Source organism: Paenibacillus sp. JT31N11 (genome assembly GCF_056269285.1).
On the sequence record NZ_JBWDNQ010000017.1, the window covers coordinates 55,909 to 113,579 of the forward strand.

Sequence of the window (57,671 nt, forward strand, 5' to 3'; positions counted from 1 at the left end):
ATGCCAACCCTCGATGAGCCGTCTACTCTTGCCGCCTCGTACAGCTCCTTCGGAACCTGCTTCAGGCCGGCCAGAAAAATAATCATGGACGAGCCGAATTCCCAAACCGGCAGCAGCGCGATCGTAAATAAGGCAAGCTTCGGATCGCCAAGCCAATTGACAGGGGGAATGGAAGCCGCCGCAAGCGCATGATTGACCAGTCCGTCGCGCATGAACAGAAACTTCCATAACACGGACACGGCAATGCTGCCGCCCAGAATGGATGGCAGATAATAGATCGTCCGGAACCAGGCGATTCCCCGTACCGGCAAATTCAGCACAAGCGCCACCAGCAGCGCGAATATCAGCTTCGCCGGAACGGCCATCGCCACATATATGGCCGTGGCCTTCAATGATTTGAAGAAATCGGGATCTTTGGTGAAGATCCCGATGTAGTTTTGCAAGCCCACCCACTCAGGGGGACGGATCATGCTGTAATCCGTGAACGAATAAAACAGCGACGCGCCAAACGGATAAAGCGTCAATACGAGGAAGCCGATCAGCCAGGGACTTATATAGACCAGTCCGATATATTTCTTCATCGTCTCTATTTAATATCCTTCAGTTTTTCCGTCATTCTGTCCATCAGCTCCTGGGCCGCCTGCTCCGGCGTTATCCCGCCGAACCCGACCTGCTGCAGATAGTCCGTCGCCAGATCCGACAGCTCCTGATTGCCGCTGATGCCGTTCACGGGATCCCCTGGCTTGGCCAGCGCCAGCTTGACTGCTTTGGCAACCGTCGGGTCAATTTTGTTGTTCTGGACCAGCAGCTCCGAATTGCTCTCCACCGGCGGTACGCTGTAGACGTCGCCCAGAATAAGCGCGGCTTCGGGATCGGTCAGCAGCCAGCTCGCGAATTTGGCGGCTTCCTCCGGATGCTTGGAGGCATTATTGATGGCCAGCGGATTGCTTGGATTGACGAGCACAGCCGAAGTCTTCGCATTCGCGGGAATCGGGTATGTCGTGACGTCGATATTCGGAATGACCGATTTCAAGGCGACCAGCGTGGAGGCGAGGCCGAAGCTGAGGCCAATATTGCCTTTTTGCCATGCGGTATTCTGCGTGATATCCGGATATAGACTGCTCTCTGCCAGAGGCTCAAGCACGCCGTCGTCCAGCAGCTTCTTGTAATACGTCAGCGCGTCGGTCAGTACAGCCTGATCAAAGCCGAGCGTCTTGTCGTCCTGAATCCACTGCTTGTTTGTTTGCTGCCGGACGTAAGGCTGCAGAAATCCGCGGACATCCAACGATGCCAGCAGATAGGCGTCCGGATCCTGCTGGTGAACCTTCCTGCCGATTTCGTCAATTTTCGCCCAATCCCAGTTCGTGTCCTCGGGGATGCCGAATTTCTTGAAGAAATCCTTGTTGTAGGCGATTACCATGCCGTTGACGCCCATCGGCAGACCTACGAGCTTCTGATCAAACACCGTATATTTATTTAGAAAATCGGGATCAAACGCATCCAGATTGATGTTTTGCTTCTGCGAATAAAGATCAAGCACCAGATTGCCCTTAACGGCGATATCATCGATCCAGTCAACCGACAGCGGCGTCAGATCAGGCGCGGTACCGCCCGAGAGCTGAGTCACAAGCTTCTGGTAATAACCGTCAAACCCGCTGTATTCCGGCTCAATCGTAATGTTCGGATTCTTCTTCGTATACGCGTCGATGGCTGCCAGCAGTGCTTTATGCCGGTCCTCCGAGCCCCACCAGGCAAATCTCAGCGTCACCTTTTCGTTAGACTGTCCCGCGTCATCCGCCTGTGTTGTATTGCCCGTCTGGGCCGGATTGCCGGCAGCGTTTGTCCCGTTTTCGTTTGCTCCCGTGCCACAGCCCGAAAGCGCGGTCGTCAACAACAATATGAAGCTTATAAGACTTATCAGTTTAATCGGATTTCTCATTGCAGGTTTCCTCCCCTTGTCTGTTCATGCCTGTATTCAAATATAAGCGGAATACTCGGAAATAAAAAGATGTGCTTCTTGGTATTTGGTATCACTCGCGGGCCTTTTGCGGTTGAAAGGTATCCTGAACCGGGATCGCACCGGATGCGGAGAGTTTTTCCCGTTCCCGCAGGCGATAAGCGGAGGCAAACGCCGCCTGATGCAATTTTTCTGTACAAGATCCGAAAAGTCCGCTATCCTTTTTTATATATCCGATAGGATTACTCTTATTTAAAGAGGCTTGTATTCTGCAGGAGATGAGCGATAATGTACAAACTTGTATTGGTGGACGATGAGGTCGAAATCCGCAGCGGATTGGCGCAATATTTTCCCTGGAATCAACTCGGGTTTACGATTGCGGGGACGTTCGGGAATGGACGCGAGGCGCTCGATTATATTTTGGCGCATCCCGTGGATGTTCTGCTGTGCGACATTGCCATGCCGGTGATGGACGGACTTGAGCTTGCCAGAACACTTCATGAGAGCGGCCGCCGCATCCGCATCGTACTGCTCAGCGCCCACAAGGAATTCGAATATGCCAGGAAGGCCCTGGCTTATGATGTGAGGAGTTATATTGTCAAGCCTACCGGCTTCGAGGAGCTGTACGGCGAGTTTTCGAAAATCCGCGCAGAGCTGGATGAAGCAGCAGCGGCACAGCCGCATGACGGCGGACTGTCTGATTCAGACAACGGCGCTTCCTTTCACGAGAAAGTGATCGAAACGATAAAGCGGTATGTGGAGCAGCATTATGCCGAAGCGTCCCTGGATGAGGCGGCGCGGCTCGTTAGAATGAATCCGGACTATGTCAGCAAGTTTTTCAAAACGAGGACGGGCCGGAATTTCTCGGATTATATCGTGGAGGTCCGGATGAACAAAGCGGCCGAGCTGCTGCGGGACATCCGCTATAAAACGTTTGAAATCAGTGAAATGGTCGGCTACAGCTATCCCAAAAATTTCACCCGCACCTTCAGAAAATTTTTCGGCATGAGCCCCCGGGATTACCGTAATGGCCGGGAACAAGAAAGAAGCTCCGAATGAGGACCCGGTTTTTTATTAAAAATCTGCTGCTGTTTCTGTTTCCCCTCCTGATCCCGGTCATCATTCTGGGCACATTGTCGATTGTCGTCACCAAGCAGTATATTCAGGGCGAAATCAATAAAAACAATCTGGTCCTGTTTAATCAGATCGACCGCAATATGGAGCTTATCGTGGATGAAATGAATTCGCTGAACGTCAGTCTGGGCAACTCGGAGGTCGTCTTCAGGCTGGGAGAGATCATGCGCACCCAGACTCTGACGCTGGAAAATCTGCGGCTGATGAAGACGATGCTCAACTACATCAACGGCCCCTCCAACGCGAAGCCGTATATGGAGTCGATCTATGTCTATGTCAACAATCCCTATCGCCAGTTCCTGGCAAGCGGCGAGGGCCTTGTCCGGCTGGAGGGATTCAATGATCCCTCATGGATGGACAGCTTTGCCGCGCATCCGGATCGGACGGCCATATGGACGGAATCCAGGAGGATCAGGCGTTATTCGTTCGAAGCGCCGGTTGCCGTCACGACCCTGTATCAGAATCTGGTATCGAATGTGCAGGATCGTCCGAGCGGCGTTATCGTGCTCAACATTGATACCGGTTATATCGAAAAGCTGCTTGCCGACATGACGACTTATCCTGACCAGCAAATTTTTGTTATGGACGAAAGCGGCAGTCCTGTCTTTCAGACGCATACCCAGACCGGTTCCCCGATTCCGGATATCGGCCGGATTCCTTATTCGGACCACTCCGCCAATTGGAAAACGGGAGGGACGACATATCTGGTCTCCCAGTTTAAGGCAAAGTCCGGCTGGACCTACATCTCGGTGACGCCGAGGCTGTCGCTCAACCGGATTCCGTTCCAGCTTAGCGCGCTCACTGTGTTTTTCGTCCTGCTGTCCTTTGTATTGGGACTTGCCCTGACCTGGCTGCTGACGCAGCGCAGCGTCAGGCATATCCGCCGCATTATCGAGCTTATCCAGCATGCGGAGGCTGGCGCGCCGCTGCCCGAAGCCGATTCCGCCCGCAAGACGGACGAATACGGCTATATCGCGCAGAGGATTATCAAAAATTTTATCGAGCGTCATTACCTGAGTGCGCAGCTCTCGGAAAAAAAATATAAGCTCCGGACGGCCGAGCTGCTGGCGCTGCAGGCCCAGATCAATCCCCATTTCCTGTTCAACACGCTGGAAACGATCTATTGGAAGGTGCTGGGCCTGACGGGCAAGCCAAACGAGGCCAACCGGATGCTGGTGAATCTGTCGTCGCTGCTCAAATATTCGCTGGACACGCCCAATGAGATCGTGCCGCTGGCGCAGGAAATCGAGTCCGCCAAAACCTATATCCGAATCCAGCAGATCAGGTACAAGGAGCGGTTTGAAGCCATCTGGCAGTATGATATCGAGGAGCTTCAGGATGCCGGCATAGCCAGACTGCTGCTGCAGCCCCTCATCGAGAACTGCATGAGCCATGGGCTCAGGGAGCAGGAGGTCAAGCTGCGGATCAAAATCAAGCTGGCGCGCCTGCCCGGCCATATCCGCATTGCCGTCATCGATGACGGGCCAGGGATGGATGCTGCGATTCTGCAGAAGGTGCGAAGCCGTCTCGAATCGGAGGAAGAGGTATACCGTCATATCGGATTGGTCAACACCGACAAACGGATCAAGCTGACGTACCAATCTGCCGAGGGTCTGACGATTCGCAGCAAACGACGCTGGGGAACCGTCATTACGATGGCCATTCCGCTGCAGCGGCCGGACGGGGGCGGGGAGCCTGAATGAAGCGTTCCCCGTTATCGTCGGCTTTCCGGAAGGCAGGAGCTTGCGAAGCGCCGCCCGAGCATAACCTGAAGATGAAGCTTTAGAAGGTCAGCAGGATGGCCAAACCTCTCCGCTTCTTGGGGTATCGTGGTGGAAATCGGAATATTTGCGCTCCATGATCTCACGCCCAAGCTGCTCGGCGGCAGACACGGGGGAGCTCGGGTCGCGCGTTACCTCGCCGCGGCTGTTGCCAAAGCCGCGGACAACACCTGCAAATTCAGAGCGGGTATAACGGGAAAACTCCTGAAGCTGATGAATGATGCCGAGCGACGCACCCGGATACGTTTCTTCGGAGGCAAGAACGAGACCGATCCGCTTGCGGGTCATTCCCTCGGCGACCTGGACGGATTCCGGGTGCGAGGCTGCATAATAGCAGAATGTACGGTCGAAAAAGGATTTCATCTGGCCGGACAAGCCGTACCAATAGATGGGCGAGCAGAAAATCACGCCCTGCGCGGGAAGGAACTCGTCGATGAACAGAGAACGGAAGCTGTCGTTAATGGAGCATTCGCCGCTTGGAAGACGGCAGGTCCGGCAGTCGCGGAGAAAGCTGGAAATATAGTCGTCAACGAAGCGGAGCTGAACCTGCGTACCCGCTTCCTCCGCACCGCGTTGAACGGCGGCGGCAAGTGCCGCTGAATTCCCGTCGCGCCGCGGGCTGCCGACAAGAATAAGCAGTTTGGTGATTCGGTCAATGTATTCATTTATTTATCCCCTTTGCTCTTCGATTTGCCTATCCGTATGGCTGATTTCATTGTAAGCAAGGATTTGCATATCGTATAATGATTGATATTCATATTCCTATCATTATTTTTGATATCAAATCGGAGGATCTGCTCATGGAATTGACTGACCTTAACGTTTTTAACATAACCGCTGAGGAGGGCAGCATATCCCGCGCGGCTGAGCGGCTGCAGTACGTGCAGTCCAATGTCACGGCGCGGATTCGCAAATTGGAGTCTGAGCTCGGGGTTGCGCTATTTCACCGGCATTCCAAGGGCGTTGTTCTTACGGAGAAAGGAGTCCTGTTTCGGGAGTATGCCCACAGGATTCTGAGCCTGTCCCAGGAAGCGGTAAATGTCGTTCAGGAGACATCTTATCCAAGCGGCCCGCTGGCCATTGGAGTTGTGGAGACCGTAACCTGCGGCAATTTCATGAATGCCCTGTCTGACTTTCAAACCAGCTTTCCCGATGTCTCGCTGTCGTTATCGACCGGGAACCCTTCGGAACTGCTTGCAAAAGTGGTGAACCACCAGCTGGATGGAGCGTTCATTACCGGTGAAATAAAGTCATCCAGGCTGGTGTTCGAATACAGCATGCAGGATGAAATCAAGCTGCTTACCAAGCATACGCTGGAGGGTGATCCCGATTTATCGGGTATGAAATGGGCGGTTTCTCCACGGGGCTGCCCCTTTCGGGCGATTTTGGAAGAGTGGCTGTACAGAGAAGGGATTCCACTTGTGAATATGATCGAGATCGGTTCGCTAGAAACGCTGCTGAGCTGCGTGCGGTCCGGACTTGCTTCCACGCTGCTGCCGGAAGCCGTCTTGGCGGGAGAGTATGCGGTTCTGCGCAGCAGCCCCATTCCAGAGGATTTCCGGTATATCCAAACGAGCCTGGTCCGCCGCAATGACCGGTATTCCAGTAAAGCCTTTGCCGCCTTCGTGGAGCTCATTAAAGAAAATGGCTTGTAATCCTGCCCAGCGCCTGATCTCCGGAAGGCATCCATATTGCTTGACTGACTGCAGCTGTCAGTGAAGGCTCTGTATAGTTAGCGGTGTAAGGAAATTGGAACCGGAGGGATCGGATATGTTTACAAAAATCGATGATTTCGTGCAGGAATTCGAAATGGAGTCTGCTGTCACCATGCGGGTTCTGGATTCGCTTACCGATGAATCGCTGACACAAGCCGTTTCGGCAAATCAGCGTACTTTAGGCCAGATTGCCTGGCATCTCGTAGGCTCCGTTTACTACATGACCTATCTTGGATTATCCTTTGACGAGCCGTTGGAGGATAATGGCGCGCCTGCCTCGGCGGCAGAGATTGCCGGTGAATACCGCCGTATCGGACAAGCCATGCTGCGCGCGGTGAGAAGCCAATGGACCGATGAGTCCCTTGGTCAGGTGGTTAACATTGGAGGCGAGGATTGGCAGAACGGCGCTTCTTTACGGTATACGCTGCGGCATGAGATTCACCATCGCGGCCAAATGACGGTCCTGATGCGTCAAGCCGGTTTGCGCGTTCCCGATGTGCTGGGCCCGACTCGCGATGACTGGATCGATAAAGGAATGGAGCCTTATGCCTGATGGAACAAGAGCGCCCCTCGCGAGGCGCTCTTTCCTTTTCATTACCAGTACGGCAACTCTCCGAAAAAAAACATACAACCCCATGATTGGAGTCGGTGTTTGCATGAACCGATTCAGTTTGCGCCTGCATTCATGTAAAGCACGATGCCTGAGTCCAATGAAGCAGCCCCAATATGCCTGCTCTGCCATGCCATTCGTCGACGGCGCAATCCTGCTTGGCGGTTGGCAGGAAGGCAAAAACGTTATTAACGATAGAGAAGAGGTATAAGCCGCACAGGAATCAAACGATTGTCCGCTGACTGACGCCGCCTGCTATAATAGAATCAAGCAAAATAGAGGCAGAGGAGTGTTTATAATGGCTAAGCTGGTGCCTTACATTTTTTCTGAGGATACGCATGCGCAAGGGAATTATTATGCAGAGGTTCTGCGCGGCGAGATCGTAAATTTGAGGCATTATTCCGATCTGCCGGATATGCCGCAGGAGATGCAGGATAAAGTGATCCATCTGGAGCTCAGAGCCGGGGATCTGAAGCTGTATATGGCGGATACGACTCCGGCAAGAGCGGGTAACCGGATTGACCTCACGCTCGAATGCGGGTCGGAGGAGGAGGGCGCCGGTATATTCGATAAGCTTGCCCGGGAAGGGAAGGTCATTTTCCCGTACGGGCGGATGCCGTGGGGCGCCTTGCTTGGGCGGGTGGAGGACCGGTTCGGCATTACCTGGCAGATTGCCGCCGACTAATGAAAGGTTTAGGCGGGCTTTAGCTAATACGGCTTAACTGCGCAGGAAGTCCGGTCCCATTTATCCTTCGCGTTGACGTTCTGGCTGTAGCTGTTATGGCTATTGCCGCCAGGTCGGGGAGTTTCTTTTTTACAAAGATCTCATGGGAGGATACGGTATTGGCCTTTTGTCCAGATGCCCCTCACACTAATGAAATTGGATATCATGTTCGGCGGCGTCAGCTGCAGCGAAGCCCAGCAGCCGCTGGCCTTCCTGGGCAAGAGCGGCAAGGTCCTCTTCGGACAGCGGCTCAAAGGGCTCGATAACCAGAGTGGCGCTGTTCCCGCGGCGCTCTATTCTCCATACTCCCCGGGTCAGCCCGTCAACCAGTATCACAGCCCGAATGATTCCGTTGATGGTAAAGACCAAGGGCCGGTGCCGGTCGGCGATGATCCTGCTGCGGTCGGCATAGGATAGCAGCATGTTGTCGAACTCACCGAGGAACCGCGGCGGAACGGGCGTATCCGGGTCCGGCAGCGGGGCGTCCGGCAGGTCAAACAGCTCCCGGCCATGCTCGTCGCGGAATGTTCTTAAGCCGGGCCGCATAGCTTCAATGACCCCTCGCAGCCGGGTAAGACCCGACCACACCTGCATATCCTGAACAGACGCGGGCCCGAATGCCGCCAGATAGCGCAGAAGGATATCGGCGACCGACTTTTGGTCAAGCTCCTGTCCGAGCCAGGACTCGGCGGAGGTATGGGCAGCCTGCCCGCTTTCGCCCCAGATTCCTCTGGGCGGAATCTGGACGAGCGGCACCCAGCTGCGTGCGGCCGCTGCAAGGGCGCCGGGCTCGCGCCCGGGCCACCGCTCGCTGAGCCTTGTGCCGAGCTCACTGAAGGTCAGCGGATGCTCATCGACCAAAGCCCGGGCGGCAGAAGCGAGCTCTTGCGGATCCAGCCCTGTCAGATGCTTGCCGTGGTTGCCCTTCAGTCCCCGTTCCAGAACAGGCTGCAGGAGAGGGCGCAATGCCAGGCAATCACGGGCGGTGACCAGATGGATCGTGGAGCGCATCAGGGCTATGCGCACGGCGCTCCGATCCCTGATCATCACTGCCAGGTCGTCCTGATGGAAGCCGTGCAGCCGAGACCACAGCCCGATATAAGGCGGATTCGGCGCCTGGGCCTGCATGCCGACCAGATGCTCCAGAGCATCCGGAACAGACAGCTTCGAGCGTCGCAGCAGAAGCTGCCGCTCAAGCAGCGCCCGTCCCAGCGCCCGAGGTCCCAGCACAGCGGTCTTGCCGCCCGTACCCCGCCCATTAGATGCGCCTCCCGAAACCTGCGATCCCATCGTCAATCCAGTGGAAGCGGCTGAAGCCGGAATTGAGCCGGACAGATCTTCTGTGGGCGGATTTGATTGATCCGATGGAACGGCGGCGATGGCGGGCGGATATATGTCGTTCTCTGATGCAATTTTACTGCTGTCTGAGGGTAATTCATTGTGTATGTCCATTTTGGATAACCTCCTTGTACAGGGCTCCCTACCTTTACAAGTATGAGTATATAACAAGAACCCTGACCACCTATTGTCAGGGTTCCCATTGAGGCTAATCAAATTAGAAGCTATACCACGCCTTGGTCAATCATCGCATCGGCTACTCTGATGAATCCTGCGATATTGGCTCCGGCGAGCAGGTTGCCGGGACGGCCGTATTTCTCTGCCGCCGCCACGCTGATATCATAAATATTTTTCATAATGACATGCAGCTTCGCATCGACCTCTTCGAACGTCCACGACAGGCGCATGCTGTTCTGGGACATTTCCAGGGAAGAAACGGCTACTCCGCCTGCATTTGCTGCTTTAGCAGGGCCAAACAACACATCATTGCTGAGAAATAAATCGATTGCATCCAGGGTGGAAGGCATGTTGGCTCCTTCGCCAACCGCTTTGACCCCATTGGCCACCAAGGTACCCGCCATCTTGTCATCAATTTCGTTCTGAGTTGCACAGGGAAGCGCAATATCGCATGGAATGGACCAGATACCCTCACAGCCTTCGGAATAAGTGGCTTCGGGGTGTTCATTCACGTATTCGCTCATGCGGCCCCGCTCCACTTCCTTGAGGCGTTTAACGGTCTCAAGGTTAATTCCGTCCGGATCATAAACATAACCGGCTGAGTCGCTGCAAGCCACGACATGGGCTCCCAGCTGCTGCGCTTTCTCAATGGCATAGATGGACACATTTCCTGAACCCGAAACGATTACCCTGCTGCCTTCGAAGCTCAGACCTTTGGAGGCCAGCATTTCTTTTACGAAGTACACGCAACCATAGCCGGTAGCTTCTGTCCGACCCAGGCTTCCGCCATAATGAATGCCTTTGCCTGTGAGGACGCCGGATTCATTGCCGCCGCGGATTCGTTTGTATTGGCCGAACATATAGCCGATTTCCCGGGCTCCCACGCCGATATCGCCTGCCGGAACATCGGTATCCGGACCGATATATCGATATAGTTCCGTCATGAAGCTTTGGGTGAAGCGCATGATTTCGTTATCCGATTTGCCCTTGGGATCAAAGTCGGAGCCGCCCTTGCCGCCGCCGATCGGCTGACCGGTCAAGGCATTTTTGAAAATCTGTTCAAAGCCCAAAAACTTGATGATGCTTGCGTTGACGGAGGGGTGAAAACGCAGACCTCCCTTGTAAGGGCCAAGCGCGCTGTTAAACTGTACGCGGTAGCCGCGGTTTACCCGGACCTTGCCGTTGTCATCAAGCCAGGGAACCCGAAAATAAACAACACGCTCCGGCTCAACGATCCGCTCCAGAACGCTGTGCTCCATATATTTGGGATGATGCTCAAACACAGGGACGAGGGAATCCAGTATTTCTTTGATTGCCTGATGAAATTCGCTTTCATAAGGATTGCGGTGAATGACTGTTTCATAAACAGACTGGACATATTGTTGGGCTGAGGTTTGATTCACAGTAGTTATCAAGTAAACAGCTCTCCTTTTTTGGGTAACTCCAGATTGGTGATGACAAGGTCCAAGGTTATTTACAGCAGTCCGCGGCGAAGCTCCTCCGGTGATTTGGGGGATAAAAGTCCAAAAGGAATGTCGAATACGGTTTTGGCTCCGGCAATTCCTTCGCTGCTTAAACGGTAAGCTGCCCGGGCATAGGCGACCAGGACGCTCGCTGTAAATTCCGGATTGCTCTCCAGCTTCAAGCCGAATTCCATAATTTGTTTCGTTCCTTCACCCGTGACGCCGCTGCGGATAACGAAGCCGCCATGCGGCATGCCCTGATGCTCCGCTGCCAGCTCCTCTTCAGTAATGAAGGTAACCGTGGTGTCATAATCGGAGAAATAGTTCGGCATGTTAACGATGGTTGCACGGATTTGTTCCTGATCCGCGCCTTCCTCCGCCACAACATAGCATTCTCTCAGATGCTTCTCCCGGGTAGGCAGCTCTGGTGTTTCCCCGAAACGGATACGGTCAATGACAGACTGAACAGGGACGGTATACTGGACTCCTGCCTTCACGCCCGCAACGCGGCGAATGGCGTCGGAATGGCCCTGACTTACGCCTTTGCCCCAGAAGGTGTAATCCTTGCCTTCGGGCAGGATCGCTTCGGCCAGCAGCCGGTTAAGCGAGAACAATCCCGGATCCCAGCCTGTCGAAATAACGCTGACGTTGCCGCCTTGCTTTGCTGAAGCATGCACGGTATCGAAGAATTCGGGAATTTTAGCATGGGTGTCGAAGCTGTCGACGGTGTTGAACATCCGTGCGATGAACGGGGTTTGCTCAGGGAGATCCGTTGCCGATCCGCCGCATAGAATCATGACATCGATATGGCCCTTGAATGCTTCGATCGTAGAAATATGTTCAAAACGGGTGCCATCTCTGCCTGCGTCTAATTGTTCGGGTTGTCTGCGGGTGAACACGGCAACCAGCTCCACATCCGGATTCTGGCCAATTGCTTTGTGGACCCCTTTACCGAGATTTCCATAGCCTACAATTCCGATTCTAATAACTTTTTGCAGAAAAAGCCCTCCTTGTGCCATACTTCAGATTTTTTTAAAGATCTTTATTCATTATAAAGATCTTACACGAAATGTAAACTATGAAGCGGTGAAAATGGCTAAAATAACGGTTAAATGCCATGGGCTGGGTGCTCTTTTTAATGAATTCCTTGTATCAACTGACAGATGCATTCCATTAAATTGCACCACCTGATTTTATTTGCCGCATCCTATACATAAACAGGCTCTGTCCTCCCGATGAAAGGAAGGCCAGAGCCTGCAGCTTGTTCATTATGCAGATTGCTTTCGTGAGTTTATAGCGGATTCTCGCCCGTACTTTGGAACAGCTCGATAATTTCGCCGTCCGGTCCCTTGAAGAAGGAGAGGCGCACCGGTATTCCGCCAAGCACGGCATTCTTGGGTTCTACCGTAATTTCCATGCCCGCTGCTCTGGCGAGCTCTGTCGCGGCATCCACGTCATCCGAACGCAGGGCCAGATGGAGAAAAGCGCCTTCCGGTTTCGGACCTTTGGTTCCGCCCGCGAAGACCTCCAGATAATTGCCGTCGCCGGTATCGAGCATAATCGCCCGACTGTCGCCTTCGCCCCAGCGGACTCTGTCCGTGAAACCAAGAACTTCTGTGTAGAATCGTACGGTTGCGTCAAAATCATAGACCCGAATCGCGACATGATGAAAACCGCCGCCGCCTATTTTCGTATTGCTGCCCATAAGGCCACCCGCTTTCATAGAAAGTTAGTCCTTCCCTAGTATAAACGGTCCGGGTATGGATGCCAACGGGTTGGGGCTGGACAGCGGGGGAGAGGCATGATAGCATTCACGAACAAGGCCCATATGCATGGATGATTTCCGGATAATTTCCAATCCGGAACGGGGGCTTCATCATACAATATCAATCGATAGGGATGAGTGGACAGGGAAATGAACAATTCAACCTCTATAGCCAAAACAAGCCGATCTGCCAGCAGGCTGCGGCTTGCTATAATACTTGGCTCGCTGGCTGCTTTCGGACCGCTTTCCATGGATATGTATCTGCCTGCGCTGCCGGCTCTCGCTGCTGAACTGGGCTCCGCCACCTCTGTCACACAGCTGAGTTTGACCGCCTGTTTGCTTGGTCTGGCGCTTGGCCAGCTGCTTGCGGGTCCGCTCAGCGATGTGCGCGGCCGCCGGATACCTCTCATAATCGGCGTTGCTTTATATGCCATTGTCTCTCTTTTATGTGTATTCTCCCCGAATATATGGGTCTTTATCGGGTTGCGGTTCATCCAGGGCCTGGCTGGCGCTGCGGGAATAGTAATCTCCAGAGCCAGTGTGCGCGACCTCTATTCGGGTGTGGAGCTGACGAAGTTTTTTGCCCTGTTAATGCTGGTCAATGGGGCGGCCCCCATACTGGCGCCAATTATCGGTGCCGAAGTGCTGGAATTCACCTCATGGAGGGGCGTGTTCAGCCTGCTCAGCATCATCGGCGTGCTCATGCTGCTGGCAGTCCTGTTCGGTATGAAGGAAACATTGCCCGCAGAGCGGAGATCAAGCGGCGGAATGCGCCATACACTGACGACCTTCCGGCGTTTAACGCGTGATTCGATGTTCATTGGCTATGCCTTGACACAGGGCTTTGTGATGGCGGCGATGTTTGCCTACATCTCCGGCTCGCCGTTTGTACTGCAGGAATTATTTGGTGTTTCTCCACGGATGTTCAGCCTGATCTTCGGCATTAACGGGGCTGGTATTATCGCGGCCAGCCAAATCGCCGGCCGTTTGGCCGGACGGGTTCATGAGCGGAAGCTGCTCGGCAGCGGCCTGATGATGTCATCGGCCGGGGGAGCTTTGCTGCTGCTCGCTGCCGCGCTGCAGGCAGGACTTTATATCGTCATTCCGGCCTTCTTCCTGGTGGTTTCGAGCGTGGGCCTGATTGCAACGACGACCACATCCCTGGCTCTGCAAAGCCAGGGCCAATCCGCAGGCAGCGCTTCCGCTCTGCTGGGAATGCTCTCTTTCATTATCGGGGGAGCGGCGGCTCCGCTTGTCGGTATCGGGGATAATCAGAACGCCTGGCCGCTGGCCATTGTCATGTCGGCTCTGGTAGGTGCAGCGGTGTTATGCTTCTTCTTCGTTGCCAGAACGAAGAAACAAGCTGAAGCTTCTCCGCACCCCCGATAAGTTATAAGATGACAGAAACCCTGTCCGGCCCCGCAGCTTAACAGGGCTAGGCTTTATTTTACACGCCGGAATGTATACGTTTCACAGTTATTTATTTCGATAAGGTCTAAGGGAAGAAATTTACTCTGCTGCAAAAGAGCCGGTTCTTCTTTTCTCCTGCTGCTCAAAGGATTGTGCCAGCCCCTGCCTCGAGTATCCTCTTGAGCTCCCTGTTCCGGTGCTCCAGGAATTTCTCCATATAGCGCTTTAATACAGCGCGTTCGGCTATCCGCCCGACCCACCCCAGCGGAGCTTCAAAATATAACGTATCCTTCATCATAGTGATGCCGCCATGCTCCTCGAAAGTATGGATATGCTTCAAATATTTGAAGGCACCCCGCTGCATTTCATCGACGAAGCGGAATGGCGCGTTGAATTCCGTTATTTTGGAGGTCAGGCTCTGCCGGATGCCGAAATGGGTCGCCCGGAAGGTGACCGTCTGATGGGCGCCTATCGGCCCCGATGTAACGCCGCCGACCGCTTCTTCCTTCGTATGCTTCCATACTGTACGGGTATGGAGGCTGATATCTCTTGCCGAGTCGAAGCATTGCGTTATCGGAGCTTGAGTGGCGATTTGAGTTTGTACCGTTACCATAGCGGTATTCGCCTTCCTCTCTTAAGGATCAGGATCGAGGCCAGCCTTTGAAACAAGAATACTGATCAGCGGGGAGAAGTCGATTCGGACACCTTTGGCCAAAAATGAATTCTGGAGCATCGCAGCTGTTTTTGTTAGAATGAGAGCAGTTGGTTTTTGTACACGCGCAAGCAAATTTCTATAACCAGACAAAGGAGCTGAACACAGATGACGCAAGAATGGATCCAGCATTCCGTTATTTTCAATTTGAAGCACAAGAAGGGCTCCGAAGAGGCCAGGCAGTTCCTTGCCGATGGTCAGGAAATTCTCAGCTCCATACCGGTTGTGAAGAATTTTCGCGTATACCGTCAGGTCAGCGCCAAGAACGATTACGACTACGGCTTCTCCATGGAGTTCGCGAATCAGGAGGAGTACGAAACCTATAACGCGCACCCGCTCCATACCGCATTCGTACAGGAGCGTTGGGTGACAGAAGTGGAGCGTTTCCTGGAGATCGACTACCAGCTGTAAGCACTTCACTTCACACGCAGCGCGCAGCAGCAGATTTCATATAAAAAAGAGCAATGAGCGAAGCCGGGCTTCCGTGCATTGCTCTTTTTTGCTGCTGTCAGCCTAATGTCCGCTGCAGAAATTCCATCACTTTGCGGCCGTGCTCTTCTCCGGTCTCATGGCCGTTAAAGGGATAATCGAGGATCTGCTTGCTGCATCGCAGCTTATTATAGACCGCATAGATCGTTTCGGGAATGCACACCGTATCCTTCCAGCCAACAGACATTAGCAGCGGAGCGGTGATGCGCGGGGCCAGATTCAGCATGTCAAAATGGGCCAGCGTATCCAGGACAAGCTCCAGCTGATGGGGATGCCGCTTCAAATATTGGGCAATTTCCGTCAGCGAACCGGTTGAATGCATGAGGCCGTAATCCATATGGCACATATTGGGGATATCGGCAACGACGGCAGCCACCTTGGGATTCAGCGCGGCTGCGAGCAGCGAGAGCCCGCCTCCCTGGCTGCCCCCGACAACCGCGATTCTTGCGGGATCAATCTCCGGCTGCTGCGCTGCGGCATTGACGCCGCGGACAGCATCCAGCGCCAGCGCTTGATAGTAGCTGTGCTCCTTGTCCAGCACCCCCATGGATACCCAGCCTTTGGATGATCCATAGAGCTCCTTCATCTCGTTGCCGGTTTCTCCGCCCTGGCCTCTTGCATCCAGTGCCAGAACGGCATAGCCCAGCAGCAGCCAGGCAGCATAACGCTCAGGCAGTCCGCGGTCGCCCGTATATCCCTGAAACAGGACGATGCATGGCGGCTTGGCCTTCCCTTCGGGCTGCTTGCGCGGTACCATAAACCAGCCATGAAGTGGCGTATGATCATAGCCTTTGTAGGTGAGCTTATCAACAGCAATAGTGGGAAAAGGAGAGTCCTGTTTTTCCCGTTTCACCTCCAGCGGTCTCTCTGAATCCTGCCGCAGAACCGTTTCCCAGTACAGATCGAGCTGTGCCGGATCCATGGTGGAGGCTGGGGCATATTGCTCCAAATCCCTTTTACGCCGCGCTATCGCGTTCATCCTGATCTTCCTCCTTCAATTGGACATGCAAGAAGAGATGTGTTCGGCCCATAACAGACACGTATTTACAATAACATGATTGCTGGCGGCCGAGTAGACTTCTCTTTCAACCAGGTACTCCGGCGGCTCTGCACGAGAAAATAAAAGAAGCCAAGCCCAGGTCCGATTGGACCCGAGCTTGGCTTCTTCGAATGCATAGAAATTATATAGCTAAAGCATCTATAAATTTCTATTATACGCTGCTTATATGTCGGAGGGAAGAAACCTGGCTTGGCCGCCAACGGACGGCGCAGCCGTTTCTTCTTATCCGGCCATTAACAAAGGCAAGGCAGCTTCTTTGTCCTAATCCTGATGTCTGGAGGGATCGGAGGAATTCTCTTCGAATACCTCTGCGGCTTCCTCCGCGGAGAACTCCGTATCTTCTTCCTCTGCGAGAGGCATTTTATTCAACTCCGTAGACTGTACGTCTGCTTTGGATGCCTTGTCTTGTGGGTTTGACACGTAGACACCTCCTTTTCCAGTATAACAACAATCATTAGTTTTCCGTATTCTGGGGATTTTATGCAAACTTCCCATTCATTAAATTTCTCCTTGCGCGTCCTGAACTCAGTTAATGTCGCTTGCCCACAGGACGAGCGCCCGATTGTCGCGTTCGGCGCCAAGAGCGCGCAGCTGGGCGGCCATATCCGATTCGGCAATATCCTCTCCGTTCCAGCGTTCAATCTTGATCCTGCTCAGCCCCTGCTGGCGCAGCACGGTCCGAAACATATGCTTCAACAAATCGGGCATATCCGCAGCTTTGGTTATGGCTTTCGACTGGGCAGATCCGGTTTCGGATTCGGGGGGAGATTCAAGCTCCACAATCCGGCGGCCATTATTCTCGATCCAGAAGCGCCACTGGCCCCGGTATAGCACCATATAGTTGCCCCTCTTGCGGGAGAAGCTTGCCCCCTGGACGGCAGGCCAATCTGCGGCCAAGCCAAAAGGATTGGCGGGATCGACGGCGGAAAGCACAGTGATGGAATCGTCATTGCGGGCTAATATCGGCTTGCGTACGGAAGCGATCTGCTCCCGTCTGGCAAACTGCAGATTAGGCACGCCCTCGACAAGAAGACCGCGCGTTACCACGCCCCAATGCTCCAGCTGCCGCAGCACGGGCAGCAGCTCATCCCAGCTGAATGGCGAGAGATGCGAGACTAACTCCTTGGATATAATGCCGTAGCTGTCCAGTAAATGCTGTGTCCAGTACAAGGCAGGCTCAGCCCCGGCTTCAACCGCCGCCGGATTCTGGGCAGCTTCGGGCTGCCCGCGACCGGGCTCCGCGCTATCATGATCGTGCAGGGAGCCAACCCAATACCAGCGCCCAAGGCCTGATCCGGTCTTGGCATGCTGTTTGCCCTTGGCGATCAGCTGCAGGCGCAGCGGCGCGAACTGATCGTTCGAGACGCGGCCCTCCCACACCAGATCGATCAGGTCTGCCAGCAGCTCGGAAGGCAGCTTGCCATAGTCGCGGCTCAGCTTGGTGAGGAAGCTCGCTCCGCTATTTTGAAGCAGAGCGAGCAGCTTCGGGTTGCCGGACTGCTCATCCGGCGGCTGCTTCACATAAGGCGTATAAAGCGGCTTTGCATCAGCGAGGAAAAAGGCGATTTTACCTTCCTTCTCGCCTTCATCCTTGCGCCCCAGCCACAGGACTTCACCGGATGCGCAGAGCAGATCCAGATCCTCCTTGCGGTAGCCCGTGATCCGGGCAGGGAAAATAATCGATTCCCAGTGCGATGCCGGCAGATAAAATCCCTGCAGCCGCTCAATAATAGTCCGCAGGCCGTCAATGCCGCTGAGCTGCGTCCCGGGCAAAGCATGCTGCAGCATCGACATATGTGCGCACCAGCGAATCGGATCGACGGGCTCCGCCTGCTTGCGAGCCTGCTCCATGGTCAGCCGGATCAGCCGTTTAGCCACGCTCCGGCTCGTCCAGATCCGCTCGGCCCTGTCAGCGGCGAAGGGGGCCTGTTCGATAAGATCCAGCCGGATCAGCGCAAGAATAACATGCTCGGCATCCGTTGCAGTGAGGGCCGGATACCGCCCGCGGAGCTCCTCCTCGGTGAAGGAGAGCCGGTGCTGGGCGAACCGTCCGGCAACGAAGGCAATCGAGCCGTCCGTCCCGGGAAAGCTCTCGTACATATCATTCTCGTCCGTACAGATATAACGGACTTCCCCGCCGAACGTCATGGTCATCACGCTGCCCGATTGCTGCAGAATGTTAAGCCAATCCGAACAATCCCCGGCAGCGCCCGCAATTGCTGCGATTTCCCCGAAAGAAAGATCCCCCCGCCATTTGAGCAGCGTGTACAGCTCGCTTGAGGAAGAGGGGATGAGATCCCCGCTTTCCAGCCGCTTGGCCTCATCGTCGGCAATCAGCGGATCGATGGCCCGACGCACGGCATCCTCGCCGAACAGCTCGCCTGCAAGCGTCCTGCTGACGCTCATCAGCTGCAGCTGTGTAGCTTCGCTTAAGCCGTCGCCTTCATACATTTGCGCATTCACGTATTCCCACAGGAACTGTGCGGCAAAAGGCGACGGGTTATTCGTTTCCTGCACCACGATATCCATGTATCCCGTCGAGATGTCTGTGAGCAGCCGCTTCAGGCCGTTGACATCCAGATACAGATGAAGGCATTCCCGCATCGCTTCCTGCAAATAAGGAAAATGCTCCGCATACGGCAGGGACTGCTTCAGCAGCTCCTCGCTGCGAAGGCGCTTCTGCCACATGGCCGTCCGGGTAAAGCTGCGCGAGAGCAGCAGGGACGTCTCGGCTATGCGCCGGAAGGCGATGGCCAGCAGCGGCGATCCGGCGATCGCTTCTGTCATGAGCGGCTCGATACTCTCCGGCGTGATATGCCACAATGTCTTCAGCCAGGAGGCATCCCATTCCGGCAGCACCAGCTCGATGCCGTTGTCTTTGGCATTGCCGTACATCTTGTAAGGAAGCAGCCGCTTGAACTGATGTTCAATGGCAAGCAGCCAGGTCCGGTTGATCCGGCGGCCGAACGGATTGTGGATAATAACCCGCGTCTGGTTCATCAGATCGCGGTAATGCTCAATGACGATCCTGCGGTCAGTGGGCAGAGCCAGCGCCCGGTGCTGGGATTTGGCAAATCCGATGAGCTCTCTCGCAGCATTTGCATCTAGTCCGTACTCCGTGTCCAGCCAGAGGATGGCCACGATTTCCGATTCATCCGGCGGGGGCTGATCCATCCCGCCCCCGCCGGAATTTCCCGGCAAAGAAGCGGGCTGCACGCCGGTGTCCTCTTCCCCCCAATGCATGCGGGCCTCCAGCTCGCCCATGAATTGTCCCAGCTTTACGCCGAGCTCATAGCCCCGTCCCCCGGATTCCGCACGCCAGAAGGGAATTTCACTGAAGCGGTTCGGCGCTTCCCTCACATAAACCCGGTCGTTCTGGATGGAGCTGATCATCCACGAGGACGTGCCGAGCTGAAACACATCTCCAACACGGCTCTCGTGGATATATTCCTCGTCCAGCTCGCCCAGATGGACGCGGCTATCCGCGTGGTGAACCGGATAAGCGGAGCTTTGCGGAATCGTTCCCGCTCCGGTGATCGCGGCCATGGCGGTATTCGCCCGCTTGCTGAGCAGGCCGCGGCTGCGGTCCCAATCCATAAGCGGCTTGGCGAAGGGATAAAAGCCGGCCAGCACCTTCAGTGAAGCCTCCAGGCGCCCCATTGGAAACTCGCGGTAGCATTCGCTCCGGGAAATAAGCGCGTGGAGGCGGCTAACCTCCAGATCCTCCGCCGCGACCATCGCTGTAATCTGCTGGGATAGCACATCAAGCGGCTCCTGCGGCAGTACGATCTCCTCGATATCACGGCGTGTGATATCGCGGCAGAGCACGGCGGATTCCGGCAGCTCGCTGCGGCTGCGGGCCAGGATGAAGCCGCGGCTCACATCTCCCACGGCATGGCCGGCGCGCCCGATCCGCTGAATGCCGGCCGCGGCCTGCTTCGGGGAATCGATCTGAATGACCAGCTCGACATGTCCGACATCGATGCCAAGCTCCAGGGAAGAGGTGGCCACAAGGCAGCGCAGCTCGCCTGCCTTGAGCATGCCCTCGATCGTTAGCCTGCGCTCGCGCGCAAGGCTGCCGTGATGGGCGCGCGCCATCTCGTAGCCGGCGTGCTCGTTGAGCCGGTGCACAAGCCGCTCGCACAGCCGGCGGCTGTTGACGAAGATCAGCACAGACCGGGCGTCGTTCATTAACTGGAACACCCGGTCAACGATCGGCAGCCAGACGGCTTCGCGGGTCTTGGCCGGCTTGCTGAGATCGGGCATCGTAACCCGAACCTCAATGGACTTTGACATTCGGCTCAGGACGATCGTAACAGGCCGCTGACTGTAGCCAAGCGGGTGCGGGCGCTGCCCGGTCTCTGCACCTGCTCCGGCAGCGGGCGGCGGGGAGCCGCTATTATGAACGGAATTCGGTATTGCAGGGTATATAGAACGTCCGCCCGTCTTGCGCCCGGAGCTCGTATCCGCTTCCTGCGGGCTGACGGCTTCCTCCCGTCCGCCGGCCTCCCCGGGAGCGTCCGCGGCTGGATGACCGGCCGCCGCATCGGCCCGCTGCTCCCAGCCTCCGAGGAAGCGGGCAACGCGTTCAAGCGGCTTTTGTGTCGCCGAGACTCCGATGCGCTGCACCGGCTTCGGGCATAACGCACTGAGCCGCTCCAGCGACAGGGATAAATGAGCTCCCCGCTTGTCTCCGGCCAGCCCGTGTATTTCATCCACAATGACCGTTTCCACCGTCTGCAGCATGCCGCGTCCTTTCTCGGAGGTAAGCAGGAGGTAGAACGATTCAGGGGTGGTAACCAGCACATCCGGCGGATTGCGCACCATTCTGGCGCGCTCGCTTGAGGACGTATCCCCGGTCCGCACGGCTGAGCGTACTCCCGGCCAAGCGAGGGTCTCCGCTCTTTGATGCTCTTCATGGAAACGTTCAATAGCTTCCATAAAGCCGATGATATGGTACTGAATATCGTTATTAAGCGCCTTCAAGGGCGTAATATAAAGTGTGCGCACACCTGGCTTCCAGCTGCTGCCCGGGGCCGTGGCGGCGATTTTGCCCACTGCGATTCCGTTCAGGCAGGGCAGCAGCGCCGCAAGTGTTTTACCGGAGCCGGTCGGTGCTGCGATGAGCGTATGATGATTGTCCATGATTGAAGCCCACGCGTCCAGCTGAATATCGGTCGGCTCGCCGAAGGCCTGCCGGAACCACCCCGCAAGAGTCGGATGAAACACCTGCAGCGCAGGGGAAAGCTCTGTCATCACCTAACAGCTCCTTTCATTCATACATCAAGGTTGGGATTGTGGTTATATTATACCCATTTTCCCTCTGATTGCGAGATTCGCCGGCACCCTCCGCACAACGCCCGGGTCTTTCGGGTCCATTTTGACGGCATCCAGCATGCACTGGACTGTTTGAATACCGGAACATACGGGGTATATATAGGTGCTGCTTCTTATTTCATACACCCAAATGAAAAAGCAAAAACCGCAGCAGCTTGTCCAATCGGACAAGCGTCTGCGGCTATGCATCAGCATTCTTTAGCGAATGCTCATCGACACTGATCAACCAGCGTCTTCGCTGTCAACCAATTCATCAGAAGGTTCGTCAGCGTATTTCTCGAATGTCTCAGGGCTCATTACGCGGCGGGCAGTAACATAGCGTTTAACGTAGTAAGAGTCGCTAAGGCTGCTAATGGTAACGCCCTTGCTGGAGGAGGAATGAGCAAACTTGCCGTCTCCAACATAAATGCCGACGTGTGAAATGCCGCGACCATTCGTATTAAAGAATACGAGATCACCAGCAATCAAGTCGTCCTTGACTACTTTCTTGCCCAGCTTGGACTGAGCGGAGGATGAATGCGAGATCGAGACGCCGAGTTTGTCAAACACGTACATCGTAAATCCGGAGCAGTCAAATCCTTTGGTAGTCGTCCCTGCCGTGCGGTAAGGAGTGCCGATCACATCACTGATAACGCCGTCCATTTTGGAGTCTGCTAGTGCGCTCCCAACTTGGAATAAGAGTACCAATGCTAGACCGATGAGTAGTGCAGAAACTTTTTTCAAAAAATGTGACCCCTTCCGGTTGCCTGCGAGGTTAGCTGTGGGGTTCGGTTGAAGGCTCCCTATGATACCCTCTGACATTCGTTGCAGCAAATGTCGGGATCAATTCACCCAAGATGGTTCCCCCGCTTCTCATCCAAGAGAATTCGGCAATTTTTTCATGCTGGCATACTAATTCTGTTTTTTTAGCGAATCTCCTTCCAAATTCACAATTTGTTCACAAATTAGAATTATTAGAGTGAAACTTTTTGACAACTCGTCTCGTTATCTTATTGCAAAAAATGCGAAAGGGCCTTCCGGCATTTGCAGGAGCCTTTTTTTTGTGGTCTAAACTTGAGTCTTAAGTCCATGCCGGCAGATGAACGCTTCCGATTTCACCCGCATTATCGACAATATCTGACTGCACCTGTTTCTCTAATTCGCTTTTCAGATGTCATATTTTCAAAACAAAGAGGGACCAACCGCATCAAAACGGCTGATCCCTTTTTGATATTATAGGTTCTCTCCGGCAACTGAACCGACTTCTGCCTGCTGCCTGTTCACTAATAAGAGCGGTGGTCAGGTCTGCTTGGAATGCCATACTTCATACTGCGAGGCTACCGTCCACACTTTCATAACCGTACGAACCAGATGATAGCTTTGATGCAAAATGAGTGCAATCAACCCGGCCCAGAGCATGGAGGCCGAGGCCATGGTCAGACTGAGCGCCATTCCAATGGCCCACATTAACAGCGAGATGCCGGCCAGCGGAATAAGATGCCGCACCCCGCCCCAGAATGAGCGAAGCGCGCCGTTTCCGGACACAACGCCGAACTGCATGGCGAGGAAGAGCAGGTGGAGCAGCGCCGCCCACACCAGCCAACCGCCGGCCCAGGGCCCGACCTTGTTGGCGATGTCCGCCAGACTGCCGCTGCTGAGCAGGGCATCAAGGGCTTTGGGCAGCAGCCAAACGCCCGGAGCCAGCGTCAAGGCTGTTTCGATGCCGTATAGCAGTGCAATCGGCTTCCACGCCGTACGGATTCCTTTGATAAATCTTGTGCCGTTCTCATCCTGGGCATGATGCAGGGAATGGAACAGCCCGGCGTTCAGGAACGGGGTCAGGAGCATGCGCCCGAGCAGCAGACTTGCGAAGAGCCAGATATAAGGACGAATGAGATCGGTCTTGAGAAGCTGGAACTGCGCCTCCGTCAGGAAAAGCGCCACAGCTCCGTCCGAGGGTGCGCTGTCCGGGTAACGCTTCAGCAGCGGGACCATAATTCCTTCAACCGAACGGTAGAGGAAGAAGCCCCACAGCAGCTCATACAGGAACAACATAATAATGATGTAAATATGCTTCATCGTCAGATGCCAGCCTTGCTTCACATGATGGTTCATGCAAGCCTTCACCTCCTTTTTTCTCCATTTGTTTGGCGGGTACCTTGCCGGCCCCAGGTCGCCAGGCTACCAGGCAAGGGAAGTGAAGATCCCCTCCAGCAGCTTGGCGACGCCAATGCTCCAGCGCGTTTGTACCTTCTCCGGAAGCTCGGCTTTCATGAAATTGTTAATATGCTTGTTGTCGAGCACGTTCTCATTCTGCGGATCAATCGCTGCCCAAAGCAAAGGAGAGGAATGCACAAGCGTATATTGAATGTGCATCTGCGCCGCATCCCAAACCTTCGGCAGGGTCGTCCCGTCGGCAAACTGGAAAACAATCGGGACAGGTCCGTAGCTCCCGCCATTCTTGCGGATCAGCACGGTTGACTCATACTTTACAGTGCCGTTTTCCTTCACAGGCTTGACCGCAATCGATTCAACCGAATAGTCGGACATCTGATTGCCGTAGACAAACTGGCTGAAATAATCGTTCCACTTGGTCTTGGTGACCTGCTCCACAACATGCTGGAAATCCGCCGTGGACGGATGCTTGAACTTGTATTTCTGAAAGTACGTCCGCATGATCTTGCTCATGATCTTCGGACCGACCTGTTTCTCGATGCCGAACAGGACGAGCTTGGCCCGCATGTACACATTTTCCGCATAATGATTATGACTGTGGTAGGACCAGGAAAGCTGCTTGAGCGGTGCGGGATCGGTCATGTAGCTGGCTTCCACAGGAAGATTGGGAGCTACGCCGTATTCGCTCTCCATCACCTTGTCCTCGGAGTAGGAGGTGAAGCCTTCATCCAGCCAGGCTTCTTCGAATTCATTGGAGGCGACCATGCCGTACCAATATTGATGGCCGATCTCGTGAACGACGGTGCGCTCGAGATCGTAGCCGGGATTGTCCGTCTCGGCGGCGAACGAAGTGATCAAGGTCGGATATTCCATTCCTCCCGCTCCATTGCCGCCTTTGGGGGGGACGACGATCGAGAGTGTGGAATAGGGATAAGCCCCGTACCACTGGGAATACTTGGCCAACGCTGATTTGGCGGCATGCATGTAGCGGTCCTTGAACTTGGCATGCAGCGGGTCGAGGTACAGCTTGATGCGGACACCGGGGACATTGTCGGTCGAGAACGGTTCTTCCGCATAGACAAAGTCGGGAGAGGCGCTCCAGCCGAAATCATGAACATCGTCCGCATAGAAGGAGAAGATTTTCCGGTTGTTGTCGGCTGCGGCAGGCTTCGTCTGGAATCCGGTTGCGGCAACCTTGTAGGAGGCGGGTACATTGATTTTTACGCTGTAAATGCCGAAGTCGCTGTAAAATTCAGAGTTGCCGTGGTACTGATGGGCATCCCAGCCTTCGGTCGTTCTTCCCCTGGTGCCTACCGTCTCATAGGCGGCAAGCTTCGGAAACCATTGGCCGGCCATAACGAAATCCCCCATGTAGCCCATCCGTGCAAAGACTTCCGGAAGCTTGACCTCGAAGGCCATTTTGAGGGTGACGCTTCTTCCGGGCGCTACCGGCTCGGGCAGGCGGAGCTTGGCCAACGTTTGGTCATTCGCATTGCCGTCATCGGGCTGCACATAATGAAGCCTTGGCAGAAGGCTGTCATTCTCGCTGGTGACCAGCGAATTGATCCTCATGTAGCCGAGGCTTGCTTCCGTGGCCTTGTCATTCCTGAGCTGGCCGCCGGATTCGTGCATGAACGTCGAGTCTTTGGACTGGAATGCGTTGGGGTACAGGTGAAAATACATCTCGGACACCTGCTGTTTGCCCGGGTTTGTCCATGTGATCGTCTGCAGACCCTGCAGCGTATGCGTATCTTCCTGCAGCCGGACATCAATCTGGTATTCGACGACTCGCTTGCTGAGCGGCGCATCCGGCCCGGGCTGCACCACCGGGTCGGGTTCCGGCATATTGATGCGCGGCGGGGGTGTCTTGGGCGACGTATCTGTTTTGTCGGGGGCAAAAGCATACGTATATTGCGAAGCCCAGGCATCCCCGAATCCATACTGGGCACTCACGCCGAGCAGGACGGCAGCTATTGCAAGGAGCAGCAAACGTTTGGTGTGACGTGGCGTCATTGAACCATTCCCTCCCGTTGACAAGCATCTACAGCATGTATATGTTGGCTTTTCCCGGATTATTAGCTAAAATGGAATTAAAGTGTGGACAGGCGAAGAAGCCTTGTCGGACGCGGGATTTGGAATCATTGGCGAGCATGCGCAGCAATAAACGGGCGATGCTTTTAAAATATAAGAAAGTATAAGATTTCATCATACTTTGCTTATATTTCTGAGGGAAGAAACCTGGCTTAACCGTCAGAGGGCGGCGGCAGCCGTTTTTTCCTGGCGGCATATACGGGCTTGCAGAGAAGGAGAGTGGAACCACAGATGACCGAACAGGATCAAGGACAGGATAAGAACCCGGAACAGGCGGCGCCTGCGCCGGAGAAGAAAGAGAAGAGGCAGCTCTCGCTCAATGTGGTGAGCAACAAGGAGCATCGGGGTTTCGGGGCGGGAACGATCGACCTCAGCGCGGTGTCATGCGTCATTATCGATCAGGGCGAGGCTTATATTGATGTAGGCGCCATGCACGCCAAGAGCAAGGTGGAGAAGGGCATCAAGTTCAGCCCGGATAAAGAAACGGTACCGAACGGTCGTCTTTGCTGGATTGTGTGGGTAGCGGTTGACCGGAATGAGGAAGGCTCTTATTATGCGGGTGCGACGGCCTGCCCGATGCTCGTGGATACGGAGGCGCGCCGCGGGTGGAAGATCCTCGCCCAGCACGTGAACAATCTGGACTATGCAATCAAGCGGCGCTTCGTGCTGAGCGAGCTTTCAGCCGAGGAGAAGGCTGCGCTGCGCAAATTGCTGATCGCCAACAATGAAGAGTGGTGGGACCGCTCGCCGGAAGAGCTGAAGCAGGGGCTGGCTTAATTGAAGCAGCAGCTGCAGGCGAACGTCATCGCTTGGCTTTTATCCAACGCGTATCGTTCCGCCGCGCTCTGTGACTATGGAACGTGGAGAGCACATGCATGATCTGCTTTTCTTCTATTAATAGTGGGGTATAGTTACGAGGGGATACTTCTTTGAGGTATCCCTCCCTTTTCATTGAACCTGCTGATGGTGTTAAATATCGGCTGGCTGTGTTTGAGCTGGAGATTCCGCAGAGGAAGACTCTCTTAGTTCCAAGTGAATAGATAAATATAAAATAGCTGTAAAGGCCAGGTTATTTGTTGTATTTTGGAAGATTAGATCCTAGTATGGAGAGGAGAAAATCAGGGATATTTGGGGAGGACTTTTATTGAACCATCGATTCGTACGAAGAATATGCGCTATCCTGCTGACCAGCATGCTGCTCAGCCTAAGCTTCCCGGTATTGTTATACGCCGCAAGCTTCATCAACATCACTTATGACTCTAGCAGCGGTCAAATTTCCGGAACGATTGTCTCGGACCACCAAAGCGTCCAATTGAGCATGGGTCAGGATAACATAGTCACGGATATTTCTTCTGTAGTCAGCCAGGCTTATCCCAGTAATAACTCCAATTCTTATTATTACAATGTTAATGGAACCATTGGAAGCGGATTGCGCCCATATGGTCTGTTTGTGACGGATAATGAGCAGACAAAGGTTACGCCATTGAGCAGATCCAATATTTACTCTTTTGACAACAGACCCCTCCCGGCGCCTGCTTATCTTACATTTACGGGTATCGGAACAAGTTTGGGAACTGGTCATGCTGTCCTGATCTGGTCTCAGGTGTTAGACCCTAATGTTGGCGGATACCATATATATGAAAATAATGTATTAATAAAGACTGTTTCTGTGAGTGCTTCTTTTGTTGATCTTTCGGAAATCAAATTAGCTGTCAATCATGAGTATGCAGTTGCGACAGTGAACCTGAATGGAATCGAATCGACAACCAGAGCAACAGCTGTAGGCAGAATCGGCAGCAGCTTTAATCTTTTTGAACCCCTACTCAACTATAAGCCCCAGGGCTCTTTTCTAAAAGGCGGCGATTCGCTGCTGTCGTTCAGGCTGTTGGGGGCTCCTGATAGCGGTATTCCGGAACATTTTAACAGCTCAGAACTAGCATTTACTTTACCTCCGGTATACGTGCCTGAAGGGCTTGGATATCATGTTGTGAACTTCACATTCCACCCTGAGGACCTATCTGCATCGGATTTTGAAATGGTATCGTCGGATGGCGAGCTTGTTCCAATTTCAAGCTTTTACGCTACAAATTTTACAAATCCCTATGATTCCTCGGAAAACAAAATTATGTCTTTTCATTTCTTAAACCCTTTAAACCTTACGGAGAAGTATACAATACGAATGTCCGCGACGAGCTCAGGAGATGAAATCGGCCTGCCCGATATTCATACCACAGAGGGGCAGTTGTATGCCGCTTTCTATGGATATCTTAACAATGCAACCTATCATTTCAATTATGGGGATAAAAAAATTGTTTATGGCGATACCACGCCGCCCGCGCAGCCGGCAGACCTCCAGTCGACTCCGGGCGATGGACAGGCTGCATTGAACTGGACAGCCAATAAGGAGGAGGATCTGGCGGGTTATAATGTGTATCTGGATGACGTCTTGTTGACAAACATTCCGGTTCCAGCGGCAACTTATACACTGACTGGGCTTGCGAACGGCAAGTCTTATTACATAGGTCTGTCCGCTGTAGACAAGGCTGGCAACGAATCGTCCAAAGCATCCGTGACCGCCGTTCCAAGGGCAAGCACGAATAATGACGGCGGAGGCGGCTTCGGCGGAGGAGGCGGAGGCTTCGGAGCTGTACCTTCAACGCCTCCTACAGCCCCGCCGGAACCATGCGCGCCGATCGTGGACAGCTCGCAAAAAGAGCAGGGCAAAATAACGGTGTCCCTCGGACAGCAGGACAAGCAGAAGCAGATTCCTGCCTGCGCATCCGATTTGTCCAAGGACAGTGTGCTGACCTTCAATAATGAAGATGTGAACGCGGCTATTCCGGGATCGCTCATTGAGAAGCTGAAGAGCCTCGTACCTGCCGACGAATTGAAGGACGCTCAAATTTCCTTCATTTACGATAAAATGAGTCCCGAAACAGCTAAGGTGGCGCTTGCCAAAGCGCAGCAGAGCCTGAAGAATACGAAGCTCCAGCCCGCCGGAAATGCATATAAATTTGACCTATCCATCATTTCCAAGGATGGCAAAGAGCATAGATTGACCCGCTTCGATACACCTTTGACGCTTAAGCTGAGGATTGCCGAAGGTGCAGACCTGAAGCTGATCGGCGTATATCGCGTAGGTGATAACGGTGAGCTGGAGTATCTCGGAGGCAAGCAGCAGGATGGTTATATGGAAATCGAGACCGACCAGCTTGGCGCTTATGCTGTACTGGAGTTTAATAAGTCCTTTGACGATGTAAGCGCAGGCCACTGGGCATTACCCGCCATCAGGCAAATGGCCGCTCAGCATGTTCTGGACGGAGTCAGCGATACGTTGTTTGCTCCGAATCAGAAGGTGACCCGTGCGGAATTTGCAGCGTTATTGACGAGGAAGTTAAAGCTGGCGGCGCAAGGCGGGAATAGCTTTATGGATGTTTCCTCAACCAAATGGTATGCGGATGCGGTAGCTGCCGCGTCTGAGGCAGGTATCGTAAATGGCCGAAGCAGTACAGCCTTTGCCCCCGAAGAGCAGGTTACAAGGCAGGAAATGGCTGTTATGCTCATGAAAGCCTATGAGATTGCGGCAGGTGCCTCTATCAGCAAGGTACAATCCGCTGGCTTCGCCGACAGGATGTCGATCAGCGAATGGGCCAGCGATTATGTGGATGCGGCCTATAATCTGGGTTTTATCAATGGCCAGGGAGAAAACAGATTTGCTCCCCAAAGCCCTGCAACCCGGGCAGAAGCGGCGCAGATGATTGCCAAACTTTAGTTTTTCTCAAGGATTGCAGATAATCGTTTTATCTTAAATATCGATCATGAACAATCGCGCACCTCCGCTTAGGCATCCTGGAGGTGCGCGATTGTTTGGTTGTTAAAAAAGCGGTGTTTGTTTGAAAACCTGCCACCCCGTGTAATTGGAAATAGAAAGGTTTTACCAGATTTAGGGTTGACTAATGAATAGGAGGCGTTATAGCCATGGATAAGAAAATTGTAGGCGTGTTCAGTACCCATGAAGAAGCGGTAAGAGCGATCGACGATTTGAAAAGCCAAGGATATTCCTCTGATGATATTTCAATCGTAGCCAAAAATAACGAGGTCATGGAGGAGATTTCTGAGGAGACGGCTACCAATGCGGAGACCGGATTTGCAGCGGGAGCCACTACGGGCGGCGTGGTCGGCGGCGTGACCGGACTCCTGGCGGGGCTGTTTCTGATTCCCATTCCGGGTATCGGCCCAATCCTCGCGGCTGGCCCAATTGCCGCAACATTAACGGGTCTGGCCGTTGGCGCGGGTGCAGGCGGAATCGTAGGCGGCCTGATTGGGCTGGGAATTCCGGAGGACGAGGCGAAGGAGTACAACGACTACGTGGACAGCGGGAAAATCCTCGTCATGGTCGATTCGGATGCGCAGCGGGACTTGCGCGCGTATGATACATTCCGTACTCATAACTCCTTAAATGCCCACAAGTACAACAATTACAGCCGTTAATCCCGGTTATGCTTATTATGTGAAAAAGCGGAATTCGCCGCTCTTCTGGCGGCTAAGTTCGTTTCTTCACCTGAATAAAAGCCATCTATTATGCCCTATTGCGGCAGGATAGATGGCATTTTTTATGCGGAAAATCACCACTTCATTAAAACGGTTTAATGATTATTTTCCCTTTATTTTACCCGTTAACCCCTCGTATAGAAGAAAAAACCACTATTTAAAGAGAAGTTTCAGGTCCTTTACATAAAATTCATCTCAAATTGAAACCCCACTAACAAAACCGGTTTAATCTTAAGCAGTCCGAAACGAAAGATTATTCTGCTTCATCGTTAAGAAAACATGTACAGCGTGAATGCTGCAGGGAAAGCGAGGCTGGATATGGTTGGCGACAATAGATGATGTTGCGAAGGCGTCGGGAGTTTCAAAAGGGACTGTGTCCAACGTCTTCAGCAAGAAACGGCCCATCAGCAAAGCGGTATCCGAGCGGGTGCTGGCCGCTGCCAAGGAATTAAATTATAAGCCGAACTACTGGGCGAGAAGCCTGGCGAACCGATCCACACGGATTATTGGACTCAACATGATGGGGGAATCCGCCAAATTCAGCCAGTTTCACCTGTCCTTATTGAATGGTGTTTTACGAATTTGCTACGAACACGGCTACCGCTTGCTAGTCAATACGCTGTCTCCGGATTATTCGAGCCAGCTGGAGAACATCGCGTCGAATCCCGTGGATGGGGAAATTGTACTTGATCCGTCCGTTGGAGATACACGCGTGGAAGATAAAATGGCGGAAGGAGTGCCTATTGTCCTTGTCGGACGTCCGCCGATTTCTTTCGAGGCACAGGTAAGCTACGTGGATAATGACAATGCAGGCATGGCGGCCCAGGTTACCCAATACCTGTTGTCTATGGAGCACCAGGATATTTTGTTCCTCAATGCTGCTCCGGGGCGGACGGTTGCAGAGGACCGGGAGTTTGGATACAGATCGGCCTTTCGTACGAAGGGACTCACTCCCGAACCAAGATTACTGCTCAACATACCGGTGCCAGGGCCTACATCTTATGAGTTCGGTTACCGGATGACGCTCGCCAAGCTGAAGGAGTTTCCTTCCGTCACGGCGGTCATCGCCGATACGGACGTCATGGCGCTTGGCGTTTATAAGGCAGCGGAGAAACTGAATTTGCGCATACCGGAGGACCTGTCGGTATTGGCGTTTAGCGATGATTCCGTATTTTCCCCGGAATTCTCACCTCCTTTAACAGGAGCCAGACTCCATTCCGAGCAGCTTGGCATCGAAGCGGCCCGCCTGCTCATTGAACAGCTGACGAAGCCAACGAAAACAGCGAAGAGGGTCCTGGTGCCAACAGAGCTGATCCTGCGCGGTTCCTGCGCGGCGGCCCGCAAGCCAATATAGACAGATAGCTTAAATGCAAGCTTACAAAAGACTCGTTAAATGCTTTGCGATAAAGAATATTCCATTCCGTTTAACAGATGACTTTTAGGAGGAAAAAAACAAAATGAACAAGATAATGAAGACCGCTTCTGCACTGGCACTGGCAAGCACACTCCTGCTCTCCGCCTGCGGAAACGCCAATACAACGAATAACGCCGCCGGCAATTCCAATTCATCCGGAAATGCGGCAGCGAATAACAGTGCAGCCGGCAATTCAACAACACCCCCTGCCGGGGACATGAAGCTGCGTGTTCTGACCGCTAATGTTGGCGGCAAAACGCCGGATGAGAACGTGAAATTCGAAGAAACCATTAAGGCGCAAACAGGCATTGAAGCTACTCTGGAGAAGCCAGCGAGCGACTACGACCAGAAGGTGCTGACGGCGCTGGGCTCCGGTGAGAAATACGATCTGATTGAACTAAGCGATCTGGGTAAATTAAGCGAGTTTGTCGATCAGGGCGTGGTCTCCGATCTGACGGACTTCGTCACATCGTCTCCCGTTCTTTCCGATCCGAAGGTAATTCCTGCAGCAGAATGGGATCAATTAAAGGATAAAGACGGCAAAATCGTGGCTGTTTTCTCCAAGTTCCAGGGCGGGACGATGCCGATTATCCGCAAAGACTGGCTGGACAAGCTGAAGCTGTCCGAACCGAAGACGCTGGATGAATATTATAACGTGCTCAAGGCCTTCAAGGAGAAGGATCCTGATGGCAACGGCAAGGATGACACGTATGGACTCAGCACGTCGGGACTTTATGACATTCAAGCTTTCATGAGCGCTGCCGGCCTCAAATACCGGTATGTGATGCAGGATGGCAAGCGCACGATTCCTTATGCGACAGAAGCGGCAATTCCGATGTATGAGTGGTTCGCGAAGCTGACCAAGGAAGGCATTATGGATCCGAACTTCATTACGAATGACACGGGTAAAATGCGCAACCTGTTCCTCGCCGACCGTGTCGGTATGGTCACTTACTGGGATGCATGGGTGGGCACATTCAACAACCTGCGCAAACAGGAAGATCCGAACACAACATTTGAAGCGAAAGGGATCGCGAGCATTCCCGGTCCTGATGGAACGATCATGATGCGCCGCGGCGACCCTGATTTCTGGATCATCCCAAGCAATGCCGAGCATCCGGATGCAGCCAAGAAATTCCTGGAGTACTGGAATTCGGAGGAAGGCATTACGCTTGGCAGCCTTGGCGTCGAAGGCCTGGATTATACGAAGGAAGGATCGACGGTTACACTGACGGATCTGGGCAAGGAGCACAGCATGGATCACGGCGTGCCGTTCTGGTACAACGAGAATGTGAAGCCGGCTTTCCCTAAGCTGCCGGGCGTGCAGGAAGCGCAGGATCTTGTGAAGCAGTATGCGACGCTTGAGCTGGCGCAGCCGGGCTGGGCGGACGCGGAGAAAATCATTCAGAATTATGCGCTCAAAGCGATGGCGGGTCAAATGCCGGCAGACGAAGCAGTACAGAAGATGCACGATGAATTGTTAGCCAAAAAATTAATCGACTGATAGACATAACACCGCAATCATCATAAAGCCGGTTTGAAGGATTGGACGTGTTAAAGAGATGAGAAACATCAGAAAATATGGGGCTCTTTATCTCATGATGGTGCCGGTAGTGGTCTACTTTCTTCTGTATGGCTACTACCCCCTCATCAAAGGGCTGCAGATCAGCTTCCAGGATTATAAACTGATGGGTGTTCGGCCCTACGTCGGCTTTGATAATTATAAGCTGGTGTGGGCTGACCCCTCCTTCTGGGAGGCTTTCTGGAATACGATCATCATCGGCGGCGGTATTCTGCTGCTCAGCTTCATCGCTCCGCTGATTATCGCTTTATCTTTGAATGAAGTGCTGCAAACCTGGTACAAAAAAATGGCGCAGCTGATTATTTATATTCCTCATCTTCTCTCATGGGTCGTCGTCGGGGGCATCTGGATCTTCCTGCTGTCTCCCGATAACGGTCTGGTTAATCTGCTGCTTGGCAAGCTGGCCGGCATTGCGCCGATTCATTTCCTGGCGGAGTCGAGCTGGGCCCGCTGGATTATGATCGTGCTTGCCACCTGGAAGGACATGGGCTATTTCTGTATTTTGTTCCTTGCAGGTATCATTTCCATCAGTCCCTCACTGTATGAGGCAGCCCGGATGGACGGGGCTTCCAGGTGGCAGCAGCTTTGTTACGTGACCCTGCCCCAGCTGAGCGGCACGATGAAGGTTATTTTTCTGCTCAACACATTGGGTATTCTGCGTATTTTCGATCAGGTATTTATTCTGCGCAACCCGTCGATTGCGACCAAGGTTGATGTATTGATGATGTATACCTTCCAGAAAGGGATTCTGGATATCAAGATCGGCCCTGCCGCAGCGGCGAGCTTCTTTGTTGTCCTGATGACGCTTGTGCTCACATTAATTGTCCGCCGACTAACGCGTTTTGATGAGGTGTAAACCATGAATGGAGAACGATTTGACCGACTGGGCTGGAAAAATAAATGCTTTGACGCGCTGAATATTATTTTTCTGCTTGTTCTGATGCTGACGATGATTATTCCGTTCCTGAACGTCATATCGCTGGCGTTTTCCTCCGGACTTGCATCCATGCAGCCGGACATTATCCTGTTTCCGAAAGAATTCAGCGTCGAAGGCTTCACCATAGTTTGGAAAAGCCTTGATATTTGGCGGCCGCTGATGAACAGCGCGATCGTTACCGTGGTTGGAACTGTTTTGCATGTGCTGCTGTCGGCGCTTGCGGGCTATGTATTGATTCATCCGCATGTGCCCGGCCGGAAGGTAATGGTTACGTTTATTCTGATCACCATGATGGTGCCGCAGGAAGCCGTCATGATTCCGCTGTATGTCGTGAACAAGGATTTGCATCTGATTAATACGTTGTCTGTACTGGTTTTGTCGGGCCTCGTGTCCGGCTTCTCCATCCTGCTTATGCGTAATTTCTTTATGAATGTTCCCTATGAGATGTCCGAATCGGCCAAGATCGACGGCGCCGGGGAATTCCGTATTTTTCTGACGATGTATATGCGCCTTGCCACGGCAGGCCTCGCTACGGTCACTCTCTTCGAATTCGTTGGACGCTGGAATATGTTCACCCCTGCGGTCATGTTCATTAATGACAATATGAAATATACGCTTCAAGTGGCGCTGAAATCGATGATTATCGATACCAGCTCCGTTTCCAGCAATTATCTGGTGACGACCAATGTGCGGATGGCGGGCATTCTGATCAGCATTATTCCGCTGCTCGCGGTTTACCCGTTTGTGCAGAAATATTTCATGAAGGGCATTATGCTTGGAGCGAACAAGGAATAAAGGAGGAGAGGTTATAGTGGCAAAATTATTCACGCAGCATGAAGCGCAGCCGGGAACCCTTCATTTGATTCAAGAACGGTTTATCACGAAGGAAGAGGAGCAGACTTATATAGAGGTTCCCTTCGAGGTGGCAAATGAGCGGTTTGAACGGATAGAAATCCGTTACCACTATGATAACCGTTCCGCTGGTTCCGTTGTCGATATCGGCTTGAAATCACCGGAGCGGATTGTGGGCTGGAGCGGAGGCGCGCGTGATTCCTTCTTCGTCGGTGTGGAGAAAGCGACACCCGGTTATTTGGCGGGGCCGCTGCCTGCCGGAACGTGGGCGGTACTGCTTGGAGCGTACCGCGTGCCGGAGGCGGGCTGCAGAGTCACGGTGGAAATAACCGCTGTGCCCGCCTACAGCCGATGGATGAAGGGTGATTTGCATATGCACACCATTCACAGCGATGGCAGCTATACCGCTGCCGAGACGATCGAGCTGTGCGCCCAGCGCGGCCTTGAATTTATCGCTCTGACGGATCATAATACGGCATCGCAGAACCGCTTCACGCTCGCCAATGACGACCGCCTGCTCTTGATTCCAGGCGTAGAGCTGACAAGCTACAGAGGGCATGCCAATCTGTTCGGCCAGCTTGATGCGCTTGGCGATTTTCGCGTTCTGACGCCGGATGCCGCTGCTTCGGAGCTTTGGAAGGCGCGCGATAAGGGCGCGTTCGTATCCCTGAACCATCCGTTCTGCGATCTCTGCCCTTGGGAGCTTGGCTTCGATGTTCCTTATGATGCCATCGAAGTATGGAATGGGCCATGGCGAGAGCTGAACGAAACGGCTGTACGGTGGTGGCAGGAGCAGCTCAGCAGGGGAGAGCGGATTGTGGCGCTTGGCGGCAGCGATACGCATCGCGCCGAGCGCTTCGTCATGCACGGCAGACCGGTGTCCTCGATCTGGACCGAGTCGGAGACAGTAGAGGGCTTGCTGAATGGCATACGCAAGGGCCGCGTAGTGCTGTCCGCTGATCCGGATGACAGCTTCATCACATTGTCATCGGGCATGCAGGGCATCGGCGATACGATTGCCCCGGTAAGTCCTGCGGCAGCTGTGCCGCTGCTTATTGAAGCCAGCAAGCTGCAGGGAGACCGGATCAGTCTCTGGTCCGACCGCGGCGTGGAGGCCGAATGGACGACGGATGATGAAAAGGCTGTTTTCTCCTTCGAGGGATCGGCTGACCGTTTATTCTACCGGGTGGAGTCCAGACGTTATATTAAGGAAATGGAACGCACGGTTATGACATGTTTGACCAACCCAATCTATATTGGCAGAAGCATCTAAAACTCCGGTTGACAACCGGCTGCGCTCTTTAATCGTTATTGTCGCTTGATCCTTGAATACGGGTATTCTGTAATGGCGGAGATTCCGCTGACACGGGACGGCGGACAGTTGCTTCCGAAGCAGGCTTCCCGCAATGGCAGTTTTCCTGCAAAGTATGTTCTGACCGTTCGATTTATAGGTTACTGCATGCTCCCGCCCGCTTCGCTGCTCCTGAACATGAAGAAGGTCTCCTTTGGCAGGTGACCTTTTTTGAATATTCACCGGTACAAATTTTGCCTATACTCTTGGAAGCCTGTGAGCGCCGGTAGATGATGGAGTCAGCTAGTAGAACCTTTGAAATATTTTTCGGGTGATTTGCAGCTCAGCTTCCAAATTATTTCTTGGTCAGCCGACTTGTCGGCAGCATTCATCTAAACGGCAGCGATGGCAGTTCTCAATAGACTTTCCATTGCTTATGTTCTCAGATAAATAGCTGCGTTGCTGACCTATTACCCGGAAAACCCAAACCGCAGCTGCAGCAAGGAAAATCCCGCCTACACGAACCGCAGCTCCGGAAATCGGCCTTGGAATCTGGAAAAACCTTGCTGCAGTGCCGGTAATACACCCACAGGGCTCCAACGATCTCTCGCAGCAAGGAAAATCCCGCGTACACGGACCGCAGCTCCGGAAGTCGGCCTTGGAAGCCGGAAAAACCTTGCTGCAATACGCTCGTCCCTTTGAGAACTACCCTGGATCTTCGCGTTGTGCCGCCATCCCCAGGAACGACGGCAACCATCTAGGATTGACCTCTCGGGAAGCTCCCTCCAGGCTAATCCTAATCCGTCCACCAGCGCTTAAGCTGCTTCCACCACGAGGTCTCTTCATGCGCCGCGCCGTCGCCGGCTGCTGCAGGAGCGGTATCCCCGTGGTCGCCGCATACCTCAGTCGGCTGGGTGCCGCTGACGAAGGTCTCCAGCCGCTTGTTGGCACAGGAGTTCGCGGCAAGCTTGCCGCTGGTGGGATCGATATAGACAGACACGACGCCGCTTGGCATCGGAAACAGCTTGGGCGGCACGGCTTCAAGAGCCTTCTCCGTATAGGAGGCGAAGATCGGCGCGGCGCGGTGCGCTTCAGCCGTGGTAAGCTTGCGGTCCTTGTCGTAGCCGACCCAGACGGCGGTGGCAAGCTCCGGCGTATAGCCGACCAGCCAGGCATCGGTCGCCGTTGTTCCCGTCTTGCCCGCGACGGGCCGCTTGATCATTGCCGCGACACGGCTCCCTGTGCCGCCAGTGTCAAAGACGCTCTCCATCAGACTGGTCAGCACATACGTCTGCGCCGGGGAGACCACCTGCGCGGACTCCGGCTTGGCCTGATACAGCACCTCGCCCTTGCTGTCCTCGATGCGCAGGATCGCCGTCGGCTCCACGTGGACGCCGGCATTGGCAAAGGTGCCAAAGGCCGAAGCCATCTCGAAGGGGCTAATTGGAAAGGTGCCCAACGCCAGCGAAGGGAGAGGCTGCATAGGGCTGTCGATCCCCAGCCGCCGTGCCATCGCAATAACCTTCTCCGGTCCCACAGCCATAATGGTGTTCACGGCATAGATATTGTCGGAGCTGGCGATCGCCTGCCGCATATCAATAAAGTCGCCGGTGTACTTGTCGTTATAGTTGCTCGGGGCGTAGGTTTTACGTCCTTCATCGTAGGTAAAGACCGTCGGCGCGCTTTTGAACCGTGACACCGGCGTCATGGCCCCCTCCTGAAGCGCCGTCAGATACAGCACCGGCTTGAAGGAGGACCCGGGCTGGCGCGTATTGGCGAAAGCGCGGTTGAATTGATTGGTTTTGTAATCGCGGCCGCCGACCATCGCCTTGATATAGCCGTTCCTAGGATCAATGGATACCAGCGCTGCCTGCTGCTCTGAGGTTGCGGGAATACCTGCCGCGACGGCGTCCTCGGCCGCCCGCTGGGCATCCCCATCGAGCGTTGTAAAGATGCGGATACCGCCCTCGCTCAGCAGCCGCTCGTCAATCCCCAGCTTGTCAACGGCAACCAGATGAACATAATCGCGGAAATACGGCGCGGTTCCATCCTGCTTGCTTGTGCCCAATGGCTGAAATTTCAGCACCTCGGCCCCGGCCTTGTCCGCAATGGTGCGCGTGATGATGCCTTGATCGACCATCGTGCCCAGAATCGTCTTCTGCCGGTCCTTGGCATTCTTCATATCGCTGTAGGGCGAATAATATTTCGGCCCCTTCGGAATGCCCGCAAGCATGGCGCTCTCCGCAAGCGTCAGCGCGGAAGCATGCTTGCCGTAATACAGCTGCGCTGCGGCTTCCGCTCCATAAGCGCCGTGACCGTAATAAATCTGATTCAAATAAAGCGAAAGAATCTCGTCCTTGGAATAGGTCATTTCCAGTTGAACCGTATACATCGCTTCCTTCAGCTTGCGCGACCATGTCCGCTCATGGGACAAATACAGATTGCGGGCAAGCTGCTGGGTAAGCGTGCTGGCCCCCTGTTTGGCTTTCAAATGCTCAATATTGACGACAGCCGCGCGGGCCATTCCTCTGATATCGAAGCCGAGATGGTCATAGAACCGCTGATCCTCGATCGCCAATGTCGATTCAATCAGATAGGGCGATATGGATTTAAGCGGAACGGACTGCCTGTTCTCCTCCGCGTGGAAGGTATCGATCACATTGCCCTGCAGGTCCAGCATCTGCGAGGTCTGGCTGATGGAGGAGACGGGCAGCGCCTGCGTGCGCAAATAGAACAGGAAGGCGAAGGCCGCGACCAACAGCAGCGCGAACGCTGCGCCCGCATAGATGAAGAGGCGTTTTACGCGGCGCAGCAGCGGCATCCATTTTTCGAGGCGAATACGAAAGGGCAGTCGGCGCTTTGCTCCACCCTGCCCTGAACCTGTTATTTTCATCCTAGTGGTCCCCTTGTGTGAAACCGTTTATGCGAAGCCAATGTCTTCTTCTTCCCTTAGTATGGAAATTAGTAGGACGGGCTATTCATCAATCGGCAAATGTCACATTAATTTTTTGTGAGGGGCTGCTGCAAAGGTTGCATTTTCGCGGGGTTCTACTATAATACAGATTGAACCATTGACGAGGTAGAATGGCCGTATGAACCATGAGGTTATCATTTGAGCCTGTATATAAAATGAAGGTAGGGACAACCAATATGGAATTGTGGTACACCGAGAAACAAACCGAAACCTATGGCATTACCGCGAAAATAAAAGAAACCTATGTAAGCGAGCAAACCGACTTCCAGAAGCTGGACATGATCGAAACCGAAGAATTCGGCACGATGCTCGTTCTGGATGGCATGGTCATGACAACAGACAGGGACGAGTTCGTTTATCACGAAATGGTTGCGCATCCTGCGCTGTTTACGCATCCCAATCCTAAAAATGTGCTGGTAGTCGGCGGCGGAGACGGCGGCGTAATCCGCGAGATCATGAAGCATCCGAAAGTGGAGAAGGCTGTACTGGTCGATATTGACGGCAAGGTTATTGAATATTCGAAGAAATACCTGCCTAACATTGCAGGCGAGCTGGACAACCCCCGTGTAGAGGTTATCGTGAACGACGGATTCATGCATATTCATGATCACAAGAACGCATATGACGTCATTATGGTGGATTCCACCGAGCCGGTTGGTCCGGCTGTCAACCTGTTTACCCGCGGCTTCTACCAAGGCATCTACGATGCGCTCAAGGAAGACGGCATTTTCGTTGCACAAACGGATAACCCTTGGTTCAAAGCGGATCTGATCGAAAGCGTCAACCGCGATGTGAAGGAAGTATTCCCGATCGTCCGCGTATATTGGGCGAATGTGCCGACTTATCCGAGCGGTTTGTGGACCTTTACAATGGGCAGCAAAAAATACGATCCTCTTGAGGTGGACGAGTCCGCAATTCCGGAAATCGACACCAAATATTACACCCCGCGCCTGCACAAAGCGGCTTTTGTACTGCCTAGATTCGTGGAAGACCTTATTAAGTAGGGCAGAGAGGATATCAACCATATGAAACTGGATCAAAAATATTCCGGCAATGTGTTCATTCTCAGCTCCGAGGATTACGCCGCTTCCAAGGCTGTTATCTACGGCATGCCGATGGACTTTACCGTTTCGTTCCGCCCTGGCTCGCGTTTTGGACCGCCGCGCATCCGCGAGGTATCCGTAGGCCTGGAGGAATACAGCCCTTATCTGGACCGCAGTCTGGAGGATATCGAATACTTCGATGCGGGCGATCTGCTGCTGCCGTTCGGCAATGCGGCACGTTCCCTTGATATCATTGGCGAATTCGTTCGCGATGTGCTGAAGGACGGCAAGATGCCGGTCGGCCTTGGCGGCGAGCATCTCGTATCCTGGCCGATCTTTCAGGAGGTTTATGCCAAATATCCGGACCTTGCAATCATTCATTTCGATGCGCATGCCGACCTTCGCGAGCAGTATGAAGGAGAGCCGCTGTCCCACTCGACTCCGCTGCGCAAGGCGGCTGGCCTGATCGGCGGCAAAAATATCTATCAATTCGGTATCCGCTCAGGCTCGCGCGAGGAATGGCAGTTTGCCCGCGAGAACATCAATTTCCATCCGTTCGAGGTGCTTGAACCGCTTAAGAAGGTGCTGCCTGAGCTTGCGGGCCGTCCGGTCTACCTGACGATCGACATCGATGTGCTTGACCCTTCCTGCGCGCCGGGTACCGGTACCGCGGAAGCGGGCGGCATCACGTCGAAGGAACTGATTGAATCCGTACATGCCATCGCGCGCGCGGGCATTAACATTGTGGGCTGCGACCTCGTAGAGGTAGCCCCGGCGTATGATCCGACCGAACAAACCCAGATCGTGGCGGCGAAAGTGATCCGCGAGATGCTGCTCGGGTTTATTAAGTAGATTCTTTTATAAGCTTGCCATTGCAGCCGATATTCCGGTATTGAACCCGGCTATCGGTTGTTTTTGTATTCAGATGCTTCAGATGCAAAAGTGGAGGTGTGTGAATGGAGGTTCAATCGTTTCCGCCTATTATTGACGGGCAATCGACATTGCTGGTGCTGGGCAGTATGCCGGGCACCGCTTCGCTGGCGAAGCATCAGTATTACGGCCATCCGCGCAATCATTTCTGGCCGGTGCTGTATGGTTTGGCGGGGCTTGCGGTTGCCGAGGATTATGGGCAGCGGTTGGCTTTTGCGCAGGAGCGTGGCGTTGCGCTGTGGGATGTGATCGCAGCCTGCGAGCGTGAGGGCAGTCTGGATTCCAGCATCCGCGAAGCCGTTCCCAATGATTTGCCGGGGCTGCTGGCCGAATATCCCGCTATCCGCGCGCTCGCATTCAACGGAAACAAATCATATGACACGTACAAGAAGCATTTTGCCGGGCATGCCATGAACGACAGAGTGAGCCTGCTGCGCCTGCCGTCCACAAGTCCGATCCCGACAGCCCGGATGCGGACGACGGAGGACAGAATTGAAGCGTGGCGGCCCATCGCAGATTATATGCGGATGCCATGACAGATGCCGAATATGAGAACGCAGCAGGCTGTTTCTGTATAAAGTAATCCTACCAGCATCAATATATCCTTTGGATGAAGGCTTCTGCCAGTTTTTTTCCTTCATTAATCTGCGGACAGGAAGATTTTGTTCTTCTTTTGGCCATAATGGCTGGTAAAGGGGGCGAAAAGCAGATGGGAATTTTTCCGATACATGAGCGCTTGGCGGAGCTGTGGACCCTGAAAGGACGGCGCCGCCTAAGCGAAGAGGAGCAGGCTGATTTTGAGCACTGCATGGCTGTTAATGCTTCTTACTGCAGGCAGCTTGCGAATCTGTACAATTTATCGCTGCTTGCGTCCATGACGGGAGATACACAGTGGCAGCACGAAATTTGCGAGAAAATCGAGAAACTGGACGGGCGGCCGTCGCCGCGCCTCTGAAACGAAGCCGGAACTGAGCCGCCGCAGTCGTCGCCGCGTGCAGCACTTAATGGTCCGCTTGCGGACGTGTATAGACTAATCTGCCGTGCTTATACGTTTGCACGACATTCAACTGATGACCCGACCATTCGAACGCCGCCAGATCCGCAGGGGCGCCAATCGTCAAGCCGCCCGCTGATGCAAGTCCCATGAGGGCGGACGGGTGAATCGAGGCCATATCGCAAGCCTCGGAGAGGGGGGCAATCCCTCTGCCCACGATATGGCTTATTCCGCGATGCAGCATTTGGGCCGATCCCGCAAGCAAGCGGGGGTTTTGCTCCAGATGCAATCTTCCCTCCGGTGTCAGGACAACCCTTCCGCCAATATGGTTTTCATATGTTCCTGGAGCCATACCGCATAAATAAACCGCATCGCTGACGAGTATGGTTCGTTTTCCTTTGACGCTGCGGACGACTTTAAGCACGGAATCGGGCAGATGGAAGCCGTCGGCGATAATGCATGTCCACAGCTCCTCTTCGGCCAGCTGCGCCCACAAATAATTCGGATGGCGGGGCAGCATCAGATGCGCGCCATTGCCCAGATGCGTCGATAAGCGGGCGCCGGCTGCGGCAGCCTCTCTGATCTGTTCCTCCGCAGCAGCTGTATGGCCGATGGAGACCTGCACGCCCGTCTTCGCGCACTTCTCGACAAAGCTTGCCGTACCCGGCCATTCCGGCGATAGCGTAATCAGTTTGATTTTCCCCCGGGCAGCGTCCTGCCAGCGCTGAAACAGCTCCCAGTCCGGAGCTTTGGTATGCGATTGGCCATGTGCGCCCCGGGGACCGTCCTCTGGCGAAATAAAAGGTCCCTCCAGGTGAATCCCCGCAACCCCGGCCTCTGAGGCGGGATCCTCGAGACAGTCCCCGGCAATGCTGCGGACCGCCTGTTCAATGGCGTCGTCCCCATTGGTAATGACGGTCGGGTAATACGAAGTAACACCTTCCTCCCACAAAGCCCTCGTCACCTGCATGGTGGTCCTTTTTGCAATGGGAATCGTGTTGAAGTCGAGTCCCCTGCAGCCGTTGATCTGCAAATCGACGAAGCCTGGCGCAAGCCAGGGCAGCAGCTCGTCGCCGGCAGTCCATTCTTCCCGATGAATCCCGCTGATGACGCCGCTCTTCATGGTGACGGCAACAGGCTCGCCGCTTATATAATGAATTCCCCGGATAACCGTCGTTTCTGGATAGGACATCTCTCAGTCCTGCTTTCCATACGAGTCGGTGTCGGTATAAAGGGTGCAGTCCGGATGCCTGCGCAGAATGGAAGAAGGACAATCCGTCGTGACAGGCCCGTTCAAGGTCGCTGCGACAGCAGCCGCCTTCGTCCGGCCCGGCACCATACAGAACAAGTGGGCTCCGGAGAACAGGGCGGGAATCGTCAGAGTAATGGCGTGAGTGGGAACAGCGTCCAGATTGGGGAAGCAGCCGTCGTTGACCTGCTGCTGCCGGCAGATCTCATCCAGCTCAACGCTTTTCACAAATACATCATCATTGAAGTCGGCAACCGGCGGATCATTGAAGGCAATATGCCCGTTCTCCCCGATGCCCAGACAGACAATATCAATTGGCTGCTGCTGCAGCAAAGAGGCATAACGAAGGCATTCCTCCTCTGCGGAGGAGCTGCTGTCGATCAGATGAACAGTGCCGGGATGAACCAGATCGAATAGCCCGTTGCGCAGAAATGCGCTGAACCGCTCCGGCGCCTCAGGAGATAATCCGATATATTCATCCATATGGAAGGCGGTAACGCGGGACCAGTCCAGGCCGTCGGTCGTGCGGAGCGCTTGCAGGAATTCATTCTGGGAAGGCGCCGCGGCAAAAATCATGCGAATCCCGTCCTGCTTCGCCAGGAGCTCCTTCATCTTGGCCGCTGCCGCTTCAGCGGCCGAGTGTCCCATCGCCATCCGACTCTCATAAACCTCCACCTTCAACAGCTCGACAGTCCGGTTTTTTACAAGCCCTTTAGTTAAGCTCATTCCGATCATCCTCCCTTGTCCGTCAATTTGTCCTACATTAGGACTAATTGCTATTAAAGTATCATGCGCGCATCTGTCCGTCAATCCTTTTTCTCTGCAGGAAGTTCCCTCTCCACGGTCAATCAATGTTTTGATAGAATAGAATGAAAGCTAAAATTTTCCACCGAAGGGAAGGGGATTTATGAACAGCAGGCGCGTTACTTATGACGAAATCAAAGGAAAATTGCAAACGGGGGATTTGCTGCTTTGCCACGGAATCTTTCCCGAAGCGATCCAGGTAGAGGCGGTCGAGGGCTCGCTCTGGTCGCATATCGGCATGGTCGTCAAGCTGCCGGACGTGGAAGAGCTGCTGTTCTGGGAATCCACTACGACACAGACGCTTCCGGATGTGGAGCTGCACCATATTAAGACAGGACCGATGCTGGTGCTGCTGCGGGAGCGTATCGCGACGGATGTCAGCGATCAATACGATGCCCTGTTCGCCTTCCGCCTGCTGGAGGGGGACCGGAACGCGCAAATCCCGGATAGGCTCACGCAGTTTATCAACGAGGTGCACGGAGCGTCGTTCCCTTCGCTCGAACGGATGGCCTTTGAGCTGCTGGAAGGAAAACTCCATATTCAGGCAGGAACATCCAGTTTTTTCTGCAGCGAGCTGGTGGCTGAAACCTATATACGCCTGGGAATCATGGACCGTTCTGAGCCGTCCAACAGCTATCAGCCGATCGATTTCTCGAACAGAACCGACCTGCCGCTGAATGCCGGCTATCGGTTAAGCGACGAGCTGCTTCTCCTCAATGATGTCTAAAACCATGCGGCTGCTGACGCTGCTTGCCCTTGTCATTATCGGGCTGGCCGGCTGCAGTATGGCTTCAAGCGGCGGGGAGCCGCATCCGGATTCCCGGGCGGCGGCCGGCACCCTCGACTTGTCGGGCTGGGACTTTCAGAAGGACGGGGCAGTTTCCTTACGCGGAGAGTGGGAATTTTATTGGTCGCAGCTGCTGACGCCGGATGATTTTCGGGAGCCCAGGAAGCCCGGATTTACCGGATATTTTACATCACCAGGATATTGGAATCGCGAGGCGGTGAAGGATCTCAGCTTCCCTGCCGGCGGTTATGCGACGCTGCGTCTGCAGGTTCATGTGAAACCGGAAGAAGGCGCCCTGGCGCTTAAGATAAATAATATTTTTACGGCTTACCGGATATGGGTTAACGGCGAGCCTCTTGCGTCTGCAGGGACAGTCGGGAAGGATGCGAAGAGCGCGGTTGCCAGACAAATCGTGCAAACGGCGCCGATTCGCCTGTCTTCCGGTCAAGATATGCTGGAAATTGTAGTCCAGCTGTCGAATTACAGCTACACGAAGAGCGGCTTCCAGAACAATATACAGCTCGGCACTTCGGCACAGATTGAAACGTTGTACAGAAAGAATATGGAGGGGACATTTGTCTCGTTTGGGGCCTGCACCATTATGGCGCTTTACCATCTGGTGCTGTTCATTTTGCGGAGGCGTGAGCGTTCCGCCCTGTATCTGGGAATCTTTTCGCTGCTTGTCGCGATCCGCATTCTGTTTGTCAATGACCGGTACATTTACAACTGGCTCCCGGGCCTGAATTGGGAGTTGTTTTGCAAAGTTCCTTATGCTGTATTCTTCTTCGGTCTTGTCATGATCGCCATGTTCGTACAGACGCTTTATCCTCGGTATTTTGCCCGCAGGGCGGTTACGGTTACCCAGGCGGCGGGCGGCGGCGCGACGCTGTTTTGTTTGCTGACCCCGCAGCGGTGGTATGACAAAATATTGATACCGTTCGAGTTATTCACCTGCGCCCTGATCGCATATACCTTATTTGTACTGATTCGGGCGATGCGGGACCGGCAGGCGGGCACGCTGGTTTTTCTGATCGGATATACCGCCTTGGCGGGAACCATTCTGCATGATTTTCTATACATGAGCGAGATGACACATCTGGGATCGCTGGCTCCTTATGGCTTGCTTGTCTTCATCTCGATGCAGTCGCTCATTCTGGCACGCAGATTTGTCCAGGCGTTCACCGAAGTCGAGCAGATGTCCAGCAGGCTGCTCGCCATGGATAAGCTGAAGGACGAGTTTCTTGCCCATACGTCTCATGAACTGAGAACCCCTCTTCACGGCATGATCGGACTGTCCGAGTCGCTGATCGACGGGGTGGCCGGGGAACTGCCGGATCAGGCTGTCCGCAACCTGCAGCTTGTCGTCGCGAGCGGGCGGCGGCTGGCCACTCTGGTGGGAGATGTGCTGGATTATGCCCAATTAAACAACAGAGAGCTGAAATTGCACCGGGCGGAGATCGATTTGCGCAGCGTCGTTGGCACTGTGCTGCAGTTGAACGAACCGCTGCTGCTCGGGAAGAAGGTCAAGCTGGCCAACGAAGTGCCGGAGCAGCTTGCCGTGCTGGCCGACGGGAACAGGCTGCAGCAAATTTTGCATAATCTGATCGGGAATTCGGTCAAATTTACGGAATCCGGCAGCATTACGGTCACCGCTTCGGCTCTTGGGGATGAAGTGGAAATACGGGTGACGGACACGGGAATCGGCATTCCGGATGAATTGCGGGAACGTATGTTTACCGCTTATGAGCAGGGAGAGGGCGCTGCGCACGAAGGCACGGGGCTTGGTCTCTCCGTTACCAAGAAGCTCGTCGAGCTGCATGGGGGAAGAATCGGCGTGGATTCGACGACCGGCGGAGGGGCAAGCATCGTCTTCACGCTGCAAAGGCCGTCCCGGCACCCTCAGCCGCAGCGGACTGAGACTTTCGAGAGCCTGCCGACAGACACCGCCGCCGTTCCAGCAAGCGGTGTAGCGCTGCAGGAGTCATGGGAGACAGCGGCAGGTGGCAATAGCGGACGTCCGGAACGGATCCTGATCCTGGATGACGACCCGGTCAACCTTCAAGTGCTGCGCAATCATTTGACGATGGCAGGCTATACCGTTATCGAGGCGTCAGACCCGATCCAGGCGCTCCATCTCATCGAGGGCGGAGACAAGCCGGATCTTGCGGTGCTCGATGTCATGCTTCCCAAAATGACAGGCTTCGAAGTATGCTCGCGCATTCGCAGGCTGTATTCGGCCAATGAGCTGCCGGTCATTTTTTTAACGGCCAAGCCGCTGGACAGCGATTTAATTGAAGGCTTCGACGCCGGCGCCAACGACTATGTGACGAAGCCCGTCGTCAAGCGCGAGCTGATGGCGCGAATCCGGCTGCATCTGCAGCTCGCGAAATGGAACCAGACGCTGGAGCAGCGGGTGAAGGAGCGGACCGAGCAGCTCGAGGAGACGCTGGCCTCCCTCCGACAGGCGAGAAACCGGCTTATCCAGTCGGAGAAGCTTGCTTCGCTTGGCGTGCTTGTGGCGGGCGTTGCGCATGAAATCAACACTCCGATCGGGATTGGCGTGACGGCATCGTCCCATTTGGTGGAGAGGTCGAAGGAGATGCTGGACAGCTACAGTCAGGGCGTGCTGCGGCGGAGCGATCTGGAAGCGTATTTTGCCGAGTGCGGGGAGACGGCATCCATTCTGCTGGATAATTTACAGCGCACCGAGAAGCTGATTTCCAGCTTCAAGCAGGTTGCCGTTGATCAGACGTTCGAGCAGCGGCGCTCATTCCGGGTGAAGGCCTATATCGGCGATATTTTGCTGAGCCTTTCGCCAAAATTGAAGCAAAGCCGTCACCGGATCGTCCTGAACGTCGACGAATCGCTGGAGATTGACGGGTACCCGGGCGCTTTATTTCAAATCATCACGAACCTGCTGTTGAATTCGCTGCTGCATGCTTACGACGAATCGCAGGAAGGTACGATTGTCATTAGGGCCGAATCCGATGGACAGTCGCTGATCGTCACCTTCTCGGACGACGGCACGGGCATCGAGCCCCGCTTGCTGCCGCGGATCTTCGATCCGTTCGTCACGACCAAACGCGGTCAAGGCGGGACCGGTCTTGGCCTTAGCATCGTGTACAACCTGGTGGTGCAAACCTGGGGAGGTACGATTGTGTGCGACAGCGTCCCGGGCTATGGGACAGCGTTTCAGATGGTGCTGCCATTACAAAGCGTACAGATGGAGGGAGCGGGATGAACGATACGGTTTTAGAGGCTTCCGATATGCATCTGCTGCCTGATGAAGAGCCAGCGGATCAGGAGGCGGTCCGCTATTGGAAATTTTTGATTGTCGACGATGACCGGGACATTCACAGGGTAACGAAGCTGGTGCTGGAAAGACATATGTTCGAGGGCAGAAAATTGCAGTTTATGAGCGCGTACTCCGCTTCCGAAGCGATCGGATTTCTGGGGGAGCATCCGGATATCGCCGTGGTGCTGCTTGACGTGGTAATGGAGCAGGACGATTCCGGACTGACGCTCGTACGGGTTTTGCGGGAGGAGCTGGGCAATCAGCTTGTCCGCATCATTCTGCGGACGGGTCAGCCGGGGCAGGCGCCGGAGCATACGGTGATTCGGGCCTACGATATCAGCGATTATAAGGAAAAAACAGAATTGACCAGCACCAAGCTGTTCAGTACGGTGTACACCTCGATCCGCACCTACCAGTTTCTCAGCGGAGTCGTCGCCGACAAGGAGACCCTGGAGGAGAAAGTGCGCGAGCGGACGCGGGAGCTGGAGCTGCGGGCAAGAGAACTGCAGGCATCCATTCGGCAGGCTTACGAGGCGATGATGGAAATCTCGGTGCTGGAGGAACGCAACCGCATCGCCAGAGACATTCACAACGTCGTCGGCCATACGCTAACGGCGGCGGTGGTCCAACTAGAAGCAGGTAAATATCTGATCGAAATCGACGCATTGCGGGCTTCGGAGAAAATGGAGCTGGCGCAGCAGCTCGTCCGCAAAGGCCTGGACGAAATCCGCAGCTCTGTCCATCAACTGGCGGAGCAGCGGGAGACGATCGATCTGCAAAAGGACCTTGAACGGATCGTCCGGGAGACCGAGGCGTACGCTGGTGTTCAAATCAACTGCCGGATCGGGCCGCTGCCGCAGCTGACTTTCTATCAAATCAAGCTGATCTGCCACGCGCTGCAGGAAGGGCTGACGAACGGCATTCGGCATGGGAGAAGCACCTGCTTTCATTTCCGGCTGACCTGCGGCGGCAGCCTCATCGATTTTGCTCTGCGCAACAACGGTCTGGATCCTGATGGCTTCCGCTACGGATTCGGCCTCACTGCGCTGCGCAACCAGGTGGAGTTTGTGCATGGCACGTTAGCTTTGCAGGCGGCTGCGGATGAAGGCGCGGAGCTGCGCATCCGGCTGCCGGTACCGGAATCGGGGCAGGGAACATGATGCCCTTGCGCATATTGATTGTCGACGATCAGGCGCTGATGAGGGACGGCCTGCAGACGATTCTGGAGCTCCAGCCTGATTTGGAAGTGGTAGGCACGGCGGAGAACGGTCTTCAGGCGCTTGAGACCGCCCGCGCGACGAAGCCGGATGTGGTTTTGCTCGATATCCAGATGCCTGTCATGAACGGAATTGAATGCACGAAGCGATTGAAGGAAGAATCGCCTGATACCGTGATCCTTCTGCTTTCTACCTTCGCCGAGGATCAATATATCCTGGACGGTCTCGGCCACGGAGCCAGCGGTTACCTGCTGAAGGACATGGAGGGCAGGCGCCTGATCGAAGCGATACGCGACGCCGCAGCCGGGCAGCTTATGATGCCTGCCGTTATCGCCGCCAAGCTGGCTGCGAATTTGACCAGGCTTTCGGCGGCCGCGGAGCTTACAAGCGGCTCTCTCCACGCCATTCAGAACGAAATCCGTCTGACCGGGCGCGAGGCGGAAATCGCAAGTCTTATGGCGCAAGGGCTGACCAACAAGCAAATTGCCAAAGCGCTGTATATGCACGAGGGCACCATTCGCAATTATGTCAGTGTCATTTACTCGAAGATCGGAGTAAGCGACCGGGCGAAAGCGATGCTTGTGCTGAAACAATTGCAATTATAAATAGCGATAGACACGCCGACCCTTGCGGGTCGGTTTTTTGTTTTTCTTGTCATATGACAAGAATGCCGACATCCGTAACTGTCGGGATGACAATCATTCCCTGTATAACTGAATCAGCAAGACCATCTTACTCCAAAGGAAGAAGGGAGGAGCGTCAATGGGAAAAGGCGTCGATACGACGGTCAACTGCCATTCGCTCGCCGCTGCCATCAAGGAAGCGGGATATGACTTTGTATGCAGGTATTACAACCGGAACAACCCGGGCAAGAATGTGACCCGCAAGGAGGCGGAGGCTTTGTCCGGGGCGGGACTGCATCTCGTTGCGGTATGGGAGAACGGATTTCCGACTTCACCGGGCTATTTCTCGTATGATGCCGGGAAAAGGGACGGCTGCGATGCCCACCGGTATGCCCGTTCCATCGGTCAGCCTGCGAACACGCCGATTTACTTTACCGTTGATTTCGATGCCTCGCAGGAGGAGCTGTCCGGTGGTGTAAGCCGGTATATGCAGGGGGTCATCGATGCTTTCCGCGAGGAAGCGGCAGCCGGAACGTTGTATGACATCGGCATCTACGGGTCCGGTCTTACCTGCCGGCATATGCGGGATGCTTTTGGCGGCGGCATTGCATACGCCTGGCTGGCCGAGTCAAGGGGCTGGAGCGGTTATGCTTCGTTCAGCGATTGGAATATCAAGCAGCTGGCGGGCGCTATGGTAGCGGGCATACCGGTCGACACGAATATAACTTCGGGCCGCGGCGGCGGCTTCCAGGTACAGGGGGAGTGACCGGAACATGGCACAAGTGAGGCTTGCACCCTTGCCGAGGAGGATCGGCTTTATCGGAGCTGCCGGTCTGCTCGCCATTTTATTGCTGCTGCTCATTCTTCCAGGCGTCCTTGCCTATGTGACTCTGGCCAAACCGGAGACCAGAACACTCGTTATCGAGCTTGAGCAGCAGCTCTTCGGCAGGGAGCTGACAATGCAGGAGCTCTCTGATATCCCATTGATGAAAACCGAAGTAAACCGGATTCTCGCTGTATTCCAGGCCGACCCGCAGCCGAGTGCTGCTCAGGCGGTGCAGAAACAGGCGGCTGATCTAAGCAAGCAGGCAAGCCGCGGCCAGGGTGCCCTGTGGATCGGATCGGTCGCATTCATATCCTGCTTTTTTATGATCGTCAGTTTGCGCATTACGGGGAGGCCGCTGGGTCTGCTCGTGAATGAACGCAATTTAATCAGCTTGTCGAGATTTCAGACGGTGCTTTGGACGATCATGCTGCTGTCCGCTTATTACACCGCAGCATCGCTGCGCATTTACGGGCTGCAGGATATCGGGAACGCCCTCAATATCGCGATGGATTGGCATTTATGGGCGCTTATGGGCATCAGCTTCACTTCTTTGGTCGCAACGCCGCTCATTCATACGACCAAGCAGGCCAAAACGATTTCCCCCGACGAGGCAGATAAGCTTCAGCCCGCGGACGTCGAAGGAAGCGACGGCATCTTGTACGCCAATGCGAATTTCTCCGATGCGTCATGGACCGATATGTTCAAGGGCGAAGAAGTGAAGAACGTGAATATTGTCGACATGGCGAAGCTGCAGATGTTTTTCTTCACGATGATTGCCGCGGCCAGCTATGCCGCGCTGCTGCTGCAGCTGTTCAACAGCCGGGCTCCCGGCGGCCTCACTGAATTTCCGGCCGTCAGCGAAGGCTTGCTGGCACTGCTGGGCATCAGTCACGCCGGATATTTGACCAGCAAAACGATTGACCGGACGAAGAGCACACCCTAACTTTTGCAAAGGAGAGATGAATATGAACGACAGTAAAAATCTGCTTACGGACTTCGATCTGTGCCTGGCGCTTTCCCAGAAGGCGATCAACAGCCAAATGGCTTATGCGTGGAAAGCGTGGAAGCGGCGGAAGCAATTTAGCGACACGCTGGACATTTATCCGAAGAAGAATGACGGCACTCCATCCAGATACGGCTTGACGGCCGAAATCGCTCCGCTCGAGGTGAGCTTGAATGTAGAGGACGGGAAACTCGGCCAGGTGAAGGTGGCTTTAACGTTGAAATCGGGCAATGTCCATTACTATGACGAGGACGAGGAGCAGGCTGCGGATCAAGCGATTTCCAACTGGAGCTTATCGTTCATTACGGATTTGGACAAAAAGCCGGTCGATCTCGAGACGATCGCCTCGATTGATCCGGCCGCGTACGAAACGGTCCAGAAAACGATCGATGCCAGCGGGCTGCCGGATGATGTATTTTCCATCGAATATTTATTTATGAAGCTGACGGAAGTCGATCTGCTCCTGTCGGACAACAAGAACGTCTCCATACCGGCCGCTGTCTCCCAATATGCCCGCACCAGAACGCTGAGTTGTCTTAACAATCTGCTTCAAGGCGAAATGAGCGAATTTATGCTCGGTACCGTCGTGCGGCGCAACACAAAACATCAGACCCCGACGTTTGCGATGACGGACTTCGTGTTTGACGTTCATGCCAATTGGAAGGCGGCTGACGCTGCGACGCTCAGTTATCTCGGGATGTTCTCGGGACGGAATTTGCCGGATGATAGTAATGCGGCGCGGATCAAGCTTTCGGATGACTGGATCAATCCGGCGATGATTGACGGTACGCAGGGACTAATATCCGGCATCATGGCGATACGCAAGGAAGTGCTGCTGGACAATTATCTGATGCCGCAATTTATGAAGGAGCTTGGCGCAAGTCCCGTTGTCGACGGCTTGAAGCGGCGCTTTGTCTTCCAGGATTCCAGCAGCCACACGAGCCGGGATCTCGTTGACCGGAAGGTGGAGCAGTCCCGCAGCTATTGGCTCGAAATCGCAATCGCCCCGGGGACGAACCGTTTGGATATCTCGGGCAGTATCGATGGATCGTTCACGTATACGGAGCATACGCTGGGTCCTCTAGGCACGGAGACGGCCCGATTGGAAGCGGCAGGAAATCAGCCTGTCAGCGGGTCCGTTACGCTGGCGACTCCGGGAGGAACAGCCGATTTTTCCGTGAATTCGCAGCTGAATTACAGCATCGGCGATTTCAAGCAGACCAAAGACGATGCCAGCGGCTTCGGCGTCGTGGAGAACGGCGTATCCTGGATCCCGAAGCTGCTTGGCATCAGCAAAGGAACCATGCTGGAAATGCTGGGCGGAATCGTCGCCGATAAAGTGAGCGTTCTGCATACCGCGCTGCAAAATGCTCTGGGCCATGTGGAAGTCGACATGTCGCAAAGCCACTTCATCCCACCGGGCGGCGGCGTGTTCGCGTTCCAGAATCTTCGTTTTTCCAGCCAAACCGGCGATCTGCTGCTGGATGTCATTTATAAAGCGCCATGATGTGATGAACCGATTGATAATCTTGAACAGGAAGGGAGTATCGCAATGAACAAACCGCGAGTGGTACGATTATCCGTTAATGATGTGAGTGGGAATTCCATACAGTTTACCGTTTCGAACGATATTATCGATCATATGGAGGCGGCCCGCACGTTTGGCCGCGAGGACTTGGCCGACCCGGCTGCACATGGGAGATTTCAACGGCGCGTTATTGCGCTGCCCGACCGCAAATCCGGCGTTGTGACGCCGATGGTGCTGACGATCGGCAATCAGAACGGGCTTTATCTTGTGCGTCAAGACAATAAGGCGGACAGCGGCTGGAGCTTGGCCGATCTTGGCGCGTCGCTTGCTTCCGCTGTGGGAGGGGCGCCGCAGGTGCGGGCCGTCGGCGCCGGCTGGACCGATGACGACCGCATCACGATCGCCGTAGCGGTCGATGACGGTCCCGGCCAGACGCAAAGCCGCATATTCGCGGCATATAACTTATCCAGCGCAAGCAGCGACTGGGAGCAGATCGCCTGGTCGGACTGCGGGACAAGGGAAAATGTCCGCGTTGAAGGGATTCGGGTATTGGATGAAGGCGATAATTTGTGGACGGTCGTGCTGGCAGGCAGCAGGGGGCCAAGCGAGGCCGTATATCTGCTGCGCAGTGACAGAGCCGCATCATTCGCAGGCGCGCTCGTCTTTAATCCCGCCGTTTCGCTGGAAGAAGTTCTTGATTTCGAGGCCGGCGTTCATCCGACATACGGAGGAGGGCTGCATGTGCTGGGCATAGGCAGCGGAGACCGCGTGCTGGCCTTCCGGCCTTTCCCCGAATACGACGGCGCGGGCAAGCCTGCAACCATACCTCCCGTCGTGGGTTTGCCCTGCCCTGCTGGAGCTAATGTCCTGGAGACGGGCGTCATGACGGAGAACGGCACAAATTTATATATTGGCGGACAGGGCCTGCACCTGATCCCTGCTGCGGAGCTGGATAATGCCGAGGACGCCCGGGTCAGCCAGATTGCCGCTCCGGAGACGGCGGCGAATGTACAGGATGTGATCGTCGGCGAGGCAGCGGATGGGAGTGTCTCTCTATGGGCGCTGCTGCAAAATGGCGATTTGAATGTCGTCAAGCGTCCGAATGCGGACACGGATTGGGAACCGCCCTTACGGCTGCGAAGCGGAGTGCAGGAAATGGCGCCGGTCCCGGGAGACCGGCATACGACGGCATCGGTTCTGGCAGTATATATCGATGCCCATGCGGGATACATCTGGCAGGATAACAGAACCGGCGTCTGGCAGGAAAGCCCCCTGCATGTATCCGATCCGGACCAGGTGATGCAGATAACGTGCTACGGAACCTCGCTTCGCGTCCTGGATGTCGCAGGTGCGCCGAAGCGGGCGGTTAAAGTCTCGGTGACGGCATCCGTGCTGTCCAGCGTTTCGCTCAATGGGGACGCCGTGTTGATCGGCCCTGGCGCGGCTGTCGATACGCTCACCGATTTGAACGGCGGCGTCAGCCTGTTCAACAGGGTGAAGTCGCTGACTCCGGCCGTCTATCGTTTCTCCGTTGACGGTATCGACGGTCACATCGACGTCAATCCGGCTTCCGGGGTGTTCGACCGGTTCAAATCGATGACGGCGGATGAGCTTCGCACCGCGACAGTGAAGACGCCAAGCGGCGACACGCCGCTGCTGCCGGACAACTTCCGGACCGGCCCGGACCAGGGGCAGGTGGATGCGGTAGCCGCCTCGCTCAATCAGGCGGCCGGACTCGCCCTCTCCTCGAACGGAGCCGCTCCGGATGTGCGGACAGCTCCGGCAGGCGCCCCATTCAGCTCTGTGCTGCGGGCAGATGCATTGCCCGATGCGTACCGCTGGGGCATTCAATCGGATGCGCAGGGTGTGCGCCTTATCCACGACGACGCCATTTCGAAGCTGGTCGGGGCCGCGGAAAGCGCGGAGCATTTCTTCGTCAATCTTGGCCATACGATTGCCGATTTCTTCGAGGGGATCGGGGAGAAAATGAAGGAGGGCTTGACCTTCGTGCTTCATAAAGCGGAAGGCGCGTTCCAATTCATATGCGCCATCGGCGAAAAGATTAAGAAATTTGTTCTCACAACGCTCGAGGAAGCGGGTGCTTTCTTCAAATGGCTATGGGCGCAGGTGAAGACGGGTCTTGAGAAGCTGTGGGATTACTTGAAGTTCCTGCTCGAGTGGGAAGATATCGTGCTGGTCCGCAGAGCAATGGTGGAGGCAGCGGATGAAGCGTTGACATCCCTGAAACAATCCGTCGGCCGTATGAAGACGGCAGCGGCGGGCGGTTTCGACAAAGCCATTGCGCAAATCGGACAATGGCGGGCGGCGGGCGGCGCCGTTCCGGCGAAGCCGAGCCGACCCGGTCCGGGACAAAGCATTATCGACGATATCGGCAAAGCGGCCGCTCCGATTCAGAAGCTGCTGGACGAAGTGAGCGGCAACAGCGTGGTCGGATGGGTCACGCAGAAAATCGGTAAGCTCGCCGATGATATCGTCCATGTGGAAGGTCCGGACGTGACGGAAGAGGCGATGGCGGCGGCGGAGCAGTTCGTGGAGGGGCTCCTGGGTGATGAGATGAACGATCTGCTGACCATGTGGGATAAGCTGCAGACGGACATCGGCCGCCTGTTCGACGGCGCGATGCCGAAGCCGGGAGAGCTCAATTTCGGAACAGTTAAAGATGTGCTTGTTGCAGTGGGGACGGATGTGCTCGAGGGCGTACTGGCGGGCTTGCGCGATTTTGTTCTGCGGACCCTCGACTTGATGCAGAATCTGATCGGAGTCGCCCGCGACGCGCTGTTCGCGAAAGTGAGCTTTCCGTTTATCGAGAAGCTGGTGGAATTCGTGGCGCCGGGCGCTCATATCGACACCTCGTTCCGGATGATTGACGGCGTGATGATGCTTTGCGCCATTCCGGCCACCATAGCCTACAAGCTTATGCTGGGAGAGGCGCCTTTCAAGAAAGGCGATATTATTCCGCTTTCTTTCGGAAATGTTACCGTTCAGTCCGGGGTTGACGGGCTGCGCAAATTTTCGTGGGCGGGTGGACTTATAGGCTCATTCATGAGCATGATTCTTACGGGATATCAGTTATACGTGCAGGGCAATGTTGTTAGCGAAGGAGGCAGTTCGAAGCCGGCTGAAGCTTGGCAGCTGTGGCTTGGCGCAGGATTAGGCGTGCTGGGTCTGGCAACGGAAGCGCTTGGCATGCATGTGAACAAAGGCGAGGAGGTTGAGGCCATGGAATGGACGATGCTGGCCATTACCGGCATCCTGTCGGTCAAGACGGTTGCACTCCTCGTTGCGGGAAATAAGAAAGAGGCTCCTGATCGCAAAAAGCTGCAAAAAGTCGGCTCCGGCATCGAGGTTGTCGGCAAAGTCGTCCACTTCATAATGCGCACGGCCATGTTCGGAAAGGTTATCGATGATGACAGCAAATCAAGCTCGCCTTCCGCGGGCGACGAGAAGTCGACGGAATCGCTGGCATGGATCCAAAGCTTGTTCGATCACCTGGGAGCGGCGCTCGTATCGTCCGCCAATCTGGACGACGACGAGGAAACGAAGGCGATCCTGCTCGCAGCGGGCGAGGGCGGTAAAGGCCTCTCATTCGTGCTTAATCTCATCCGCGTGCCGATTACAGCCCAGAAGCAGCAGCTCCTGACCAATTAATCCAGGAACAGCTCGCCCGGATCGATCACAGGCCAGAGAAGGCCGTTCTCGTCGGCGGCTTCCCGGCCGAAACGGAGCAGCCGCCCGACCAGCGCATCGACCGAAGCATCCGGATCGGCTTGCCGCAATGCGGCAAAGCATCCGGAGACAACCGCGGCAGCGCCGCTTGTCTCTCCCGGATCTCC

45 protein-coding genes and 1 riboswitch (2 of these 46 only partly in view) are annotated in these 57,671 nt (G+C 54.7%); of the genes, 27 read left to right on the forward strand and 18 right to left on the reverse strand.

From position 1 onward, the window contains the following. Window positions 1–581, reverse strand: the 5' portion of a protein-coding gene (locus AC0YNV_RS34340) for a carbohydrate ABC transporter permease (RefSeq protein WP_475772059.1). It extends 298 nt beyond the left edge of the window; 581 of the gene's 879 nt are visible here — the first part of the coding sequence; its start codon is at window positions 579–581; its stop codon lies beyond the left edge, outside the window. Window positions 582–586: 5 nt separating this feature from the next. Continuing rightward, the gene (locus AC0YNV_RS34345) at window positions 587–1,939 is read right to left on the reverse strand and encodes an ABC transporter substrate-binding protein (RefSeq protein ID WP_475772060.1); all 1,353 of its coding nucleotides are present in this window, start codon (window positions 1,937–1,939) and stop codon (window positions 587–589) included. 306 nt (window positions 1,940–2,245) lie between these two features. On the opposite strand from AC0YNV_RS34345, the gene AC0YNV_RS34350 reads away from it, so the two are divergent. Together AC0YNV_RS34350 and AC0YNV_RS34355 are read left to right on the forward strand one after the other, a co-directional pair. After that, window positions 2,246–3,016, forward strand: a complete 771-nt coding sequence (locus AC0YNV_RS34350) for a response regulator transcription factor (RefSeq protein ID WP_475772061.1) — start codon at window positions 2,246–2,248, stop codon at window positions 3,014–3,016. Continuing rightward, window positions 3,013–4,794, forward strand: a complete 1,782-nt coding sequence (locus AC0YNV_RS34355) for a cache domain-containing sensor histidine kinase (protein WP_475772062.1) — start codon at window positions 3,013–3,015, stop codon at window positions 4,792–4,794. The genes AC0YNV_RS34350 and AC0YNV_RS34355 overlap by 4 nt, the downstream gene beginning before the upstream one ends. A gap of 87 nt (window positions 4,795–4,881) precedes the next feature. On the opposite strand, the gene AC0YNV_RS34360 is transcribed toward AC0YNV_RS34355, so the two are convergent. Next, window positions 4,882–5,541, reverse strand: coding sequence for a flavodoxin family protein (locus AC0YNV_RS34360; protein ID WP_475772106.1), 660 nt, complete (start codon window positions 5,539–5,541; stop codon window positions 4,882–4,884). A 131-nt stretch (window positions 5,542–5,672) separates the two neighbouring features. Here AC0YNV_RS34360 and AC0YNV_RS34365 point away from each other — a divergent pair, with 131 nt between their 5' ends. The 3 genes from AC0YNV_RS34365 to AC0YNV_RS34375 all read left to right on the forward strand — a co-directional run bounded on the left by AC0YNV_RS34365 (window position 5,673) and on the right by AC0YNV_RS34375 (window position 7,882). Next, window positions 5,673–6,527 (forward strand): LysR family transcriptional regulator, encoded by an 855-nt coding sequence (locus tag AC0YNV_RS34365; protein WP_475772063.1) that lies wholly within the window; start codon window positions 5,673–5,675, stop codon window positions 6,525–6,527. Window positions 6,528–6,642: 115 nt separating this feature from the next. After that, a complete protein-coding gene (locus AC0YNV_RS34370) occupies window positions 6,643–7,140 on the forward strand; it encodes a DinB family protein (RefSeq protein ID WP_475772064.1) in 498 nt (165 codons plus the stop codon). Window positions 7,141–7,495: 355 nt separating this feature from the next. After that, window positions 7,496–7,882 carry a VOC family protein gene (locus tag AC0YNV_RS34375; RefSeq protein WP_475772065.1) on the forward strand — a complete coding sequence of 129 codons (387 nt, stop codon included), beginning with the start codon at window positions 7,496–7,498 and terminating at the stop codon, window positions 7,880–7,882. 186 nt (window positions 7,883–8,068) lie between these two features. On the opposite strand, the gene AC0YNV_RS34380 is transcribed toward AC0YNV_RS34375, so the two are convergent. From AC0YNV_RS34380 to AC0YNV_RS34395, 4 genes are all read right to left on the reverse strand, one after another. Next, on the reverse strand, window positions 8,069–9,373 hold the full coding sequence (locus AC0YNV_RS34380) for a winged helix DNA-binding domain-containing protein (protein WP_475772066.1): 1,305 nt from the start codon (window positions 9,371–9,373) through the stop codon (window positions 8,069–8,071). Between the two features lie 110 nt (window positions 9,374–9,483). Next, on the reverse strand, window positions 9,484–10,851 hold the full coding sequence (gdhA, locus tag AC0YNV_RS34385) for an NADP-specific glutamate dehydrogenase (RefSeq protein ID WP_475772067.1): 1,368 nt from the start codon (window positions 10,849–10,851) through the stop codon (window positions 9,484–9,486). A 59-nt stretch (window positions 10,852–10,910) separates the two neighbouring features. After that, window positions 10,911–11,918, reverse strand: a complete 1,008-nt coding sequence (locus AC0YNV_RS34390; RefSeq protein ID WP_475772068.1) for a diaminopimelate dehydrogenase — start codon at window positions 11,916–11,918, stop codon at window positions 10,911–10,913. A gap of 272 nt (window positions 11,919–12,190) precedes the next feature. Beyond that, complete coding sequence (locus tag AC0YNV_RS34395; protein WP_379114237.1) at window positions 12,191–12,622, reverse strand: VOC family protein; 432 nt, start codon at window positions 12,620–12,622, stop codon at window positions 12,191–12,193. A gap of 192 nt (window positions 12,623–12,814) precedes the next feature. On the opposite strand from AC0YNV_RS34395, the gene AC0YNV_RS34400 reads away from it, so the two are divergent. Continuing rightward, window positions 12,815–14,053: a multidrug effflux MFS transporter gene (locus tag AC0YNV_RS34400; protein ID WP_475772069.1), complete on the forward strand. Its 1,239-nt coding sequence runs from the start codon at window positions 12,815–12,817 to the stop codon at window positions 14,051–14,053. 163 nt (window positions 14,054–14,216) lie between these two features. Here AC0YNV_RS34400 and AC0YNV_RS34405 read toward each other — a convergent pair whose 3' ends face one another. Then, a complete protein-coding gene (locus AC0YNV_RS34405; RefSeq protein ID WP_475772070.1) occupies window positions 14,217–14,687 on the reverse strand; it encodes an SRPBCC family protein in 471 nt (156 codons plus the stop codon). Between the two features lie 207 nt (window positions 14,688–14,894). Between AC0YNV_RS34405 and AC0YNV_RS34410 the strand changes: the two genes are divergently transcribed. Further along, entirely contained in the window at window positions 14,895–15,197 is a 303-nt protein-coding gene (locus AC0YNV_RS34410) for a Dabb family protein (protein WP_210046190.1), read from the forward strand. Between the two features lie 97 nt (window positions 15,198–15,294). On the opposite strand, the gene AC0YNV_RS34415 is transcribed toward AC0YNV_RS34410, so the two are convergent. From AC0YNV_RS34415 to AC0YNV_RS34440, 6 genes are all read right to left on the reverse strand, one after another. Further along, window positions 15,295–16,254 (reverse strand): acetylxylan esterase, encoded by a 960-nt coding sequence (locus tag AC0YNV_RS34415; RefSeq protein WP_475772071.1) that lies wholly within the window; start codon window positions 16,252–16,254, stop codon window positions 15,295–15,297. A 342-nt stretch (window positions 16,255–16,596) separates the two neighbouring features. Continuing rightward, entirely contained in the window at window positions 16,597–16,755 is a 159-nt protein-coding gene (locus tag AC0YNV_RS34420; RefSeq protein ID WP_475772072.1) for a hypothetical protein, read from the reverse strand. A 105-nt stretch (window positions 16,756–16,860) separates the two neighbouring features. Next, window positions 16,861–21,591 carry a DEAD/DEAH box helicase gene (locus AC0YNV_RS34425; RefSeq protein ID WP_475772073.1) on the reverse strand — a complete coding sequence of 1,577 codons (4,731 nt, stop codon included), beginning with the start codon at window positions 21,589–21,591 and terminating at the stop codon, window positions 16,861–16,863. 303 nt (window positions 21,592–21,894) lie between these two features. After that, entirely contained in the window at window positions 21,895–22,395 is a 501-nt protein-coding gene (locus tag AC0YNV_RS34430) for a C40 family peptidase (RefSeq protein WP_379114235.1), read from the reverse strand. Between the two features lie 5 nt (window positions 22,396–22,400). Continuing rightward, a riboswitch (cyclic di-AMP (ydaO/yuaA leader) is annotated at window positions 22,401–22,554 on the reverse strand. Window positions 22,555–22,950: 396 nt separating this feature from the next. Continuing rightward, on the reverse strand, window positions 22,951–23,766 hold the full coding sequence (locus AC0YNV_RS34435; protein WP_475772074.1) for a hypothetical protein: 816 nt from the start codon (window positions 23,764–23,766) through the stop codon (window positions 22,951–22,953). A gap of 66 nt (window positions 23,767–23,832) precedes the next feature. Continuing rightward, a complete protein-coding gene (locus AC0YNV_RS34440) occupies window positions 23,833–25,839 on the reverse strand; it encodes a M1 family metallopeptidase (protein WP_475772075.1) in 2,007 nt (668 codons plus the stop codon). Between the two features lie 309 nt (window positions 25,840–26,148). Here AC0YNV_RS34440 and AC0YNV_RS34445 point away from each other — a divergent pair, with 309 nt between their 5' ends. The 8 genes from AC0YNV_RS34445 (at window position 26,149) to AC0YNV_RS34480 (ending at window position 36,526) form a co-directional block, all read left to right on the forward strand. After that, window positions 26,149–26,694 carry a YwhD family protein gene (locus AC0YNV_RS34445; protein WP_475772076.1) on the forward strand — a complete coding sequence of 182 codons (546 nt, stop codon included), beginning with the start codon at window positions 26,149–26,151 and terminating at the stop codon, window positions 26,692–26,694. Window positions 26,695–28,096: 1,402 nt separating this feature from the next. Beyond that, complete coding sequence (locus tag AC0YNV_RS34450) at window positions 28,097–29,689, forward strand: S-layer homology domain-containing protein (protein ID WP_475772077.1); 1,593 nt, start codon at window positions 28,097–28,099, stop codon at window positions 29,687–29,689. A 206-nt stretch (window positions 29,690–29,895) separates the two neighbouring features. Continuing rightward, window positions 29,896–30,408 carry a general stress protein gene (locus AC0YNV_RS34455; protein ID WP_210046182.1) on the forward strand — a complete coding sequence of 171 codons (513 nt, stop codon included), beginning with the start codon at window positions 29,896–29,898 and terminating at the stop codon, window positions 30,406–30,408. 382 nt (window positions 30,409–30,790) lie between these two features. Continuing rightward, a complete protein-coding gene (locus AC0YNV_RS34460; protein ID WP_475772078.1) occupies window positions 30,791–31,822 on the forward strand; it encodes a LacI family DNA-binding transcriptional regulator in 1,032 nt (343 codons plus the stop codon). Between the two features lie 103 nt (window positions 31,823–31,925). Continuing rightward, window positions 31,926–33,386: an extracellular solute-binding protein gene (locus AC0YNV_RS34465; RefSeq protein ID WP_475772079.1), complete on the forward strand. Its 1,461-nt coding sequence runs from the start codon at window positions 31,926–31,928 to the stop codon at window positions 33,384–33,386. A 58-nt stretch (window positions 33,387–33,444) separates the two neighbouring features. Continuing rightward, window positions 33,445–34,320 carry an ABC transporter permease subunit gene (locus AC0YNV_RS34470; RefSeq protein WP_210046179.1) on the forward strand — a complete coding sequence of 292 codons (876 nt, stop codon included), beginning with the start codon at window positions 33,445–33,447 and terminating at the stop codon, window positions 34,318–34,320. Between the two features lie 3 nt (window positions 34,321–34,323). After that, window positions 34,324–35,196, forward strand: coding sequence for a carbohydrate ABC transporter permease (locus tag AC0YNV_RS34475; RefSeq protein WP_210046178.1), 873 nt, complete (start codon window positions 34,324–34,326; stop codon window positions 35,194–35,196). 16 nt (window positions 35,197–35,212) lie between these two features. Continuing rightward, complete coding sequence (locus tag AC0YNV_RS34480; protein WP_475772080.1) at window positions 35,213–36,526, forward strand: CehA/McbA family metallohydrolase; 1,314 nt, start codon at window positions 35,213–35,215, stop codon at window positions 36,524–36,526. Window positions 36,527–37,340: 814 nt separating this feature from the next. On the opposite strand, the gene AC0YNV_RS34485 is transcribed toward AC0YNV_RS34480, so the two are convergent. Continuing rightward, window positions 37,341–39,365, reverse strand: coding sequence for a transglycosylase domain-containing protein (locus AC0YNV_RS34485; RefSeq protein WP_475772107.1), 2,025 nt, complete (start codon window positions 39,363–39,365; stop codon window positions 37,341–37,343). Between the two features lie 329 nt (window positions 39,366–39,694). On the opposite strand from AC0YNV_RS34485, the gene speE reads away from it, so the two are divergent. The 4 genes from speE (at window position 39,695) to AC0YNV_RS34505 (ending at window position 42,446) form a co-directional block, all read left to right on the forward strand. Next, on the forward strand, window positions 39,695–40,522 hold the full coding sequence (speE, locus tag AC0YNV_RS34490; RefSeq protein WP_210046175.1) for a polyamine aminopropyltransferase: 828 nt from the start codon (window positions 39,695–39,697) through the stop codon (window positions 40,520–40,522). 21 nt (window positions 40,523–40,543) lie between these two features. After that, window positions 40,544–41,413 carry an agmatinase gene (gene speB / locus AC0YNV_RS34495; protein ID WP_210046174.1) on the forward strand — a complete coding sequence of 290 codons (870 nt, stop codon included), beginning with the start codon at window positions 40,544–40,546 and terminating at the stop codon, window positions 41,411–41,413. A gap of 104 nt (window positions 41,414–41,517) precedes the next feature. After that, the gene (locus AC0YNV_RS34500) at window positions 41,518–42,027 is read left to right on the forward strand and encodes a DNA-deoxyinosine glycosylase (RefSeq protein ID WP_475772081.1); all 510 of its coding nucleotides are present in this window, start codon (window positions 41,518–41,520) and stop codon (window positions 42,025–42,027) included. Between the two features lie 173 nt (window positions 42,028–42,200). Then, window positions 42,201–42,446 (forward strand): DUF7667 family protein, encoded by a 246-nt coding sequence (locus AC0YNV_RS34505; RefSeq protein WP_210046172.1) that lies wholly within the window; start codon window positions 42,201–42,203, stop codon window positions 42,444–42,446. A 46-nt stretch (window positions 42,447–42,492) separates the two neighbouring features. Here the strand turns inward: AC0YNV_RS34505 and AC0YNV_RS34510 are convergent, their stop codons facing one another. Together AC0YNV_RS34510 and AC0YNV_RS34515 are read right to left on the reverse strand one after the other, a co-directional pair. Beyond that, window positions 42,493–43,677 carry an N-acetylglucosamine-6-phosphate deacetylase gene (locus AC0YNV_RS34510; RefSeq protein ID WP_475772082.1) on the reverse strand — a complete coding sequence of 395 codons (1,185 nt, stop codon included), beginning with the start codon at window positions 43,675–43,677 and terminating at the stop codon, window positions 42,493–42,495. 3 nt (window positions 43,678–43,680) lie between these two features. After that, window positions 43,681–44,460 carry a glucosamine-6-phosphate deaminase gene (locus tag AC0YNV_RS34515; RefSeq protein ID WP_475772083.1) on the reverse strand — a complete coding sequence of 260 codons (780 nt, stop codon included), beginning with the start codon at window positions 44,458–44,460 and terminating at the stop codon, window positions 43,681–43,683. A 181-nt stretch (window positions 44,461–44,641) separates the two neighbouring features. Here AC0YNV_RS34515 and AC0YNV_RS34520 point away from each other — a divergent pair, with 181 nt between their 5' ends. The 8 genes from AC0YNV_RS34520 to AC0YNV_RS34555 all read left to right on the forward strand — a co-directional run bounded on the left by AC0YNV_RS34520 (window position 44,642) and on the right by AC0YNV_RS34555 (window position 57,486). Then, on the forward strand, window positions 44,642–45,265 hold the full coding sequence (locus AC0YNV_RS34520; protein ID WP_475772084.1) for a hypothetical protein: 624 nt from the start codon (window positions 44,642–44,644) through the stop codon (window positions 45,263–45,265). Continuing rightward, entirely contained in the window at window positions 45,255–48,566 is a 3,312-nt protein-coding gene (locus AC0YNV_RS34525; RefSeq protein ID WP_475772085.1) for an ATP-binding protein, read from the forward strand. Before AC0YNV_RS34520 ends, AC0YNV_RS34525 begins: the two co-directional genes overlap by 11 nt. Next, the gene (locus AC0YNV_RS34530; RefSeq protein ID WP_475772086.1) at window positions 48,563–49,780 is read left to right on the forward strand and encodes an ATP-binding response regulator; all 1,218 of its coding nucleotides are present in this window, start codon (window positions 48,563–48,565) and stop codon (window positions 49,778–49,780) included. Before AC0YNV_RS34525 ends, AC0YNV_RS34530 begins: the two co-directional genes overlap by 4 nt. After that, window positions 49,777–50,442, forward strand: a complete 666-nt coding sequence (locus AC0YNV_RS34535; protein ID WP_475772087.1) for a response regulator — start codon at window positions 49,777–49,779, stop codon at window positions 50,440–50,442. Before AC0YNV_RS34530 ends, AC0YNV_RS34535 begins: the two co-directional genes overlap by 4 nt. Window positions 50,443–50,599: 157 nt before the next feature. Beyond that, window positions 50,600–51,226 carry a glycoside hydrolase domain-containing protein gene (locus AC0YNV_RS34540; RefSeq protein ID WP_475772088.1) on the forward strand — a complete coding sequence of 209 codons (627 nt, stop codon included), beginning with the start codon at window positions 50,600–50,602 and terminating at the stop codon, window positions 51,224–51,226. Between the two features lie 7 nt (window positions 51,227–51,233). Continuing rightward, window positions 51,234–52,229: a hypothetical protein gene (locus tag AC0YNV_RS34545; protein WP_475772089.1), complete on the forward strand. Its 996-nt coding sequence runs from the start codon at window positions 51,234–51,236 to the stop codon at window positions 52,227–52,229. 22 nt (window positions 52,230–52,251) lie between these two features. Continuing rightward, window positions 52,252–53,796: a hypothetical protein gene (locus AC0YNV_RS34550; RefSeq protein WP_475772090.1), complete on the forward strand. Its 1,545-nt coding sequence runs from the start codon at window positions 52,252–52,254 to the stop codon at window positions 53,794–53,796. A 45-nt stretch (window positions 53,797–53,841) separates the two neighbouring features. Next, window positions 53,842–57,486, forward strand: coding sequence for a hypothetical protein (locus tag AC0YNV_RS34555; RefSeq protein ID WP_475772091.1), 3,645 nt, complete (start codon window positions 53,842–53,844; stop codon window positions 57,484–57,486). Here the strand turns inward: AC0YNV_RS34555 and AC0YNV_RS34560 are convergent. Then, on the reverse strand, window positions 57,483–57,671 hold the final stretch of the coding sequence (locus tag AC0YNV_RS34560) for a S8 family serine peptidase (protein ID WP_475772092.1). 639 nt of this gene lie beyond the right edge of the window; the window shows 189 of its 828 coding nt (coding positions 640–828); the start codon falls outside the window, past its right edge; the stop codon is at window positions 57,483–57,485. The genes AC0YNV_RS34555 and AC0YNV_RS34560 overlap by 4 nt on opposite strands.

Bases quoted from the DNA above. Each gene is read 5' to 3' on its own strand.
- AC0YNV_RS34345 (WP_475772060.1), bottom strand. From the start codon at position 1,939: ATGAGAAATCCGATTAAACTGATAAGTCTTATAAGCTTCATATTGTTG.
- AC0YNV_RS34350 (WP_475772061.1), top strand. From the start codon at position 2,246: ATGTACAAACTTGTATTGGTGGACGATGAGGTCGAAATCCGCAGCGGA.
- AC0YNV_RS34355 (WP_475772062.1), top strand. From the start codon at position 3,013: ATGAGGACCCGGTTTTTTATTAAAAATCTGCTGCTGTTTCTGTTTCCC.
- AC0YNV_RS34365 (WP_475772063.1), top strand. From the start codon at position 5,673: ATGGAATTGACTGACCTTAACGTTTTTAACATAACCGCTGAGGAGGGC.
- AC0YNV_RS34370 (WP_475772064.1), top strand. From the start codon at position 6,643: ATGTTTACAAAAATCGATGATTTCGTGCAGGAATTCGAAATGGAGTCT.
- AC0YNV_RS34375 (WP_475772065.1), top strand. From the start codon at position 7,496: ATGGCTAAGCTGGTGCCTTACATTTTTTCTGAGGATACGCATGCGCAA.
- AC0YNV_RS34380 (WP_475772066.1), bottom strand. From the start codon at position 9,373: ATGGACATACACAATGAATTACCCTCAGACAGCAGTAAAATTGCATCA.
- AC0YNV_RS34390 (WP_475772068.1), bottom strand. From the start codon at position 11,918: ATGGCACAAGGAGGGCTTTTTCTGCAAAAAGTTATTAGAATCGGAATT.
- AC0YNV_RS34395 (WP_379114237.1), bottom strand. From the start codon at position 12,622: ATGAAAGCGGGTGGCCTTATGGGCAGCAATACGAAAATAGGCGGCGGC.
- AC0YNV_RS34400 (WP_475772069.1), top strand. From the start codon at position 12,815: ATGAACAATTCAACCTCTATAGCCAAAACAAGCCGATCTGCCAGCAGG.
- AC0YNV_RS34405 (WP_475772070.1), bottom strand. From the start codon at position 14,687: ATGGTAACGGTACAAACTCAAATCGCCACTCAAGCTCCGATAACGCAA.
- AC0YNV_RS34410 (WP_210046190.1), top strand. From the start codon at position 14,895: ATGACGCAAGAATGGATCCAGCATTCCGTTATTTTCAATTTGAAGCAC.
- AC0YNV_RS34415 (WP_475772071.1), bottom strand. From the start codon at position 16,254: ATGAACGCGATAGCGCGGCGTAAAAGGGATTTGGAGCAATATGCCCCA.
- AC0YNV_RS34425 (WP_475772073.1), bottom strand. From the start codon at position 21,591: ATGACAGAGCTTTCCCCTGCGCTGCAGGTGTTTCATCCGACTCTTGCG.
- AC0YNV_RS34435 (WP_475772074.1), bottom strand. From the start codon at position 23,766: ATGAACCATCATGTGAAGCAAGGCTGGCATCTGACGATGAAGCATATT.
- AC0YNV_RS34440 (WP_475772075.1), bottom strand. From the start codon at position 25,839: ATGACGCCACGTCACACCAAACGTTTGCTGCTCCTTGCAATAGCTGCC.
- AC0YNV_RS34445 (WP_475772076.1), top strand. From the start codon at position 26,149: ATGACCGAACAGGATCAAGGACAGGATAAGAACCCGGAACAGGCGGCG.
- AC0YNV_RS34450 (WP_475772077.1), top strand. From the start codon at position 28,097: ATGTCCGCGACGAGCTCAGGAGATGAAATCGGCCTGCCCGATATTCAT.
- AC0YNV_RS34455 (WP_210046182.1), top strand. From the start codon at position 29,896: ATGGATAAGAAAATTGTAGGCGTGTTCAGTACCCATGAAGAAGCGGTA.
- AC0YNV_RS34465 (WP_475772079.1), top strand. From the start codon at position 31,926: ATGAACAAGATAATGAAGACCGCTTCTGCACTGGCACTGGCAAGCACA.
- AC0YNV_RS34470 (WP_210046179.1), top strand. From the start codon at position 33,445: ATGAGAAACATCAGAAAATATGGGGCTCTTTATCTCATGATGGTGCCG.
- AC0YNV_RS34475 (WP_210046178.1), top strand. From the start codon at position 34,324: ATGAATGGAGAACGATTTGACCGACTGGGCTGGAAAAATAAATGCTTT.
- AC0YNV_RS34485 (WP_475772107.1), bottom strand. From the start codon at position 39,365: ATGCCGCTGCTGCGCCGCGTAAAACGCCTCTTCATCTATGCGGGCGCA.
- speE (WP_210046175.1), top strand. From the start codon at position 39,695: ATGGAATTGTGGTACACCGAGAAACAAACCGAAACCTATGGCATTACC.
- speB (WP_210046174.1), top strand. From the start codon at position 40,544: ATGAAACTGGATCAAAAATATTCCGGCAATGTGTTCATTCTCAGCTCC.
- AC0YNV_RS34500 (WP_475772081.1), top strand. From the start codon at position 41,518: ATGGAGGTTCAATCGTTTCCGCCTATTATTGACGGGCAATCGACATTG.
- AC0YNV_RS34505 (WP_210046172.1), top strand. From the start codon at position 42,201: ATGGGAATTTTTCCGATACATGAGCGCTTGGCGGAGCTGTGGACCCTG.
- AC0YNV_RS34510 (WP_475772082.1), bottom strand. From the start codon at position 43,677: ATGTCCTATCCAGAAACGACGGTTATCCGGGGAATTCATTATATAAGC.
- AC0YNV_RS34515 (WP_475772083.1), bottom strand. From the start codon at position 44,460: ATGAGCTTAACTAAAGGGCTTGTAAAAAACCGGACTGTCGAGCTGTTG.
- AC0YNV_RS34520 (WP_475772084.1), top strand. From the start codon at position 44,642: ATGAACAGCAGGCGCGTTACTTATGACGAAATCAAAGGAAAATTGCAA.
- AC0YNV_RS34525 (WP_475772085.1), top strand. From the start codon at position 45,255: ATGATGTCTAAAACCATGCGGCTGCTGACGCTGCTTGCCCTTGTCATT.
- AC0YNV_RS34530 (WP_475772086.1), top strand. From the start codon at position 48,563: ATGAACGATACGGTTTTAGAGGCTTCCGATATGCATCTGCTGCCTGAT.
- AC0YNV_RS34535 (WP_475772087.1), top strand. From the start codon at position 49,777: ATGATGCCCTTGCGCATATTGATTGTCGACGATCAGGCGCTGATGAGG.
- AC0YNV_RS34540 (WP_475772088.1), top strand. From the start codon at position 50,600: ATGGGAAAAGGCGTCGATACGACGGTCAACTGCCATTCGCTCGCCGCT.
- AC0YNV_RS34545 (WP_475772089.1), top strand. From the start codon at position 51,234: ATGGCACAAGTGAGGCTTGCACCCTTGCCGAGGAGGATCGGCTTTATC.
- AC0YNV_RS34550 (WP_475772090.1), top strand. From the start codon at position 52,252: ATGAACGACAGTAAAAATCTGCTTACGGACTTCGATCTGTGCCTGGCG.
- AC0YNV_RS34555 (WP_475772091.1), top strand. From the start codon at position 53,842: ATGAACAAACCGCGAGTGGTACGATTATCCGTTAATGATGTGAGTGGG.